Genomic DNA, 57,671 nt, shown 5'->3' with positions numbered 1-57,671 from the left:
AGGATACTTGTTACAGCGATGAATAATTTTGACATAACTTTTATTCACTTTTATATTTTAGCACAAATACATATTAAAAACAGTGATTTTTTTTTATTAATTGTTATCATGTTTACCAAAATTTATGCTGTTTGTTAACTTTAAACAAATTCAGAAACCATCTATCACTGATATTATGGTCAGTAAATTCTTTTATATGCGGCTAGTCTATCGATTAAGAGATTTTGAGGAGTTCGACGGTAATTTCCATTCCTTAAACCTATAAATAAATTTGTGACTGATGCAAGAGCCCTTAAAAAATATTTACCATTCCTTGTCTGTCAGATCTTCGACCATAGGTTCAAAAGCCAAGTTTCTTTATTCAGAAACAAAAAACCAATATCTTGTTCGCAGAGGATCACTTACGTTGATGGGCGTGTGTGTAGGGGAGCTTAAGCCCCCCCTTAAAAATACAAGGTCAATTCAGCGGTATGGAATAAGAAATGGAGGGGACTGATCTGGGAAGATCCCCGGCATATTTTGGGATATGGATGGGTTCATTTTTAAAACTCATTCGGTTTGCTTTATGTTGATTAATGCCACCTATGATCCAAAATGGTGCGCCTGCCGCCATAGTTAACAATCCTACTAACATAACAGGGGGTCCTGCGTCAAATGTTTTTTCGTTTAACAACATAAACAATCCTGTGGCACTTGCCACGGCACCTCCGGCTACCACGATTGAACCTATTGTTGTTTGCCTTTTACCCTTAATTAATAGCTCTTCCTTGGTCTTTCTTTGTCCAAATGTGTTTGCTGTACTTCCCAGCAGGAGGAAAACTATAAAAACAGCACTCATAATTGATTTCGTCATGAATTTTTGGTTTAAAGTGTATTTGTTAAATTAAAGGTTTTTGATCTGGTAATGTTACCGACCTATCTGTAGGCAAGTGTTTAAACTCGAATTTTGCACTAGTCTTTCCCCGCCTGTCAAAGTTTTTCGGCGGGATGGACTGATTTTCTTGCATTTTCGGCCCTTCCTGACATTCGTCCGGAGGGGCCACCATGAATTATTAGGCAAAATTTAAGTTAAGTAGAACTCTGGAACCATTGTTAAACTTGCAGGAAGTTACACCCAGGAAACCAAAAACAAAAAACTTTATATCATGATTGTAAATGATTTGTGTTAGGTTTTTACTTCAGGAAAAGCATCGGTTTGCAGGGCACCTACAATCCTTCCTCTAAAAGCTTTCGGGGTTTCTCCCAAGCTTTTTAAACCCTGTTGAAATAGGAAAAGAATGGAGGAATAATCTACTTAGGTGCACATTAAAGATTGTTGGGGAAAAACTTATACATTTTATGTTCACTATCTTTCAACTTCTATCAATACTTCCTGCTCAAGGCATTTTTTATACTTATGAAAAAGCCCCACCAGTTCCTCGATCTCACTGCCCAGGTTAAAATGCCGTTGGAATTTGTACTGCCTATTGTAAATCTCATCGATTATCAATAAGCATGAATTACTTTCCAAAGCCAATGCTATTCCACTTGACTCCCCTTTATCTAATTCAAGGTTTATTAACTTAAATTTCTGCGGGTCACTCACCTGCTTTATTTTTATCCAATCAGGGACTTCAATTCCATATTCTTCTGCAATTTCAGGAGTAATCACAATTTCTTTATAAACCTTTTTCAATAAATTTAATTCACCAATATTTGTAAGAGCAATTAAGCTGCTAGTATCTGATATAATTATTCTATCAGGCATTTTCTAAATCTTCTTCTAACTCATTATAGTCGTACCCGAACAGCGAAACATCGTATTTTCCAAGTAATTCAACAAAAGACCTCTTTGATATACCAACCATCTCTGCTGCTTGGCCCGAACTTAATTTGCCATTTTCATACAGTTTTGAAGCGATCATCATCTTTATCTCAAAATCATTCATTTTTAAGCTATCGGGTATTTGCATGGTGAATAGGCTCATATCTTTTTCTGTTCGTTGACTTCTTTTACTCGATGGAAGATATTTAAAATCTCCAATATCTGCAACCTTTTCTTTATAAGTTATATAAAACGGTTTAATTCATATGCTTTCATTTATTGGCACACCAGATTTTATGCATTTGTCATTTGACGGTTTTCGGAGAACCGTCCTAACAGCAAGTTTAACGCAATACCAAAAAAACTGAATTTGCAATTATTCCCGCCATAAGTAAGCCCTCACTTTTCCAATTTAAGTTTTTCTGACATTCTGAAATCCGCTTTTTCTAACTTTTCAATTAGGGGTTTTATTAATTATTCTTTCAGGCATTTTCTGGATCTTCCTTCCTTTCACGAAGCAGGGCATACTGTTGCAAGCTGGTATATAAAAAATGTGAACCCATTGGTCAAATTGTCTCTCATTCCATGAGGAAAATCCCTGGATCGGTATGGTATCTTCCGATGGAACGAAAGATTGTAATTAGGGGCACATTTCATGGATCAATTATGTGCGGATTTGGGCGGGGGGCTTCAGAATAAGCACTGTTTAACGAGATCTCCTTTTGCCCAATGTAACAAAAGTTACATGCCAGCCAAAAGGTAAACCATATATTCGCTTCCTAAATGCTATAAAATTCTTCATAGCCATATTTGCTGCCTAGGTTTTCTTGGGAAAATTTATAGCTGTGGATTCCAAACTTCCTGAGGTTTTCAACTTCAGAAAAAAGGATATTTAAGTATTGAACTTTAAAACTCACAATTATGAAAAATTCAGTAAACGCTGCAATAATATTTTTGGTGCTATTTACAACATCTGTGAATGCACAAACCTCAAGAAATACCGAAAAATTCAATTATATAGTTTCCACATCAACAATGGCTCAGCTTGAGCCCATCATAGCTACCGCAGAAGCTCTTGCAAAAGAAGATGCTGAAAAATTCGGTGAATTTCAGGCTATTATTTATGGAAAAACCGTTCAGGAACTCACCGATAAGGAAACCATGAAAAAATTTATTGCGAAGGCCAAAAATGCCAACGTAAGACTTATCGTGTGCAACATGGCCTTGAAAACTTTTGAGGTGAACCCCAATGATATCCCTGATGAATTTGAGATAGTGGATAATGCATTCACGTATATTCTACAAATGCAAAAACAAGGGTATCTGAGCATTCAACTTTAAAGGAAATCCTTGAAATAAGCATATAGCAAAAGCGAAGTTTATTTCAATAGTCCAAAATTTTTCTACCGTCCTGGGAACAGAATTCCATTGTCAGCGAAAGAGAAAAACATTTCAAAAGCCCGCTAAATTTTTACTCTGTTGCTGGAATTCCTTTTATCTCCTGCACGGTTAAAGTTACACAAGGGGTAAGGTCTTTGGTTAAGTCAAAGCCAACCTTGATCCCATCGCTCCGATGTTATCAAAAATATTAGCAGAAGAGTTTTTGTTTTGAATATGGACTAAGAAAGAGTCAGATACTCCATCATGCACTGTCATGGTTTACTAGACGTATCTCGGAAACTGTTCTGGGTTCAGGCCGAATTGTTGGCCAGCTTCTCAATGTTTTCATTGCCAAAAATCTGCGCCTGATGTACACAGTAGTATTTAATCAAGTGTTCAGGAATATAATAATTCTAAATTATCCCAGGCATTATTGTAATCCCCCCAATCCAGCACCCTTGAAATGACAAAATCGATGTCCTTTCTGTAATCAAGTTTATTTAAATCTACCTCCCAAGAAATTGCATTGGGGAAATAATCCGAGAGCCGAATTTTCCTAGCAGAGGAATTGACTTTACAATTGGTGCTAAACGTTTGATTTTGTTTAAGCAAATGTAGCAAAATTTGAATTATGAGGTTACTATTCAGAAGGAGAGGGGAAACATTAATTCAGTTGGTTTGCGATTAGTCCAGCAGAGTAGGTGATGACCGAGCGTTAAAAAAGCTCCGTTAGGACGGAGCGGAAAGGATTAGTCCCTTTGGACTACTTTAGCGACGGGCCGGAATGCAGGGTTGGTTTAAGCGAGGGGCCAGGTTGCAGGGTGGCCCCGACGACTCGAAATAAAAATAGCCAGGCAATGCCCGGTTATTTCAATGCAGAGGAGGAGGGATTCGAACCTATGGTGTATATCTTGTAAAAAGTGCCTTAAAATATCGTATATACGTATATATGTATATATAGGATTTGGAGTGATGACCAGTTTTATGCATATTTGATCAATATTTTAGCCCCCCAAATAACCCCCCTTTTTTTTAAATTGCTTACCTTTATACTTCAATTGATGGATGAAGGATGGAAGCAACTTTGCGTTTTGAGCTAAGACAGGATAAAGTTAACCGGAAAGGAGAGCATCCCCTGATGCTGATTATCCGGGTTTCAGGACAACGACGGAAAGTGGGTACCGGGGTAAAACTCCAACCGGAGCTTTGGGATAATGATAATCAGAAAATCGTCAACCTTACCCAAAAACAGAAAACAAACCTACAGAAACTTTATGGAGGTATCACTACCAAGAACCAGTTAACACAGTATCAGGAGGAGTTATTCTCCATGGTAAACAAGATTAAAACCTTGGAATCGAAATTTTTGTATGAGGGGATTTCCTACAGTGCGGATATGATTGTCGAAGCATTGAAAGGATCTGTCACAGTTAAGACAAAAAAGGAAGACCCTTCCAATCTCGTTTATGATTTTATTGACCGTTACATTGTAGAACATAAACTAACGAGGGTGAAGGGAAGTCTTGTCGTATACAAATCATTAAAAAAGCATTTAAAAAACTACCAAATTAAAACAAAGACTAATATCCGGTTTGATAAAATCGATTATTCCTTTATGCATGCCTTCCAAAATTTTTTAATAGGGTGGGAGGAGAGACATGAAACCACTGGCACACTCAAAACCTTGAATAATATTACGATTGGGAAGCAGCTGAGTACGCTCAAAACCTTTCTCGGATATGCCAAAAGACAAGGTATAAAAGTCAATGACGGCTTCAAGGATTTTTCCATTAAAAAGGATAAGCTTGAGGTCATTGCATTAACTCAGGAAGAGTTGGACCTGCTTTTTAATTTCAACCTAACCTTGAATAAGCGTTTGGATCAGGTCCGAGATGTGTTTTGTTTCAGCTGTGTGACGGGTTTCAGGTTTTCCGACCTACAGCAACTAAGAAGAGAACATATAAAGGAAATGGAAATTCGTCTTACCATCAAAAAGACCAAGGAGCATTCCATTGTACCTTTGAACAGTTATTCCAAAGCCATTTTAGAAAAATATATTGATTTGGCCAGCCCCATTCCCATGATCTCCAACCAAAAATTCAACAAATACATCAAAGAGCTATGCAAGCTGGCTGGGATTGATGATCCGATTGAAATCATCCGGTACAAAGGAGCTACCAAACAGTCCACTATATACCGGAAGTATGAGGTAATCAGCGCACACACCGGACGAAAAACCTTTGCCACACTCTCCCTGGAAAAAGGGATTCCTGCAGAGACCGTGATGAAAATAACAGGCCATGCGGATTACAAAAGCTTTCAACGCTATGTGAAAGTTACTGAAGAAAGAAAAAGAAACGAGATGCAGAAAGCCTGGGGAGCTCCTGTATGAGATAGTAAATAATTATGCCATGGAAAAATTTGATCCACAAAGGCCCTTATGGCTGTATAAGCTGCGGGAATACCTGCTTCTTTTTGATGGCAGCTCCGAGGAAGAAAGGATGTTGGCCTATCGGTACGGCTGGCATATTTTTTCCAGTAACAGACAGCATTTTGAAGATTTCGCCCACTTCATCCGGCGGAGAAAATGGTTTATTTACCTGTCCTTAATCTATCCCATTATACTTACTTTTCTTAGCCTTTTGCTAGCCCTCTCGGTTTTGACGATTGACGTTACATTAAAAGTACCCATGGCCCTTATTTTTTCAGGGATTACGGCAGGGATTATTTATAACCTGATTGGCAATACCCTTAAGAATATTCGGGAGACAGGCATTTTTCTCAAGTATGTCGATCCTACGGAGAAACTGGCCAATTTCCGGGAATTTGAAACCCTGGATTTTCTTGACAGAGAGGCTGCTCTCCATTTTTATGAAAATATGCGGACGAAACGAGATTATGCCAAGATCGAAACCTTTGAAAACAAACTGGATAAAACGGAAAAACTGCTGGCCCTTGATTTTTTACTGGGGGATCCCGGGACCTTGAATGAACTGATCAATAAACTGTGCCTTGATCATAACTGCAGCTTGTCTAAAGAAGGCGTTTACCGGGTTTTGGGTGAAATTCTGTCCGCATCTTCGGATAACATCAAAAAGGATATCATAAGAGGAGTGAAAGAAATCAGATCTGCAGAAAACCTTTCCTCAAAAAGAATCGAGCAACTCAGAAACGTCCAAGGCATTTTCCACCAATCAAAATTGGCATTAAAAGCCAACGAGATCGATAGGTTAATTTCTGGTGGCGGAAACCTAATTTATGAGGCAAAATCATCAAGGAATTTTACTCCTATCAAAAATATAAAGTGTCCAAGCAGATAGCTGACAAACAGAAAGATTATCGAGTGTTCTGGTCTATCCAAGAGCAAATACCTTTTCTATTTCCTCACATGATAAGGCTTGTTCAGTTTCTTGGATGTAATAATAAACCTTATCCTTGATCACATAGGTGAGAAGAGCACCCAGTAACAGGATGGAAAAGAAATCCATCAGACCTATGAAAAATTTATTGGGTTCATCTATTATTTATTTGATTTTAATCTGGTGCTTTCATAGGTTTAACCTCAAAAACCTTCTGAGCACTATGTGTGGAATCCTTGTGATACTTAAATTTGGAGCGGACAAAAATGAATCGAATGTTCGCGGGAATCCTGGCGACATAGGTGAACTGCTGTACGACACCTGGTTCTACAAAAAAAGACCCCTTATTTTCCAGTATGTTTGTATCAACAAACGTTTCCGGGAATTTGGCAATCTGGTCGATAGCCTTCTGCTCATCTTGCCGGTCGATGACCTGCGGGTGGTCTTCACCCTTAAGCAATACTATTTTTGCATCCTGTTTAATTCCCAGAATTTTCAAATGGAGGTCGTCGATCATATTTCTGACTAGCCCTTTATTATGCAGAATTATTGTCACTTCAGCGATGTAGTGGCCGGCTTGCGGACCCAAAAAAGTTGCTGCTAGTTCAAATTGTATTCGGGCTTTGTGTTTTCGTTCAATTTTGTCCTGCTCCGCCTGTTTTGCTTCCTGTTCTTCCCTTTTTCGTTTATCCAGGCGATGACCGAAGTACAAAATTAAAAGGGGTATGGTGGCGGCTATTATTGTATTGATTATTGCATGTGTTTCCATGATTAAATATGTTTTTTGGCTTTGAATTTGAACCAGCAGGAATATGCCTGCATAAATAAGGAAGAAAAATCCCATTAATAGTATCAATCTTTTGGCCTCAGGGGGAAGAGTATGGTCTGGTTTGTTGTTTAAAAAACATTTATTGTTATTGCTTTTGGAATCCCCCTCTACAAGGGTTGCTTTAGGATCACCATAGTCCCAGATTTTATTGAGCCCTTGAATGTGGAAGCGGATATAATTGGCCCGGTTCCATCCGCTGCGGATATGAAAGCCGTAAGAGCGGATCATATACATTCCATAGCCACTGAGTATGCAGCCTAAAAAACCTGTTAATAAAACCAGGGAAGGGTTTTTTATGCCCATGTCATCTGCCAGAAATTCTTTTCCAATGAAACCCAATAATCCACCCAATAGGGTATAAAAAAAGGTAGCCATGGTCCACATCCTGTCCTTTATTTTGGCAGCATCATCGGTAAACCATTTCCATAGCTCCAGGGATTGCTCAGGATGCTCATCTAATTGATAGTTATGCTGGATTTCTTTCATGTTAATTCTATTATATTTTCTGAGAATATATAGAGAAGTCTGAATAGTTGTAAGGTGAGCGGAAAAGAATATATTGAATGGTCTTGAGAATCCAAGTGACTTATATGAATTGATGGACGACACAAAGTTTTGATTTATAATAATCTTTTCAAGAATATTTTTAATGACAAACATTTTCCCCACATTTTTTCTATTCATAAGGGTTGGATATTATCAAAGCCTGTTAATCTATTTTAACTTACGCAGATCTCTTATATTGTGGTATGTTGGTTTAATGTGTAATTCACCGAAGGTTATCAAATTCTTGTTCGAGAAACAGGGATAGCAAGTCTCTTTGATTTGCCTGGTGCTCTTTTGAGAGCATAAATAATTTATGACTATTCAGCCATAATAACTTGAAGTTCCGATATTTTTTTAAATGTTCGATTTTTGACATAATCACGAACTCTGTTTGTAAAGTGGCCTCCCACAACATGAGTTAGCGACTTAGTTAGTTTTTTTGCCTTTTTAAAATTATATACCTGGAGTGCAGTTTCAATTTTCATTTCATGCTTTCACTTAAGCCTGTCTACTATTGACGTTTGGACCTCCTGCATGTGCTTTAAGCGCGCAGCACCTACATGCTTGAGGTACAATCTGTTGACTATTTCAGAGAATTTACCCTGGTACGAGAGTTTTTGAAGCTCCTTTGGCACTAGATCCCACAATTCAGTCAAATAGTCTTTCTCAAAATCCCTAACTACTTGATTCATCTTTTCAAAACTTGTCTGAAACGCTTTTAGCTTAGTTTCTTTAATTTTACCAGGTACTGCCGGAGCAACATTTGTTATATTTTTGTTTAGCCAGCAACTGGGGTTTTGTTTACACCAATCTGTTTCAATTGCCATATGAACCGCTACGTTGAATTGCACTTTGGCAACTGGTCGTTTTCCCCTTTCCTGTTTTGCCTGCAAGGACCATAATGAATCTACCCATCTCTTAGCACCTTGTTTAACTCCAGAAACGTAAGCATTCCTGTGCTGCTTTTGAACAGCCTGCCCCTGGCCTATAAAGTAAAATACGACAGATATAGCAGGAGCTGCCAGGCCTGCTGCCAAAGCTGCATTTCCTGAAGCAGCCTCGCCGATTAAAGCCAAGGCAGCATCAGCGATTATGGATCCATAATTAGGCAGGTCACTTTCTGGTTTCCTGCTGCCTTTAATCTCTGGGTCTAATACTTTCTCAGGTCCCAATCCTCTATTAGGGAGGCCTCTTATTGCATCTTCTATCGGTTTGGCATCTACCTCCGGCGCCTTTAAAATTAGTTCCGGAACGCTTGGTCTAGGTTTTAGCCGCTGACCACGTTCCTTTTCCAGCGACCATGCCTTTTGAAAGCGATTGACGTACTCTTGCCATCTATCCGAATGAGAGAATGGATATGCAGATTCTACCAAACCTGCAAGAGGATCAGTTTCTGGCCAGGCAACTCCTATGAATTGGGACAAACCGTATGGCTCATTCAGCCGCCTCTCCAATTCTTTTTCCATATTGAGAAGCGTGCCCGCAGTCATGCTTTGAGCTTCGAGTAAGCCTAATTCCGAATCTGCCAAAAGACGGTCACTGTAATTAATAAGAAATTGGTGTTTTGATCGAGCACGAGCCATAAATTCCTTCGCTGAGGAAGGCATAAGGACGTGGGCGGCCTCCATCCCCATCACCTGTCCTGTATTGACTACCTCTTCATAATCAGCAGGACGAGGGGGAATCGTGGCTATGCGACTTGGGCCAACAGATGTAGAACCTGTCCCACGGTTATTTATGCCCGTTAATTTAGTATTATCGCTCATAAGAAAAGATCCTTAAAAAGCTCTTATTATTGTACGCATGCTATTTTGTTCAGCTTTATTCTAAAATTAATGTTTCTAAGAATCTCCTGTTCCTCCAGAAACTGGTGGTACAATAGTTGCGCTGTCATTCCCTTCAAAAACGTATTTTGCCTCAATCTCCGGATCATCAAGTTCATCCATAAGCAGCCGCTGCGCATAGCGAATTTTCTCCATCTTCTTAAGCCTCAAGCCTTCCTGTGCATCCGCCGCATCAATTTGTCTGTGCAGCAACTTGAAGTTCTCAAGTAACGGCGTAGAGCCAAGTATTGCTTCAATATAAGTTGCATCCATCGGCACAACAATTTCCTCGTCGTCTCTGAGAGGCGACTGAAGCAGTTTCTTCAATTGGGCAGTAAGTTCAACTCGAAGTTCTTCAAATTCTCTCGAAGATAGATTCTTCTTCAAACAACACACGTACTCCGAAAATTCGTCCAGAGAAATATTGCCAAGATCGTCTGGGTCAGTAATACCATAAGCACCTGCAGCTTTTTCAACGTAAGGCTCCATCATAAAGTCAGTAATCGCATTCGCCTTTTTCATAGGAAAAATCATATAATTGGCACGGAAGCCTAACAGCCCATCAATATCGGCGACCTGGTATAGTGGTACTGTATCAAGCGTACCGTTCTCCTTTTCCGGAGGGAGGATTATATCCCCTGTCGTAGCAAAGGGATAAACATTGGCACGTAGATGTGCAACATTTGCCAAGGCTCCCAAGCTTGGCTTTTTATTGATTTTGTATTTCCGCTTAGCCCGTTTCAGTACAGGAACCGGCACATCTTTAAGGCGCAGCCAGCGCTGCTGGAAAGGTTCGTGCATCCAAATGGCCTGCATGTAATGGGTGATATTATCCTTCACATGATTCTTTAGTTCGGTTACCAGTACGACATTCGCAAGGTGTTTGGACAGCCGGTCCGTATATTCTTCTGTTGCACGGCCCAAACTGTTGTTGGTCTGGGCAAGCTGTCCTTCCTGATCACGCAGCTTTTGAATTTCACGCTGATAGGCATCTTGCGAGGCGGCTTCCCGGATGCGAGCTGTTTCCGGAGTTTCGGATTCACCCCCTCCCAGAAAGCTATCAGCAAAGGCGCCGACCGCTGTGTAGGATGTTAGCTTTTTCGCAAGCCCGAAAAATCCGCTGTCTTTACTTTTTCTTTGAGTAGCACGAGCGGTTCTTTCCATAGAACGCTGAAGTGAAGCATACCGGGATTCTGTAAACACACGGGAATCGGAGACATCTTCTTTCAGTTCTTCGACCAAACGGCGTTGTTGGGCAAGCGTTTTACGAAGTTCTGTAAGTGCAAATTCTTCGGCCACCAGACCTTCTGCGACGTACCTGAGTGGTTGTTTGAAAGAGTCGTCGAGCATCACCCGGTTTAAGATCCAGCGATGAGCAATCAGCCAGTCTTCGTCGATATCTTCAGGGCAGGGCATTTCCTGAGCGACTAAAACAACAGATGTAAGGCGGTGAAGACGTTCTTCAACGCGATAGCGGCGTTGTAATTCATAAAAGAGGTAGGTAACGCACAGCTCATCGTTCGGGTTCGTGATCGTACCCGACTCCTCAAACTCAGACTCGAATGTAGATTCAGTCTCCAACTCGACTTTGTGTTCGTTCTTATATTCACGTGCTGCTTTGACAACCGCTTCGTGAAAACTTTTCTTGGTCTCATCAGAATGATTTTCGGAATCCTCGCTTAGACCACCCGACACTTTCCCTGACCATATTCCTGTGGTGAAAGTCCCCTCGGCTGCGGCATGAAAATTAGTCTTATTCATCGCCTTCTGAACAATGTCAGCTTCGGCGCGTGTGGTGGAATTGGTCTCGCTCTTTAGGCTGTCAAGATTGGACTCAATTTCTTTCCGCGCACGTTTTTCTATTTTTTTAATTATTTTTTTATACCTTATGTTTTGGCCTGGTGCGAGGGGCATGCTTTTGATGAGTTCACCGACTTGATAAGCAGTAGGAGTCCAACGTTGCCGGTAATTGACTAGAAGACCAAAATTAACACTACGTTGTCGTTTGTTAGCGGCAAAATATTTAGCCGGGTAAGCAGAGGCTGCTCGTTCTATAAGTTGGTTAAGGGTGTGGTTGTTCGGCACAATAGATTTGTTGGTAGCTTGCCGTTCAAGCTCTGCCTGAGCAATACGAATAAATCGTTCACCCTGCGTTTGCAAGTCACTGACTTGATTTGTTACCCATTCCCGAGTTCGATTGTAGTGTGGTAAATCCAATCTGTTGTCTCCGTCATCATAAAGTAATTTATCGGAAAACGTACTCAAATCATTGTAATATTTGTCAATCTTTGTAGAAATACTTTTTAACTCTAATTGATGTTCACTACTGAGAGCAGACCACTCTTCGTTGGTGATATCTATGTGTTTTTGCACACCAGCATCTGGAACTGCCACATAAGCGAAAACACCTTTTAAACCATATATCCCACACGCATCATTAGTTACAGCATCCGTAAAAGCCTTCGGATCACCACCATTTTCGACATAATGTTCATAAATAGTGCTAACGCTGCCTATGAGACTGTTATCTAGCGCTTCAGTCCACACCGGCTTAAAAGCAATTTGTAAATCGTAGAAATCATGGTAGGCAGGGACATCGGCCGGTCCTGGCGGCAGCGTTAGAGAAGGGAAGGTGCTAGTTTTGCTGATATCTTTTTCTGTCAGTTGCGTTCCCGGCGATGGTAATGGTGAAGTCTCATTATCAAGTATAGAAACTTCGTTGAGAATATTGGCGATATAATGCGGAATATCTGCTTTAAGCCCATCTATAGTGACATTTCCACCCGTCAAATCAACCCGGTCCCCCGGTTGAGGAGAATCAATCCCAGGTTCCTCATCGATGCCGCCATCCTCACCATCTTCTTCACGATCAGGAATTGGATTTTCAGTTACAGGTTCGCCTAATAGGCAGCGCTCCCCCTTGGTTTTTTCACGGCAATAGAGTTCAACTACATTAACCCGGTTAACGATTTGGCTGCCATTTTCAGGGTTTTCACCGGATTCACCGTTATTATTTAAGATCCTAGAGAGTATTTCCTCATTAACGGTGATTGTATCTTCGTCAGCAACAGTTTCATGTTCAGCTTCTAATTGCTGAACTTGCTTAGCTGTCAGGGATATCCGACCTGACAAAGCAATTTTCTTTTCCGAATCGACATCGAAGACTTTCGCCATAACGGTGAGCATTCGCTTCTCGGACTTAATGCGAACTGACTCATTGCCTTTTACGTAATCCGGATCTGCAGGCTCTCCATCTTTGTCAAGTTCAACATGGGAAAGGTTTTGTTGCAATTTCGGCTCAATATTTTTTTCGAAATCTCTGCGTATGGTTAAACGCTTTTTGAATTTGTCCTTAGAGACTGCGAGTTCCGCTGCATCAAGTGCTTGTTTTGTTGCATAGTTTTCTGCGATACTTTCCGGTGACCTGGCGGTTGCTTGATTGGAAGAACTATTATTAACATCAATATAGTTCTTGTCAAGACAGATAGGATAATACTCGATAGCAGCCGCATTTTGGCGCACATCTTTTGACTGAAATATGATTTCAATATCTTCACCCTCCTTACAACAGGAGGAGGCAATGAGCCACAGATTGACACAGGGTTGACGGCTAAATTTGGATTGATCGTTATCGCCATACTCAATCAAGAACTCACCGGCTGAATCCGTTATTGCTGATCCTAATCGTGTAAGTGAATATTTGTTTAAATCCTTTCGCGCTTCAAGAGGTAAATTATCCTGAAAATTTGCAGTGGTATGAAAAACTTCAATGAGAATCTGGCGAAGATCTCTGTTACCCGCACTTACTCGACCTTTTACTTTAGTCATAATGGTTTTCTCCTTTTTTTAAATTAGCAATATATTATCGGTCAATCCGTCCCCAGCCATATCCGCCAGGAAGATCGTCTGTTCGGGGTCGGCGAATACAATCGTCGGCCTTTGCTCTTCATCAATGGCTTTAGCCACATAGGCAGCCGGTAAGTGCAGGCGTTTTCCATCAGCCCCATACCCAACAAAAATGTTTTCTTCCGTTACCACTAACTCTGGCTGTCCATCTCCAATAAGATCGATCATGCGGGTATTAGGATACCGCAGGTTGATATTGGCCAGTTGTTCGAACGCTTTAAAGGGTTGCCAGTCAAGGTCATGGGTCAATTTAAAATAGCCCTGTAGTCCCGGACTGTTAACGACGATTTGCTTTTCACCATTTCCGGCCAGATCCTGAAGGGATAGGACGCCATTGGACAGGCCGCTAAAGGATGGCTTGGGAATAATTTGCTGGGCAACTGAAAAAGCAATCTCCCCATCATTACCGTTGGTGCCGAGATTGCTTTTGTAGTACCAGCCTTCGCCTTGCTCCGACAGGATACCGGAGATACCTTCTCCATACAAATCCACCCATTGATAGTTGTTGGTCAAACCAACCGGCGCATTGACGATCGCTTCCTGAGGTACTGTTTTTATATTTTTATTCCACTGAAGATTTTGGTAGGTAAACTCGACGGGTGGAAGAGACTTTTGGGAATAGCTTTCATCCGGTTTTCGGATATAACCAGTTTGCGTAACCGATTTAGGATAGGTGCCTTCGGTTTGACCGGATCCATTAATAGAAGATTCCTCGTAATCCAATGTTAAAGAGCGAACCATGTAATCTCTCCCAAAATCCAATTTATCTGGTGTGCCTACAAATTGCTCTTCCCCTTTAAAATGATGAAACATCAGGATCCGCTTGCACAAGCGGTTTGTTCGGATCTCAAATCCGGAGCGGTAGGAAGAAAAAGCATCTGCCCGGTAATCCCATGGGATATCGTCATCTGGTTTCGGATTGCCATTATCATGCTCTCCATAATCCATCACCAGCTCAAAAAAGTACTTATCCTCATCCACAGGTGGTTGGGGATCATAAGGATTGCCTGGATCGGCGTAATAGGCCTTGTGATTGCCGTATTTAATCCCTTTTAGATATTGATTGGTAATAGGCGCCAATTCATTCAACCGGTTCTTTTCCTCTATCGAATCAGGTACATTATCTAAGTTCTCTTCTTTGTATACATAACTTATCCAGTTGCCCTTATCATCATAACTGAATTCAGGCATCCACTGAAAAATCCGGCTGTCATCTTCGGGGTCGGCTATCCGGGCAGATGGGCTTCGGCCAAAAAGGGTAGCGACATTATCCCGGGTGGTAACCTTCCAATAGACACCATGGTCAGAGTGCGTGATTTTTTCGATTCTGGCAAAGCCGCCTTCTATTCGTGGCCGGTATCTTTTTACGACGTATCCATCTGCTCCATTATTGGGGTACGCCCTTTCTTTCCATTCTCCACCATCCTCTTCTAAAAAAGGCACTAAGTCTTCTGCCCCGGAAAACATGAAAACATCTTCCCCCAAACCATCCCGGTACGTTGGTAGTTTTTTATCCGTTTTTCGTTGGATCATGGGATATCCCACCGACCAGCCTAAGCCATACGGGCTATTACCACTGCCCGAGTTATAGCTCAATGATAAAGCCGGCGCGAAACCATTTCGTCCGGGAGAGACAGGTAAAGGAATGCTAAAACCGGCACTCCCATTAGCAGAATTAACTTCAAATTTTTCATCGATACCTTTTAAGGCACCACCACCTTTCGGAAGTGAAATCTGGGGGATCTGAATGGCATTGGATTCCGTAGCATGTTCCTGGAAAAGGGAAGGTATGCCCTCAACTGGTTTCTTTTGCTCCTCATTATTGGCATTTGGCTGATTCATTCCAGTTGAAGTTTTTAAAGTAACCCCTCCTTCACCTATTGCTCCATGTTCTTTAATGATCCATAAGAATCAATTATATGGTGTTGGACGGATTTTTATAGTAAAATAAATATGTCCAAAACAAAAAAATTGGTAGTCTATTTTGGAATTTAAGTATTTAATCTATTAAAAACTAAAATTTAACTTTTAATTAATAAAAATTTGTTAGAATATTTTCGGGATTAACTTACAGGGTGCAAGCTTATTATAAGAAGAGTGCCATATATTACCATCAAATGGAAGGGCAGGATGCATAGCTTGAGGATAACCAAAAGAAGACCCCTGATCAACTCAAATAGGAATCATGGGATAGCTTTCCATTAATTGTTTTAAAAGGTGAAATGGGTAAAGATGGAGAAGTGCAAAACTGAATGGATGAAAAAAATAATCCTTAGAGAATTATCTTCAGTAATTATAGAACCGTGGATGAATTATGGATAAAACAGCCCCCCAATTAGCCCCCCATTTAAAAATAAAAACCCTAACTTACTGTTTTTCAGTTAGTTAGGGTTCCACCCAGCAGAGGAGGAGGGATTCGAACCCCCGGTACCTCACGGTACAACGGTTTTCAAGACCGCCGCGATCGACCACTCTGCCACTCCTCTAATTTATTACCCGCAAGCCATTATCTCTGTCTTACGGTCTGCAAAGGTAGGTCTATTCTTTGAATTTGCAAACGCTTGAGGCTTGAAAAACACTAAATATTTGTATCACCTCCAGCGGGAAATTTGAATCCATATCAACCCACTGAAACCCAAGAAACTATTTAGATAGTCCCTCCAGGAATTTTTCAACCTAAAAAAATATCGACTTTTTTTAAATCCCCTAAATCCAACCCCGCCATTATCTGCGTATGTCCTGTCCTAACCAAAAAATATTTACTAATGAAGACAGCCAACATAAGTGCTTTTATCAAAGCCTGCCTTTTTGCAGGATTAGTGGGAATGGGTTTTTCCTGTAACGATGATGACCCGATGCCCATAGTGGAAAATCCAGAAGATGAAATGGGAATGGCCCCGGAAGTGAGCTTTACCGCACTTACTGATGACAACCGCATTGCACGGTTTGACGCAAGGCAACTAAACTCGCCAATGGACATCATGGACATTTCTGGACTCGAAAGCGGCGAAATGATCGTAAGTATTGACTACCGCCCGGCAACCGGCCAACTCTATGCCTTGGGATCCACAAGTCGAATCTACATCATCAATGAAAATGACGGAATGGCTACACCTCTAGGCTCCGCAGCCTTCAGTCCGGCCATTGACGGGGACAATGCTTCTTTGGATTTCAATCCAACTGTGGACCGGATTCGTTTAGTAACCGCTTCGGGCCAAAACCTAAGACTGCATCCCGAGCTCGGAACTGTGGTAGCTACAGACGGAATGATTAGTGGCGGTAGCAACCCCATGATTGGAGCCGTTGCCTATACCAACAGCATGGCTGGAGCCAGCAGTACGGTCCTCTACGACATTGACTTTTCAAGCAACAAATTGTATATCCAGAACCCACCAAACGACGGTGGCTTGGAAGAAGTGGGAGACTTGGGAATCGATTTTATGGGAATGGGAAATTTTGATATCAACCCTGATAACTCCGCCGCTTTGGCCGTAACCCTTGCAGATGATGATTCCAGACTATATAGCATCAACCTCTCTTCAGGAGCAGCTACTTGGGTAGGAACATTTTCGATACCGGTTGTGGGCATCGCCTTCAAAACAAATCCCGTGGCCTACGCTACTACGGCAGATAATATGCTGTACCGCTTCGATCCAACCGATCCCAGTATGAACGAAGTGGAACTAACAGGTTTGATGGACGATGAGATGGTTGTAGGATTGGATTTCAGGCCGGCAAACGGAGCCTTATATGCCATCACTAACCAGAGTAGAATTCTAACAGTAAACACATCCAATGGAGCTACCATGGCTATGGGAGACATGTTGGACCCAATGTTGGATGGGGAGAAGTTTGGTTTTGATTTTAACCCTACTGTTGATAGGATTCGATTGGTAAGCAACACGGGTCAAAACCTGCGCCTGCATCCTGACTTAGGGACTGTAGTTGCGGTGGATGGATCACTGAATCCTGGAATGCCAATGGTAAATGGAGCGGCCTATACAAACAATATTGCCGGAGCATCTTCCACGCTCCTTTATGTGCTAGATTCAGAAACAAATATGCTATATACCCAAGACCCACCGAATGATGGTGTGTTAGTGCCCGTGGGTGCTCTTGGTATAGAGATAAGCGGGGACAATGGGTTTGATATAGGCGGCATGTCGGACATGGGCTATGCGCTTATAGATGTGGGGGGCATGACCGGTGTTTACAGCATCAATCTTTCCACCGGAGCAGCTACCAAAGTCGCAGACTTTAATGTGCCAGCTACTGGAATGGCCCTTGGATTAGGATTTTAGGGTGGATTTTTAGGCAATTTTATTAAACAGCAAAAGGCTCTCAATTTTCTGAGAGCCTTTTATTTTGGTTGAATAGTCGTGGTTTATACTGAAATTGAATTTATTGCCAGTCATTATACTGTATATTTTACTTCTTAGTGCCTATTTTGTTTAAAGATAAGTGATATTTTTAAAGTTCATTATTGGAATTCCCCATTTCCTTAACCAACATATAGGTCTGCTGACCGATTTCCAGTTCCTCATTGGTGGGGATCACCAGGACCTTTACCTTTGATGAAGGGCTGTTTATCTCACGCATATCTGATTGCCTTGCCTGGTTTAAACTGTGGTCTACCTGAATACCAAAAAACTCCATATCCGCACAAACAGCCGCCCGCATATCGGGATCGTTTTCACCCACCCCGGCAGTAAAGACCAGAGCGTCCAATCCGTTTAACGCAGCTGTATATGAACCGATATATTTTTTAATCCTATAAGCATATAACTCGTATCCGAGTATCGCATCCGCATCGCCTTCCTGAATCGCTTTCTTCACATCCCGCATATCGCTGAACCCACAGAGCCCCAACATGCCGCTTTTTTTGTTCAACAACTCGTTGACTTCTTTGGGAGAAAAGCCGCGCTCTTGAATCAGGTGGAAAATAATGGATGGGTCTATATCTCCCGAGCGGGTACCCATTACCAGTCCTCCCATGGGTCCCAAACCCATGCTATGGTCGATTGACTGGCCGTTTTTGACAGCCGTGATGCTGCATCCGTTGCCCAGGTGGACAGTAATTATTTTGGAGTCCGGTTTTTCCAGGTAAATGGCAGCCTGACGGGTGACATACTGATGGGAAGTCCCATGAAATCCGTATGCGCGAATGCCATTTTCTTCGTACAACTCCTTCGGAATGGCATACCGGTAGGCTCGAGGTGGCATGCTTTGATGAAAAGCCGTATCAAACACCGCCACTTGTCGGGCATTGGGGAAAATGCGTTCAGCAACCGATATGCCCAAATAATTCGGGGGGTTGTGTAAAGGGGCAAGCGAAAACAGTCCTTTTATTTCCTCTTTAACGGTATCATTTATCAAAGTAGTGGAGGAAAATGATTCTCCGCCATGTACTACCCGATGCCCGATTGCGGTTACCTCATCCATATTGGATAAAACACCTTTTTCAGCATCAACTAACAAGGCTGTCACTTCTTTCAATGCAGCTTCGTGATCCAAAATAGAAGTTTCTACTTGATAGGTTCTTTTTTTCCCCTCTATATAGACATGGTGTGTGATACTGGATTGATCTATACCAATACGGTCTACCAATCCGGCACAATGTGGGTTTTCATCCGGCATATCGAAAAGTTGGTATTTGAGCGAGCTGCTGCCGGCGTTTATTACAAGTATTTTCATCGGTTAAAAGTAATTTTTTGTTTTAAAAGGGAGTGCTGGCGGCTCAGAATTACAAATAGGATTTGAATGGGTAATCAAAATCTTTTTCAGTATAATCTTTTAAACATACATCCCCTGCCTATTGCTGCGCCTGAATGGCCGTGATGACTACCGTATTAAAGATGTCATCTACCAGACAGCCTCGGCTGAGGTCGTTGACGGGTTTGTTGAGGCCCTGTAGTATAGGGCCAATAGCCACGGCGCCGGATTCCCGCTGTACGGCTTTATAGGTATTGTTGCCTGTGTTAAGATCCGGAAAGATAAGAATGGTGGCATTACCAGCAACCTCCGATCCCGGCATTTTTTGTATACCGGTGGCGGGGTCGACCGCTGCATCGTATTGAATTGGCCCTTCCACTTTTATTTCGGGATTTTTCTCTCGGATTAACTGGGTGGCCTTTCTTACCTTTTCCACATCGTCGCCTGTACCGGAAGCGCCTGATGAGTAAGACAGCATGGCCACTTTCGGGTCAATACCAAATTTGCTGCTGGTTTCCACTGATGATATGGCTATTTCGGCCAACTCTTCGGCTGTCGGATCGATATTGATTGCGCAATCCCCGAAAACCGTAACCCGGTCTGGAAGACACATAAAGAAAATGGAAGAAACTAGGGAAACGCCTGGACGTGTTTTGATAAACTGCAAGGCGGGACGTATCGTATGTGCGGTCGTGTGAATGGCTCCCGACACCATTCCGTCTGCATGTCCTTTGTGGACCATCATGGTCCCGTAGTAGGCAACATCCGACATCAGGTCTCTAGCCATCCCCATCAGCATGTTTTTCCCCTTCCGCAATTCAAACAGGGTATTCGCGTAATCATCAAAATGCACGGATTTTTGTGGGTCAATCAGTTGGCAGTTTTGCGGCGTAAGGCTTAGACCTAGCCGATTGATTGCATCTACAATTTCATCTTCATTACCCAACAGCGTAATGTTGACTACGCCCTGCTTTACCAATCGGTCAGCTGCTTTTAGAATACGGTCGTCTTTGCCCTCGGGTAGAACAATATGCTTCTTTTGACTTTTCGCCCGGGTGACGAGCTGGTACTGAAACATCCTAGGGGTAACACCTGACGGTTTTACATTGGCAATTTCCTTTTCCAGTCGCTCTACATCCATATACTTTCTGAATATGGTAATAGCCGTTTGAATTTTGTCTGTGTCCGTAGCTTGGATTTTGGAATGAATGCCGGCCACTTTGGTAGCTGCATGAAAGCTCGGTTCGGACACCGCCAGGATAGGAATTGAAACCTTTGATCCGCCGATCAGCCGCAGGACGGACTCTGGAAGTTCAAAACCTCCGGTTACAACGATCCCGGCAATTTTGGGATAATTCTGCGAGATGTCTGCCTGAAGTGTAGCCAATACTATATCTGACCGATCACCAGGAGTGACAACAAGAACATTTTTTTTGATATGGTTCAGAAAATTCGGCACCTGCATGGCACCGAAAATAAAGTGGTCGGCCCTGTTGTTGAGGTGCTCTTTTCCAAACATCACCTGTGCATTGAGGTGTTTTTTCACCTCCAACATCGTAGGACTTTTCAGTTCTATGATTTGTGGAATTACCGCCAATAGGATATCCTTTCGCAATTGGGCCCGTAAAGTGGTTTGAATTTCCTCCAACCGGTCTTCTGCTGCTTTGTTAACCACCAAAGCCACTACGCGCACTTTTCTACTTCGAAAATTCTGGACGGTAAGGAGTGCTGAATTGACGATTTGGGCTATACTTTTCCCCTCACCTGTGATAACTATGATGACCGGTGCCGCCAGGTTTTTCGCAATCATAACGTTGGCGTCAAATTCAAAAGCGGTACCTTCTCCCAGAAAATCACTGCCTTCAATGATAGTAAGGTCGTAATTTGATTCTTGTTCCTTGTATTTTTCGATGATGGTGTCAATGATGTCTTCCGGGTGTCCGGACTCGATCAAGAGATTTGCTTCCTCTTTGGTGAAGGCATAAGACTTGTTGTAATCAATGGGGAGTTTAAAATGATTGATTAACGTATCTATATGGGTATCTAGGCTTACCTCCGGCCTTTGGGTGATAATCGGTTTAAAATAACCAACCTTTTGCGCTTTGGAAAGCAACAAATCTACGAGGCCTAGTGCGATAATGGATTTTCCACTGAAAGGTTGTGCAGTGGCAATAAAAATATTTTTGGATTTTTCCATAAAAAGAAAGGTTGGTGTTTTGTTTTCATTCAGATGGCTAGTCTATCTGAAGGCTTACTAGTGCGAATTCCACCTAGTTATCTGAACGGTATGTTGCGATCAGAAAAAGCGTGTGTGGACACCTGTTGATTTAACGCAAAATTAAGCAGTCTTGGGAGACAATACTAATAATCCCTGAGAATTCTAAATTTGGAAGTTTTCCGCCTTTTTCTTCTTTCGGCGGCGATGTCCAGGCTTACATTGATCTCGAAACCAATCAAGACGATAATTGACGTAATCCAAAGCCAAAGCATCAGAGCAATCATGGTACCGATAGAACCATAGAGTTTGTTGTAGCTGGCGAAGTTGTTGAGGTAATAGGTAAACCCGTAAAAACTAAGGTTGATTAGCAAGGCCGCAGTGATGGATCCTGTTGAAAAAAAACGCCATTTGTCATGAACTACGGGAGCAAAGCGGAAAATAAATGAAGTTGCGATCATAAAAAGCATTAACAGTACGAAAAATTTAAAAAAAAGCAGCAGATACACATATAAGGTATTGTTTACAAAATCCAATGTGGACAGCCTGTAGATCATATTGTTGCCGATCACCATAATAACCACTGCGCCGCATACACTAAGCACAAGAACCAGCACAATGGTAACGGCAATGAGTCGGGTGTGAAAAAATCCCCTGTTTTCTTTCGTTTTGTATACCGAATTAAAAGCATTCATCAACGAAATTACTCCGTTGGTGGATAGATACAATGCAAGAAAAAAACCTAAAGAAAGTAGGCTTTGCCTTGGTTTACTAATAATGTCCAAAATGGTTGGAGAAGCTTCTGCGTAGATGTTTTCCGGTAGTATGTCTTCGACAAAAAGCAGAATATTGGATGTACTTACATCATGGAAGAAAAATTGAATATACGGAATAATATTAAGCAGGAAAAGCAATAATGGAAACATGGCAATGGTAAAGCTGAAGGCCATGGCACTGGCACGCTCGAAGATTTCATCCTTCTGAAGTTGCCTGAAAAAGATCTTACCCACGTCATATACGTTTTGGTCAGGATTCCCAAAATGAATCGGTCTCAGCTTTAGGGCCTGAGCGTGCAGTTTGCGGACAAGATCTATATACAGTTTATTCAGGTTCACGAAAAACCATTTTTATTTTTGAAATAGGGGCGCAATAACTCTAGGAGATTTGACGGAGGCCTGCATGGCCGATGCGTATCTGTCTTGAGGAAGGTAAGTAGGGTTTCGCCTTCGTTGATGAGTTCCATCGCTTCATTGTAAATATAATAATGAAACTTGATTTTAACTCCAGGCATCTCCTTTATTTGCGTCCTTATCGTAAGTAATTCATCGTATTTCCCAGGTAATATGAACCGGCTTCGGTTTTCCAAGACGGGCATCATGATTCCGCTTTCTTCCATTTTACCATACGAAAAGCCTATACTTCGCATAGCTTCCACCCGGCCTACTTCATAATACATAGCATAGTTGCCGTAGTATACGTAACCCATTTGGTCCGTTTCCGCATATCGTACCCGTACCGTTGTATCCGAAGAAAACATATTAATTAAAGATTTTTGCCGAGTTGAGGGCTTGTTGATACCTACGTGCATTTATCATGTGGTCCCGAAGGTTAGTAGCAAATGCGTGGTAGCCGGAAAAGTCCTCCTTAGCGCAGAAATACAGGTAGTTGTGCTGCTGGGAGTTGAGTACTGCTTCCAAGGCGGAAATATCCGGCAGGTTTATTGGCCCAGGAGGCAATCCCGTATACTTGTAGGTATTATAGGGACTTTCAATTTCTTTATGCACGTTTAGCACTCGCTTTATTTCAAAATCACCGATGGCAAAGATAAGGGTGGGATCAGCCTGGAGGGGCATGTTGATTTTAAGTCTATTCAGGTAGACACCGGCCACTTTGGGGCGTTCGTCGGCTTTGGCGGTTTCTGCCTGAACGATGGAAGCCAGGGTGGAGACTTCTGTTGGATTCATTCCCAGCTGGGCTGCTTTTGCTTTGCGTTCATCTGTCCAAAACCGGTTGTATTCCTTGTGCATCCTGTCAAAAAGGTCTATCGCTGTTACATTCCAGTACACCTCATAGGTATTGGGAATAAATAGTGAAAGAACCGTTTGATGGTTAAATCCAAATTTGGAGGCGTGGACGCTATCCTGCAAAATCCGCAGGAAATCAGCTGATTCAATTTCTAGGTTTCGGGTAATTTTCTCGGCCAAATCCTCATCGGTGCGGACGTTGTTAAAAGTAATGTTGACCGGAGTCTGTCTGCCGGATCGAAGAAGACGGATTAATTCTCGGTTGGTCAACTTAGGCTCTATTTTATAGAGGCCGGGTTTGACAGATTCCTGATAGTCCATCACCTTGGCCACAAAACTGAAGGTAACCAAATCTTTGATAATGCCTTGCTGAATAAGGCTGTCCCTTACTTGCTCGAAATCAGCATTGCGGGGAATTTTCAGCAGCACTGGCTCCTCCGTATCTACCAGAGTATTGGCAGAAAAGAAAGCCTGATAAAAATAGAAGGAAAGCGAGGTAAACAACACGGAAAATGCGATGACGCCAATCATCAGGAACTTACTTTTCTTATCTGTTATCATTTTTTTACGATACTTCGTGGGTCTTTTTTGCGCTGAAGAAATTGTTTTCCTTTACGGTAGCCCAATATGAAGGTCAAAGGTAACATTAAAAATTCACATTGGATTTTTGAAAATTGAAGGAATTATAAATTAAAAATTTAAACTAAAGGAATCTTCAAATAGCGTAACAAAAATGTTCTTATCTTTGTTTTCGCCACTATGGGTTTAAATAAAGGGCGGATACCTAAGAAGCAACTACTTTATTCAGACGAATTACCTAAATTAAGGGAGCCTTTCTTTTTTTTTTGAAATAAATACTCTACTTTACAATCATAAATTGAGTGCTTTCAGGTTAATTTTGTTAGTGCATGACCAAAGGAAAAAAAAATGCCAGCAGAATTAATAAAGATTTACCCGGAAAACCCTGACCCTAGGCGCATCCAGAAAATTGTGGATATTCTCCGGGCCGGAGGTGTTATCATCTACCCTACAGATACCATATACGGTATGGGATGTGATATTTTCAACCAAAAGGCAATAGAAAGGGTTTGCCAGATAAAGGGAGTGAAGCCACAAAAGCACAACTTTTCCTTTATTTGTTACGACTTAAGTAATATTTCAGAGTTTACCCGAGCGTTGAGTACACCGGTGTTTAAATTGATGAAAAAGGCACTTCCAGGGCCCTTTACCTTTATTCTGGAAGCTAACAATAAAGTCCCAAAATTACTCAATAACAAAAAAAAGACGGTAGGGATAAGGGTGCCAGATCATCCTATCCCCCGGATTCTCGTGAAGGAACTGGGGCAACCTATTTTGACCACTTCCATAAGGGACGAAGATGACGTGATAGAATATAGCACGGATCCGGAGCTTATTTATGAAAAGTATAAGGATATCGTAGATGCCGTTGTTGACGGAGGATATGGCAACAATGTAGCTTCTACAGTCATTGACTGTACCGGCGAAGAAATAGAGATAGTGAGACAGGGAAAAGGAGAAATCAATGAAATCATCTGATGGGACAACGGAAGTACCGCATCAATGGTCAAGATTCAGGAAGTGGGACGATGATTGCAGATCTCTTTTATCTGCCTAACTTGGAGTTCTTTGCATTGGTCAAAGATGCAAAAAGCATCAAGATTTCGCTGGATGATCCCTATGTCAAACAGACCTATCGGAATAGGTGTGAGATATTGATGTCAAATAAGGTGGAATTACTAAGTATACCTGTATTGAAGGGACACAAAAAATCCCCATACCGTGATATTAAAATTGATTACCATCAGAAATGGCTGAATGTTCATTTGAGGGGGATGCGAAGTTCCTATGGGAAAGCTCCCTTTTTTGAGTATTTCTATCCATCCTTCGAAGAAATATTTCTCAAAAAGAAATCTTTTCTGTGGGAGCTAAACTGGGATTTACTGACAACTTGTCTGTATTTTCTCAAGCTTGATGTCAAAATGGAGGTAGTGGAAGAAATACCCTCTGACTCGGAACAAAAGGATATTAGAGGGCTATGGGATACGAAATGCCGTCATTGGGAGTGGGAATATTATACTCCCAAACCGTATATGCAGTTATTTGGCTTAGACTTTGTTCCTAATCTAAGCATTGTCGATTTGCTATTTTGTGAAGGACCCCAATCTAAAGGCAAATTGGATCTTTCAGCAAAAAAGAAATTGAACAATACGTAAAACTATTGTGTTTTACCATAAATTTGATAGTATTATAAATTGAATTGAAAAAGCTCATAAGAAAGGATATAAATGGAAGCGAAATTTTCAAATAGAGTCAAGGAAGTGATTTCCCTAAGTCGTGAAGAAGCTTTGCGATTGGGGCATGATTACATAGGCACGGAACACCTCTTACTGGGAATGATCCGTGAGGGGGAGGGTGTCGCTGTTTCCATTCTTAAGAAACTGGGTGTTCCTTTGGATGAATTGAGGAATTCTGTGGAAAGGGCCGTAAAGGGAACTGCTAATCACAACGTAAAAAATCTAGCTAACATTCCCTTGACCAGGCAATCTGAAAAGGTACTGAAAATCACTTATTTAGAAGCTAAAATTTTCAAAAGTCAACTTATTGGTACCGAACATTTGTTGCTTTCTATCCTTCGGGATGAGGACAATATAGCTACTCAAATTTTGCAGAAGTTTGACGCCACATATGATGCTGTGAAAGAAATGCTTGAATTCCAAACAGACCAAACTCCAAGATCAGGTACAGAGGCGGATGATTCCGATGACGAAGGCTCCAAATTATTCGGTTCCTCCAGCGGATCTTCCGGAAGTGCCAAAAGCGGTACGGCTGAAAAATCCAGAACTCCCGTTTTGGACAATTTCGGCAGGGATCTTACACGCATGGCCGAAGAAGACAAACTTGATCCAATCATTGGCAGAGAGAAAGAAATAGAACGTGTAGCACAGATCTTATCCAGAAGGAAGAAAAATAATCCCATCCTGATCGGTGAACCTGGCGTAGGAAAGACGGCAATAGCCGAAGGTCTTGCACTGCGAATCGTACAGAAAAAAGTATCACGTGTGCTCTTCAACAAAAGAGTCGTTACCTTGGATTTGGCGTCGCTTGTCGCTGGGACAAAATACCGTGGGCAGTTCGAAGAGCGGATGAAAGCCGTGATGAATGAACTGGAGAAATCGCCCAACGTAATATTGTTTATAGATGAACTCCATACTATCGTAGGTGCCGGAGGTGCCAGCGGATCGTTGGATGCTTCGAATATGTTTAAGCCTGCCCTGGCCCGTGGTGAAATACAATGTATCGGGGCAACTACCTTGGATGAATACCGTCAATATATAGAAAAAGACGGTGCGTTGGCAAGACGGTTTCAGATGGTGATGGTAGATGCTACCTCTCCCGAAGAAACTATCCAGATTCTGGAAAATATTAAAGACAAATACGAAGATCACCATAATGTCATATACACTCCTGAGGCGATTCAGGCATGTGTGAACTTATCTGATCGGTATATTTCGGATCGGTTCTTACCCGATAAAGCAATTGATATATTAGATGAAGCCGGCGCTAGGGTTCATATTAATAATATTCATGTTCCCGAAGATATCCTACGTTTGGAGGAAGAAGTTGAGAATATCAAGGTAGAAAAAAACCGGGTCGTTAAATCTCAAAAATATGAGGAGGCAGCCCAGTTAAGAGACCGGGAGAAGAAATTGCTCGAACAATTGGAAAATGCCAAGGCAAAGTGGGAAGAAGAAAGCAAGACCAAACGATACGTAGTAGAGGAAGATAACGTGGCCGAGGTCATCGCAATGATGACTGGCATACCCGCCAAGAGAATCGCCCAAAATGAAGGGGTAAAACTCCTGAATATGGGGACGGAGCTGAAAAATAAAGTGGTAGGGCAAGAGGATGCTATCAAGAAGCTGACAAAAGCCATACAGCGAACCAGAGTAGGGTTAAAAGATCCCAAAAAGCCAATTGGTTCTTTCGTGTTTTTGGGCCCTACAGGAGTGGGTAAAACTGAGCTCGCCAAAATGCTTGCGATATATCTTTTCGCCAAAGAAGATTCTTTGATACGGATTGACATGTCGGAATATATGGAGAAATTCAGTGTCTCCCGTTTGGTTGGAGCGCCTCCAGGCTATGTCGGATATGAAGAAGGTGGGCAGCTTACTGAAAAAGTAAGAAGAAAGCCTTATTCTGTAGTACTCCTGGATGAGATTGAAAAGGCGCATCCGGATGTATTTAATATCCTCCTACAAGTGCTTGACGACGGAATCTTGACTGACGGTCTGGGAAGAAGGGTTGACTTCAGAAACACAATCATTATCATGACCTCCAACATTGGGGTTAGAGATCTAAAGGATTTCGGTGCAGGAATTGGTTTTGCTTCCAAGGCGAAGGAGGAGAACATGGACGATGTCATGAAATCAACCATTCAAAGTGCCCTGAAAAAAGCTTTTAGTCCCGAGTTTTTGAATAGACTTGATGATGTGGTCATTTTCAATAGCTTGAGCAAGGACCATATTCACGAAATTATTGATATTAGCCTTGGAAAGTTGTTCGCAAGAATAACTGATATGGGGTATCAGATAAGACTGACGGATAAGGCTAAGGATTTCTTGTCTGAAAAAGGATATGACAAGCAATATGGTGCCAGACCGCTAAACAGAGCCATTCAAAAATATTTGGAGGATGCTATTGCGGAAGAAATCCTTAAAGGAGAGCTTTCTGAGGGAGATGTTATCTTGGCAGATTATAGTGGAGAAGGAGATGCACTCACTATAAGTGTGACCAAAAAGGAAAATGCGGATTAATTAAACTGTTCGTAATAATACAATAAACAAAAACGGCCCTTAATCAAGGGCCGTTTTTTTATTAACCAGTTTTAAGACGGACGCAAGTCAATTTCACAATTTTCTGCATGAAACTTGCTTAAGGATAAATTCGTTTCTATCGAAATTGTTCTAGAAGGGACATTCACCTTCTGAAGTGAAATAAATTTCTTTCGGAAATCATGCTTTACGACTAATACGAGTGATATATGAGATTTTATATGGATTTGTTTTTTAAGATCATTTTTGCATTTTCAATACTACCATTTTTGATTGCGGAGAAGATGCAGACAAAATTCACCATTAGACTAGACCCACAGGTGGTGGATACACTCTACTCTCAACCTCAAGCCGTATCGAGATTGGAGAATAAAGATATCGATGAGGCTAGCGGATTGGCATTTTCTTGGACCAATCCGAACATCCTATATACCCACAATGACAGCGGGGGTGATCCCGTCGTCTTCATGCTCGACACGATGGGAAAAGATAAAGGAAGGATTCTATTGGAGGGAGTATCTAATCGTGATTGGGAGGATATAGCAATAGGGCCAGGTCAAAAACCCAACGAATCCTATATTTATGTGGGTGATATCGGGGACAATGATTCCAGACATAGTGATATTCGCATCTTCCGATTTCCGGAACCAAGATCTTGGAAGGAGGAAATCTCCATAAAGCCTGAGAAAATTACCCTGAAATATCCGGATGGAGCCAGAGATGCCGAAACCCTGATGGTTGACCCGGTTTCGGGGGATTTATTTATTCTTTCAAAACGTGATTCCAGTAACACGCTTTATACTGTGGCAGCGGATAAGCTTTGGGAAAATACAGGTGTCAAAACCATGGAGAAAGTAATGAAACTCCCCATTACAATGTCAACTGCAGGGGATATCTCTAAAGATGGCAGTCAAATCATCATAAAAAATTATTGGGTTATTTACCATTGGGATAGAAAAGAAGGTGAATCGGTTCCCGAAGCATTAGCCCGAGAACCGATTTTGTTGCCTTATACCCCCGAGCCCCAAGGAGAGGCAATAACATTTTTCCCGGATGGTAAGGGTTATTTTACTTTAAGTGAAAAGCGGATGAGGGTAGAGCCAGTTCTATATAAATACACCAGGCTGAACAATCCGTATTAATGTAAGGAGGAAGTTCTAACTGGTTTAATGTTGATGGTTTCTACTTCAATATTTCTCTCCTTTGCATTCGTTTTGAAGTTTTCGATCACTTCAAGTACATCATAATCAATAATGACCGACTTGGAACCGTCAATGATTACTTTTGAATCATTTGGCAAACGGTTTAAAGCGGAAATTAATGCTCCCTTATTTAAGAAACTCACCTCTTCTGACAAGATGATATGGGCTATTTTCGGGTCGGTAGACTCCGTTTCTTTGAAGAAATAAGAATTTTTATAATTCCTCAACAGGATGAAGATGACTCCGATAATCATGCCCAAACCTATACCCTTGAGCAAGTCAAATACAATTATCCCGAAAATCGTGGCAACGAATGGCAAAAACTGGTCCCAGCCTAGCTTGTACATGGACTTGAAAAGGGAAATTTTCGCAAGTTTGTAGCCAACTAAAAGCAAAATAGCCGCCAAACTGGCAAGTGGAATCAAATTTAGAAGGCCTGGTATCAACAATACACTCGCTAATAACAAAAACCCATGAAAGATGGCTGACATTTTTGTTTTCCCGCCTGAACTGATATTGGCAGAACTCCTTACTATAACCGCTGTAACAGGCATACCACCTACTAAGCCGTTGACCATATTACCAACTCCTTGGGCGAATAATTCCCTGTTTGGTGGTGAAATACGCTTGTAAGTATCAATTTTATCAGCGGCCTCCAAACTCAGTAAAGACTCAAGGCTGGCGATCACTGCAATAGTAATGGCCACAATCCAAACGTCTGGATTCATAAAGCCATTTGGATCCAAAAACATCAACTGGTCTAAAAAATCCCCAAACCCATTAATAGCAGGTAAACTTACTTTATCCTCCATATCAATGTAGAGATTAGGGACAAAAAATTTGAAGAATTTATTAATCCCGATACTGAATAACACCGCCAAGAGAGCTCCTGGGATTACCTTTGAGATTTTGTTCTGCTGCACAAAGGGTTTTTCCCAGACAACTAATATTAATAAAGAAACGACTGCTACGATGACCGAGCCAAATTCAAACTCATTTAACATGAGTCGAAGTGAAAGAACTGCATCAAGATCATTTATAAATGGGGTAAATTCCAAAAGATTTGAGGTTTCATTGACGCCAAATGCGTAGGGAATCTGCTTAATGATTAATATAATACCAATTCCGGCCAGCATTCCCTTAATAACAGATGTTGGGAAATAGTATCCAATAATACCTGCCTTGGCCACTCCCAGACCTATTTGCATTATCCCGGCAATGAAAACAGCGGTAAGAAAAATATCATAAGCACCCAAATCTGAAATCGCATTTAGGACGATTACAGTAAGACCAGCTGCCGGACCTGATACGGAAGTATGCGAGCCCGATATAAACCCAATAACAATACCTCCAACGACTCCCGCAATTATACCTGAAAATAAAGGCGCGCCGGATGACAATGCAATCCCAAGGCAGAGAGGAAGTGCTACTAAGAAAACTACTAAGCCAGCAGGTAAGTCCGAACCTAGGTTGGCAAATAATCCTTTTTTATTTGGCATGTTTATACAATGGGTTAATTAAATATTACTGTGACTAATTGTTGAAAATATTGATGAATGAATTCCGATGGAGATTTTTAACGAAGTTGGAAATTATTTTATAATTTTCAAATCCGGTCAAATAATTTTTTGGAAACCAAGTGAATCTTAGTTTCTATTTTTGTAGCAATACATTTCTTACCTGAATTATTTGGAAAGTATAGTTAAACGTAAATCGTAACTACGGGTTTCGTTATTTCGGAAAAAAAGGTGTATTTATTTTCCCGTGTAAGTGAACGGACTGATTACCAGCAATTCCTGTTTGATCTTTTCTGAAACCTCCAAACTGTGAATAAAGGTTTTGATAGATTCTGAGGTAATGGTGCTGTTGGTTCGGGTAAGTGATTTTAAAGCTTCGTACGGTTTCGGATAGCCTTCTCTCCGTAAGATGGTCTGAATAGCTTCCGCAACAACAGCCCAGTTGTCTTCCAGGTCTTTATCTATGGCTCCCCGGTTCAACTCCAATTTCCCTATTCCCTTGTTGAGTGATTGGTATGCAATTAGCATATGTGCCAATGGAACTCCGATCACCCTCAACACCGTACTGTCTGTCAGATCCCTTTGCAGACGGCTGATGGGAAGCTTCCCGGCGAGGTATTCAAGCAAAGCATTGGCCACACCTAGATTTCCTTCCGCATTTTCAAAATCGATGGGATTCACTTTATGCGGCATGGCAGAAGAACCAATTTCCCCCTGCTTTATTTTTTGTTTGAAATAACTCATGGCGACGTATTGCCAGATGTCTTTCGAGAAATCCAATAATATGGTATTCAACCGCTTCATGGCGTCAAACTGAGCCGCTAGATGATCATAGTGCTCTATTTGTGTAGTGGGGTAGCTACGTGTGAGGCCCAAATAGTCCTGCACAAAAGTATTGGCAAATTCAGACCAATTTATCTCTGGATAGGCAATATAATGAGCATTGAGATTACCTGTGGCTCCTCCGAATTTGGCCGCATAAGGTACTTGATCAAATAAAGCAAGTTGATTTTCCAGCCGGGTGACAAAAACTTGGAATTCTTTGCCCAGTCGGGTAGGGGAGGCTGGCTGTCCATGGGTCTTGGCCAGCATGGGGATGTCTTTCCATTCCTTTACCCGCGCCTTTAAATCCTCGACTACATGAAGTAACGCAGGCAATAAAACCTCTTTCCAGCCCTCACGAATCATTAGGGGTATGGCTGTATTGTTAATATCTTGGGAGGTCAACCCGAAATGGATAAATTCCTGAAATTCACCCAGCCCTAAACCTTCAAACTTTTCCTTCAAAAAATACTCTACGGCTTTGACATCGTGGTTTGTTACTTTTTCTGTTTCCTTAATAGAAAGTGCATCCTGTGCCGAAAAATTATTCACCAACTTTCTTAACTCAGAGAAAATGCCATGATCCACCGTGGTCAATTGTGGAAGAGGCAACTCACAGAGGGCAATAAAATATTCCACCTCTACCTTGACCCGATATTTAATAAGTGCAAACTCTGAAAAATATGCCCGCAAAGAGGCGGTTTTTGAGCCATATCTGCCATCAATAGAAGAAACTGCCGTCAAATGAGAAAGATCCATTCGTGTCTGTTTAGGTGATTGAATGGCAAAATTAATCCTTTCTACTGAAAATTGACTGACCTTTCGTGTTTATTTGCCAAACGGCGCAGCAACCGTCTGCTAAAAGATAGGATAAAAAAACCCGGAACATCTAAGTTGATGTTCCGGGAGGAATTTAATAGTTGGGATAATTTCTGATAACCTGTATGCCCAGGTTGTTTGCAGATCCAGAGGTGTTGTCTCGATGTCCTCTTACAACATAGGTATATATTCTCCCTGGTTGAATAGTTGTCTCCGCAGTTGTGACTAATGTTTCGCCCGTTTCTGCGTCATTCAATTTAATTACCGCACCTCCGCTAGTAACTACCTTGTAGTCAGTAACCTCTAGAAAGGAACTGCCTTCGAAAACGGGGGTGTCCGCATTACCAATCACTAAATTCACCTCGGAGGTATTTGGGGAGAGGTGTACCAACCGGATGAGGGCTTTGCCTGCTCCTGGATCGGTAAGCTTGTCTTCTACCACAATCGGCAAAAACAAATCCTCCTCGTCAGCCAAGAATACAGAGTATGCTTGACTCGCTTTGAGGGTAATCACTGTGTCAAGTAAGCTATTCGCAGTACCCGAGTTGCTGAATGAGAAATTACGGTCCCCGGTGTAGAAATTGCCATAGTCAATGTATGTCCCGAATTTGAACGGCGTGTAATGACGGGGGTAGGAGTTGTTGTCTACCCTAATGGCTAGTTCATCGGACTGTGTTGACCCATGGTAAAAGGAAACATAGGCTATAGGCGTAATTTCATTATTCATGTCCTGATCATTTAGACAGGAGCTCAGCATTCCTAGTGCAATCAGCAGTGGCAATGCAGTTTTTAAACTGGAAACTATTTGTTTCTTTTTCTTTACTTTTGCAATCATTATTGGTTCTGATTAGTTTTCAGCACCGATACGTATAAAGTAGTCGAAATGCTACAATCCCAGACGGAAAAATGTAAATTAATTTGAGAACCTTTAATTGGTTGAATTGGTTAAGATCGGGAAAAGAATAATAATCCGGCATGGATAGGTCCATTTTCACCCTTTTCCAGTTAATTTCGTATTGCCAATTCGAGAAAGAAAAAAAATCGTCAACAGATGTTGTTTAATTTATTCAAAAAAAATTCGGAGGAAAAGGAAGCATCTTCCCAATATATAACTTTACAGGTAAGAGAAGTCGTGCGGGAAACTTCAGACGCTGTTACGCTCTATTTTGATCAACCGGAACCCCACCTTGAGTATTTACCCGGTCAGTTTCTTACCATTATTTTAATTATAAATGGAAAAGAGGAAAGAAGATCATATAGTTTGTGTACCTCCCCATTCGTTGATCCCTTTCCGGGAATTACAGTAAAAAGGCTAAAGGGGGGAGTTGTTTCCAATTACATAAATGATCTGGTTTTTCCGGGGAAGAAGATAACAGTGATGCGTCCCATGGGGAATTTTACCTGCGACTATCATTCAAAAAACAAAAGACATTACGGCATGATCGTGGCTGGAAGTGGCATTACGCCTATCTTGGGCATTACTAAATCCATCCTGATAAATGAACCGGACGCTAAAGTTAGCCTTTTGTACGGGAGCAGAAATGAGGAACAAATTATCTTTAAATCTGTATTGGAAAATTTGGGTAACCAATACCCTGGTAGGATTCAAGTTTTCCATAAACTTAGCCAACCAAGTTCTGTATGGGCTGGAACCAAGGGAAGAATAGTGGCATCCGACATTCAGAACTTTGGAAGAGACTTGTTGGCTGATTCTGACCATGAAAGCAGGTTTTTTCTATGCAGTCCTCAAGAAATGATGGAAGCTGGCAAAATCTCGCTGGCTGAAATGGGCGTATCAAAAGATCAGATATTCACTGAGAATTTTTTCATTGAGGCAAAAGATAAAAGTGGAAATGAGGAAGAGGGAGTTCAACAAATCACCCAAGAAGTAACGATCACCCTAGAAGGCCAATCGTACACCTTCGATGTTACTCCGGACAAGACTATACTGGAAGCAGGTCTGGATATGGATATCGACATGCCCTATTCCTGCCAAAGCGGTTTGTGCACTGCCTGCAGGGGTAGATTGCTTTCTGGAAAAGTAACCATGGATGAGGATGCCGGACTAAGCGAAAATGAAATCGAAGCGGGATATATTCTCTGTTGCTCCTCCAAGCCCAAGAGCGGGGAAATAAAAATCAATATTGAGTAGATGCTATCCCCTAAGACTGGATTGGATGAGCTAAAAAGAAAATATAGGGTTTTGGAGCGGAATGTTTTGCTGCTGATAGTGATACCATTGCCTTTTTTTTCTTATGCGTATCTCTATACCACCGGAAAATCCAGGTCCCTATCAATTCCGGATCTGCCGGATTTACTCAATTATCTGTTGTTGACTCTAGCCTTCGGTGGATTGTTGGTGCAACAAATCCGGTTCAATCAGGGGTTAAAATCTACCCACAGGAATTCGTTGACTTTTGATGAAAGGTTTTTGATCTATGCTCGGATCACTGTTGACCGGTATTGGATTCTTCTCGTGGTCGGAATACTTTGTTCGACTGGATTGCTTTTATTTGAAAATCCAGGTTTTACCATAGCTTATGCTTCTTGTCTTATTGTTGTCTCTTTAGGCAAGCCCACTCCAGATCGAATTGTTAGCGGTCTTCGCTTAAAAAATGAGGAAAAAGACAAGGTATATGAAATCAGCAGAAGGGAAGATCTCTGATTTCATATACCCACTTGTTGGGAAAACTACATATTTCGAATCTGCAGAGAGCCGGAGCTTATTGATCCCCTAATGGTATGTTCGGACCCGTTTTCAATAGTTAATGTTTTTGAATTAGAGACGGATCCTACCCGAAGAGATCCACTTCCCGCCTTTAAATTATAATTGAACTGATCCAGCTGGGAAACGGTCTGAATATCTATACTTCCGGAAGACCCCTCGAGTGAGGTGCTGCCGCCTAATCCGCACTGAACCGCCCGAATATTGCCGGAAGAAACAGTTATTTTCCCCAATTCCCCCACATTTTCCAACCGTAGATTACCGGAAGAAAGTTTGGCATTAACCAGTCCTTCGATATCTGTTATTTTCAGTGAGCCACTATTTGCGTTGATGTCTGCATTGCCTCTAACTCGGCTGATCTCTGCCAACCCGGAAGTAATGGAGCAGATAAGGTCTCCTTCAATGTCCCGAGCATCTATCCTTCCAGAATTTGCCTTTAGGAAAAGATTCCCTTTGACTTGCTTGGCGTCGATTTTACCGGAACTGACGGACAGATTGGTTTCCTCGGCATTGACCTGACTTACTCCGACCAGCCCTGAAGTGTTTCGAATGGAAATCTGTAGGTCTTCGGGGCCTTCGAGGTGAATGAATCGTTTCTCCCGAATAATCGGTTCTTTGTTTTGATTCTTGTAGGATACTTTTAAAGTGTTGCCCACCGTGACCATGAAGAAAGAACGGCCTGCATCTTCATTTTTTCCGAATAGAGCACTTAGTTTGATATCACTCTCTCCGGGAATGCCGGTATATATGACATCGACGCCTGCGATTTCCATTTCGAGTATATCAATACCAGAAAAGGTTTTTTCGATGACTTCCTGACCTAAAGATAGATGAGTTATTAGGAGAAAGAGAAAAATGGACAAAGGAAAACGGAAGTAGTGTGTATTTTTCATGTCAGTTGAATTTACAGGTTGGGTGCATTTAGAAAACAAGTCCGAAGGAAATAGGACTCACAGAAGGTTGCACATCCTTGTGAAACAGGGGATTGAAGTCATAGGTGGTGAAAAAGGTAACGCTTCTAAACCCTACCTCCCCTCTTAATCCATACCTGAAATTACTCAAATAGGCGCCAGCCGGTTCCTTTTCCTTTTTTCTTGGGGAACCGCCAAGTTCACGGTATACAAACTTACTTCTCCCCCCAAGCCGATACCCGGCATAGGGTCCGATTCCAACCCGGAGGCCTTCTCTACCTTTTCCGTTCTTTTTACCAAAATCATATTTCAACATAGTTAATGCCGTCATATAGGAGGCTGATACCTTGCTTTTGAATCCTTCTACATCAGTTCGATTTACAAAGTCGACCCCGCTTTCACTCCGCTGTGCCTGAATTCTTGCATTTTCAAATTTGAAGTTGTACCACTGAACCCCTAAACCGAAATCCCAATACAGCCCCTCATTTAACTTTTGACTCGCCATCCAGTTTAGTCCGACATTCCAACTTCCCCATCCTTTGACCGCATAGGATGCCCCGGGGCCAGGAATTCCTCCGTCTTCAAAGTAATTGTTTATTCCCAAGTCAGCATTGAAAAACGTTCGGAAGGAAGGATCCTTTTTCTCCTTTGGACTGGATTCCATTTTGACTTTGGTTTTTGATCCCGATTCGTCAACGATTAGTCGGTACCTTCCGAAGCTAACTTCCGTTTCCGTTCCGTCTTCATAGATGCGAAAGATTTCCCTTTTCCCATCTTTGTATTTGACCTCCACGACAGTTTGCACCCCGTCCTTCTCGGGAGAAGGCAAATCCAATTCCTGAATAATCTGGTTGATATTCATTTGCTTCAACCGTTCAAAATCTTCCGGATTGTCTATAACTACTACCAGTTTTCCGGATCTCCCAAATTCAACAATGATGCTGTCATTTTTGACGAGGTTATCTTGCTGATCCTGCCTTCCAAACACCTGTTGGATAAATATCATAAGTAACACGGCAATTAAGTACCTTTTCATATAGATTTTTTTGTAATTTATTTTTCTTTTTTACTGGCCATAACATGGACAAACAAGTCATTTTTGGCATCTTGCAAATCCCCAAATCCCTTGTCAACTTTTGTGAAGAATCCGCCGATTTTTTCCAATTTGTTTTCAATCCCGTCTACAAGCTGCCCTTTGTCAGGAGCGATGGCATATCCTCGCGATACGATCTTGACCGTGTAGGCGATTTCTTTTTCCTGGGGGGCGATTTCGGTGATTATTTCATCAATATCTAGCGGCATGGTAGCCAAATCAAAGGCCAAAGTCTCAGTCCACACCACTTCCCGTTGGTCGGCGGGAGGAAGGGATTCTACCAATCTCTCTGATGGATCAGAAGGTAGAGTGGCTACCTGTTCGCTAGGCTTGTAGGCAGGCGCAGGTTTAGAAGGCGCAGGTTTTATTAGAGCTGGCTGAAAAAGGGGTGGGGCCTCGGAGGCTTTTTCCACTGTCACCGTATCCATAGGAGCAGGGGCTGTGGGCTGTATCTGAGCTATTTCAGTAATCAATTCTTTCCCCAATTCAGAAGGGGTTTGGTTCCAGTATTGGTAGCCGATACCTATACCCAAGAGCAATAGAAATCCTGCTGCATATTGCCCCCAGATTAGCCAAAGTGGCTTTTTATTTTCTGCCAACTGCTGCTCCAATTTGAACCATGCTCTCGGAGAAGGCTTTATTTCATGGTTGCTGAGTTTTTCCCGAAACAACGTATCTAGGTGTTTATCATCCATGGTTTTTGGTTTCTTTTAATTGGTAAGATTCCTTTGAAAGGCGGTTTTTCAAAGCCGCTCGCGCCCTGCTGAGTTGGGATTTTGACGTGCTTTCGGAGATCCCAAGCATGTCTTGAATCTCCCTGTGGGAGTATCCTTCAATTACATAAAGATTGAATACCGTACGAAAGCCAACCGGAAGTTCAGCAATTAGCTGAAATAAGTCCTGACAATTGAGGTCATGATCGGTAACTCCCATAGCTGGTGAATTTTCCTGTCCATCCAGATTGATTTCCATTAGCAGGTTTTTGTTGTCCCGTAGATAAAGCAGGGATTGAGTCACCATAATTTTCCGCATCCATCCTTCGAAATTTCCTTTTCCTTCATATTGCGGAAGCTTTTCAAATATTTTCATAAATCCCTCTATCATCACGTCCTCAGCCACCATGCTGTTTTTCACATACCGAATACATAGGGAGTGGAATTTTCCCGCATTGGCTTCGTAAAGTTCGCGTTGAGCCTTCCTATCCCCTCTGAGGCATCTCTTCACGATATCCGGTTCTTTGGTAAAGGTTTTGCTCAAAAACATGATGATGGTGTTTCAATAGTATAGATACAACTCCTCTCCCAAAGGTTGCACGTGACTGGAAAAAAAAATGATATTTCTACAAGTTCGACTGCTTTGGAGAAGTAATTGATAAATTATGGTTTTTAATTGCCTAATATACAGCTTTATAATTGATGATAATATCAAACCTGCTCCATTCTCCAGCTTTTACTTCCACCGGATTGATGTGGTTTTCGCTGTCAAAAATATTGGCGAAAAATCCATCCTGCTCCACGGTGAACAGCGAATATTTTCCAATTGGCAGTTCAATACGGAAGGATCCATCCGGATCCGTCTCAAAACTGGCAATTTCTGGAGTTTGGATGGTGCCTATAAGGTAATCTCCGATTGATAATTGATCGATATGGGTAAGAGAGTGAATTTTTACCGTGCGCTGGACACCTTGCCTTGGGTTCTGTTCGGTAGGACCGGAGCCATCTTCTGTAGCTTGGGGCATCAGATTCCCTTCTACCCAAAACAGCTGCCCGTGGATCCCTTGGGTTTTTTCTTTGGGTGATTTACAGCCTACAGCCAATCCTAAACACAGCAGAACAAAAAGATATTGGATCAATTTCATGGCGTAAATAGGAGAGAATTAATACTTCAAATTCCTGAGAACAGTTCAAATGACTCCAGGTAATTGGGCTGAATGGTATTCCAGTCCAATTTTTCTTTCAAGAGTTGTGCCAGCGTTTCGGTGGCTTTTTCTTCCCCATGTACCAAAAAGGTACGTTTTGGGCGGCTAATAAATCCCTCACACCATTCGAGAAGCTCAGCTTGGTCGGCATGGGCGGAAAGCCCATCAATAAAATGGATGTCCGCTTTTATTTGAACATCTATCCCATAAATTCGGCAATTGGTATCACCGTCAAGGATTTTTCTACCCCGTGTCCCTTCTGCTTGATATCCTACGAATATGATGCTGTCGTTTTCGTTAGGCAGTCTGTTATACAAATGATGGAGAATTCTCCCGCCAGTAGCCATTCCGCTGGCGGAAATGATGATCGCATCCCCCTTAATAGTATTTAGCGTCATGGACGCTTCTTGGGTCCTATAGTAATGAAGCTTGGGATGAAGAAAAGGATTTGCTCCCTCTTCGTGAAGGAAAGGTCCCAAATGGTGATAATGACCATATTTCTTGTAAAGTTTTGTTACATCTATAGCCATGGGACTGTCCACATAAATGGGGATTTCAGGAATGGCTCCCAATTTTTGCAACCTATGGAGGTAAAACAGAATCATCTGGGTTCTGCCTACGGCAAACGAAGGAATGACAGAGATACCACCGTTCATATAGGTATCTTTGATGGCCTTGGCAAGTTGGCTCTGAATCGTCGAGGAGGCGTTGATTCTGTTCCCATAGGTGGATTCCAAAAATAGGACGTCACAGAACGGAATTTCTGTTGGAGGATAAAGGATAGGATCATGAAACCTGCCCAAATCACCGGAAAAGACGATTATCTTTTCCTGATTTTCTCCCTGAATCTTGATCTTCAAAATGGCCGCCCCCAAGATATGACCGGCATTATATGCAGTTACTTTGAGGCAACCGGCAAGAACATGCTCCTCTCCAAATTCCAACGGTTGAAGCAGGGGAAAGACGCGTTCCGCATCTTGAATTGTGAAAAGGGGTGCCGGTTTTTCATGTTTGGAATACCCTTTTTTTAGAGCGTACCTGGCTTCTTCTTCCTGTAGCTTACCCGCATCGAGTAGAAGAATTTCAACCAACTCCAACGTGGGGGATGTCCCATAGATTGGCCCTGAAAAACCTTCTTTCACCAATTTCGGCAAATATCCGGTATGATCGATATGGGCATGCGTCAAAAAGACCATATCGATTTCGGCGGGATCTATGGGGAAGGATTCCCAGTTACGCAGCCGATACTCCTTTAGTCCCTGAAACAATCCACAGTCTACAAGTATTTTCAGATCATCTACTTCCAATAAAAATCTCGAGCCAGTTACCGTGCCTGCGGCCCCCAAAAACTTTACCTTTACATTCATGCTTTAATATTTTTCAATCAAATATACTGAATTACCTATACAGTTAGGCCCTTATTTTACCATGAAGTAACTGTCTTTAAATTTGAGCATAGTCAAACTGTCGCGTTCCGTGTGCTCTTGGTCGCTGGTACAGGTAAGGCAAAGCAATCCCTCTTCATGAAAAACCCAATGGTTTCTTCCGTTGACATCCCTATTCTTGTACCCTCCCGCACTGATGGTACTTCGAAGGATGGGAAGAAGTGACCTTTCCATTACGAAGGGGGTTTCATAGGGCAGGAGTAAGGTCTGACGCAGGTATTGTCCCCTGTACTTAGCGAGGTTTGGAAAGTCCAAGTGCCTTTGAAATGATAGGATGCTGTCTGTTAGAGAATAGTCGTAACCGACCTCAGAGGCATTTTTCAACGCTTCTTCTCTATTTCTGCCGTTGGAGGTGAAGGTCTGCTCCAAAAGGCCCACTTCCCCATCATATCCTTTGAGGATTAGAGTGACTCCACCAAATTCCGTACTCTTATCGGAACCCGTGGTAGCTAAGACTAGGGTTTGGGGAGGCAGAGGTATGGTTTTATCCAGCTCTAAGCTGGCTTGTTCCCTAAACTGATTGACCACTTTGGGGATTTGAAAGGCACAGATCAAAATACTCAGGATCCAGATTCCGAAAGCAATGAACCCTAGGGGCGCATCAATTATGCTTCTCTTGATAAGTACGCTTATGCCCAAAAGGGTGATGACGATTCCTGGTATCAATACCAAAACCGATGCCGCAATGGCTAACCAAACTGGGACTAGTTCTGATACAGCTTCAATAGGGAAGCCTTCGAAGAAATACCCCCAATCATTGTTGGTGAGCAGTTCGGTGTAAATTCCTAAAAAGAGAAGGGGAAGAATGATCACCGTGGTACCTAAGAAGAAAATGATCAGACCAAAAACGACCCGGACAAATTCCAGCAAAAACCTCCCAAAGGGGCCGAGAGCTTTCCCTATTCCGTTGATGATTTCACCCATTATTCGGAATGGGGCCATCAACAATTTTCTACCGGCAGACTCCTTGGCGGTATTTTCGGGGTTTAGATTTTCCTGAATAGTCTGTTCAATGTTGGTAAGGGTAATGGCACCACCTTTCATTTCAATTCTTTCTGTGATGGATTTTGCCATGGGAGTTATTATCCAGAGGATAAGGTACAGCACAAATCCTGATCCTCCCGCAAATATCAATCCCACAAACGCCAATCTTACCCACAGCACATCTATGTTGAAATAAGCAGCAAGACCGCTGGCAATGCCCCCCAGCACTCTATCATCGGGGTTTCTATAGAGTTTCTTGATGTTTTTGTCCTCCGGTTTTTCGTATGAAGGAGGAAGTATGACCCAAAGCAAGACATAGGCGATTACCGTCCAAAGGCCAAAGGATATCCGGAGGTTAAGGTTATCTGAGAAAAAGCTCAATGGCAACTTGGTAATGCTTATTTGCCCACTGAAAAGAAGTAATATGGTGATGAGTCGGGTCCAAAGTGGGTCTATGGAGAAATAATTCGCAAACCCTGCACATACCCCTCCCAGAATCTTACTGTTTGGCAGCCGAGTAAGCTTCCTGTAGGCTCTACCGGATTGTTGGTCTGTAGGGGTGATGTATTTGTAGAAATCATTCTCCTCTTTCTGGGATTCCACATCAGGTTTTAGATCGTTTTCCACTGCTTCAAAGTCAGCAATGGTCCCCATCTTTTCAATCAGGTTACTGACATTTTCTGCCGTGATGACCTGTTTGTTGTTTTTTAAGTTGCTGAGAAATATCTCAGCGATTCGGTTTTCTATATCGGTGATGATCTCGTGGTTGTCTTCATAATGAGAGAAATGCTCATTGATGGCATCCAGGTATTTTTTGAGTGTCGTATACCCATCTTCTTCGATATGGAATAGAATGCCGCTGATATTGATACTGATTGTCTTTTTCATGGAAATATGGCTTTAATAATTGGGCATCTTAACTTAATGGTGATACTCCAGCAGGAGGTCCTGAGGTGGAAGTTTTTGAAAGAATGGAATTTACCGAATGGTCCAGCGTATGCCAGGTGCTGGACAGTTCCTGAAGGAATTCTATTCCATGCTCCGTGATGGCATAATATTTCCTAGGCGGCCCGGCATCAGATTCTACCCAGCGGTAGCGAACCAGTCCGGCTTGCTTCAGCCGATTGAGCAATGGATAGAGTGTGCCTTCTACAATAATCAGATTGGCTTCCTTAAGCTCCTCCATCATATCGCTGGCATAGACCTCCTCCCTGGATATTATATGTAAAATACAGCATTCGAGTATTCCTTTTCGCATCTGTATCTTTGTGTTTGAAGCTTTCATAGGTCCTTTGATTTCATATGTAGGTGATTGCATTGTAATTGGGTGTATGAGCATTTGCGTATTTACAATTCATTCATAGAGAAAAATTGTACCAAGTTTATAATGGGTACTTGGTAATGCATAGATAAAGGTAATACCAAATACCTTTTTTACACCGTCCCCACGTTAAATAGCCTCTAGAACCGTTTAAACGCCGTTTTTACCTGAATGGCTATTGTCCGAGTTTTTAAAAAAGATTCTCGAGCGATAGCAGAAACACGATTTATAAATAACAAATTGGTTTATCAGTGAACAATTTTATGTCCGGTTCCGTACATCTTGAAAATTAATTTCAAGAAATTCTATTTACATCATATTTACCTATTCATTTTCTATTTACTTTGCACTCGGGTTGTGTTTTAATCTTATGATTATCAGGGGATATTTTTATTTACTTTTCTTCTTAGCCTTTGTTTTTCAGGCCAGTTCTCAAGGCATAGCTCCAAAATATTCCAATGAATTCATGAACATAGGGATAGGGGCGAGGGCATTGGGAATGGGTGGAGCTCAGGTGAGTGCGGTAAGGGATGTGACAGCGGCTTACTGGAATCCTGCTGGACTTATCGGTGTGGCACATGAATATGAATTCGCCCTAATGCATGCGGAGTATTTTGCGGGAATTGCCAAATTTGACTATGGTGCCTTTACGACGAACATCCAAGAGGACAATCAAATTGCCATCTCCCTTATTCGTTTTGGCGTAGACGACATCCCGGATACCCGGTTTTTATATGATGCAAACGGAGCCTTGAACTACAACAATATCCAATTTTTCAATGCCGCCGATTATGCACTAATGCTATCGTATGCCAGAGATATCAGCGATGGTTTTAAAATGGGTGTCAATGCTAAGGTCATTCATCGGAATGTGGGGAAATTCGCAAATGCCTGGGGATTTGGATTGGATGTTGGAGCCATTTACCTCTATGAAAGTTGGCAATTTGGATTGATGCTGCGCGATGTGACTACCACCTTTAATGCATGGACACACAATGCCGACTTGGTTCGGGAAATATACGCCCAAACCAACAATGAAATCCCTACCAACAGCATTGAATTAACCATGCCAAGGGCCATCTTCAGTGTTGGGAAGCATTTTGAGTTTTCAGAATTACTGCGGCTGCAGTGGGTATTTGATTTAGACTTCTCCTTCGATGGAAGAAGAAACACCGTTTTTGCCACAGATTTGGTGAGTGTGGATCCCCGGACAGGAATAGAGCTTACCTACAACAATACGGCTTCGCTGCGTCTGGGTGGCGGGAATGTACAGCGATTAAGAGATTTTGATGAAAGCTATTATACCTCATTTCAGCCGAGCTTTGGACTCGGATTTTTATTAAGCGGTAATGTGCAAATCGATTATGCACTTACCGATATTGGAAGCGTTTCGGAGACACCCTATTCCCACGTATTTAGTGTAAAGGTGAGTCTAAATCCGCTCAAAGAGAATTTTAGACTAAATCGAGGATGGAGTCAACAGTGACAGGTATGAAGGAGAAGATGCTTTTTGTTTTACTTTATTTTACGTTTGTCGGTGCCTATGGGCAAAATAACCGATGGATAGATTTTTCAAGGGACTACTATAAAATACCTACGGCGTCAAACAGTGTTTATCGGCTTAGTTTTACGACCCTGTCGGCATCCGGCATCAATATGACCGGCTTGGACCCTAGGGATATACGTGTTTATCACAGAGGTCAAGAGGTTGCTGTTCATGTACAGGGGCAGGAAGACGGTATTTTCGATGCCCAGGATTTTGTTGAATTCGTAGGGATGAGAAACGACGCCTCCTTGGATAGGGGTCTTTACCAAAATCCAGAGGATATCCCCAACCCCTATTACAACACACATAACGATACCACAGCTTTTTTTTTAACAATTACACCTGGAGTTCGGGGTAAAAGAATGCAAGTGCGTGGATTACCAGCACCTGAAGTTCCAGTAGTGGTTTCTTATCAGAAGCGTTTAGTGCAGGATTTTGCCGAACAATATTCCTTGGGAAGAACGTATTTTCCAGGTGTAAGACTGTCTACCTACGATCAGGGCCAAGGGTGGACGGGAACAAATATTGCCAGGGGAAACAACAGAGTGTTCAATTATAACAATCTTGGGGCCGTTCAAAACATCCCGGGACCCAGGTTGGAACTAAGTGTCGTCGGTCGTTCGGACACCAATCACCGAACTTCTGTACAGATAGGACCTTCTTTGGTTGGATTGAGAGAATTGGGCCCATATGACTATCAAGGGTTCGAAAATCAGGTAATCAGGGAAAATCTTACTGCTTCGGACTTTAGCCCGAGCGGGAACCTAGTAGTGAGGGTAGCCTCACTTGGCCTAGAGAATGCAGTTGACAATATTTCCGTAAACTATATACGGGTGGATTACACTACCCCCGTAACAGCTGGAGACATGGACCAGCAAACCCTTCATTTTCCTCCTGGATTGAGCAAAATCCAAATTCCCGGAGTGACGGGGTCCTATGTGGCGTTTGATAGGAGTGATTTTTACGCTGTTGTTCGCAATGCACTAAGCATAACCAATGGCGTACTTGAAACTGGTGCTGGAAGAGCGGGTTATACGTCCGAATTAATGATACAGTCTGCAGTATCCACCATAGAACCCAATGTGTTGCAGCGGGTTCGATTTAGAAATATTCTAGACCAACCTGCCAATTTTTTAATCATTTCCAATGCACTACTTGAACGGCCAGCTGCTACCTACGGAAATCCTGTTCAAGCTTATGCTGCCCACCGCGCATCCCCTGCAGGGGGTGGATACGATACATTAACTGTAAATATCGACCAGTTGTATAACCAGTTTTCCTTTGGGGAAAAATCCCCGTTAGCGGTGCGAGATTTTCTGAAAGCCTACTATCCGAAATATCAGCCTGAAAACCTCTTGTTGATAGGCAGGGCTTTTGGTATATACAATACACAGCGATCCGGGAATGTGAATTATTTTTATAGAAATAATCCGTCCATTTTCTCCTTTCAGGAATTGGTCCCCACATTTGGATATCCCTATTCGGACAACCAATTTTCGGTGGGGCTTGATCCGGAAGAACCCATGCGGCAGGATATTGCGGTAGGTAGACTTCCAGCACGGACCCCCGATGATGTGGCCAGCTACTTAGATAAAATCAAAGAGAAAGAGGCTCTGGGAGTACAGGAAGATTGGCAAAAGAATGTCCTGCACTTAAGTGGGGGAAGGTCTGCTTTTGAATTGGAACGTTTTTTCAATTTTCTCAATGGTTTTAAAGCCGTTGCGGAGGATATTTACTTAGGCGGAAATGTTTTTACGATCAGGAAACGTACAAATGCAACCGTTGAATTGATAAACGTATCCGATCAAGTTAACGAAGGAGTAAGTCTGGTAACTTTTTTTGGTCACGCAGCTCCTTCAGTAACGGATGTGGACATAGGTTTTGCCAGTGTCAATGAACTCAACTATAGGAATAAGGGAAAATATCCCGTATTACTTCTGAATGGATGTGATGCGGGTAACGCATTTGGGGCTGCGTATACATTCGGAGAAGATTGGATCAATACCCCCGACCGGGGTGCCTCTAATTTTCTGGCCCATGCTGATATCGGTATTGATGTGTACTTGCGACGGTACAGTGAATCCTTCTATGCCAAAGCATTTGCGGATTCATCGCTGATCCATCAGACTGTGGGTAAAATAAAAATCGAATCTGATAAACAGATGTATAGTCGCTATGGTTTCTCGGAGGTCAACCGCAGTCATGCAGACCAGATGATCATGTTGGGTGACCCTGCGGTTAGAATATTTCCGGCTAATAAAGCGGACTATGCGATATCTGAGGAAGATGTTACATTGTCGGGACTAGATGATGCACCCCTGAGTTCTTTGCTTGATTCTATGCGATTTTCAATGGTAGTTCGAAATATTGGCAGGGTGGATTTGGACTCGATGGAATTGAATGTGACCCGCCAATTGCCGGATGGCACGAGCATTTCCTATGAACTGCAGCGCTTAGCACCTATATTTAGGAAAGATACTTTAGTTTTAACCATACCCAACGTAGGAGTCAATGCTTTTGGGGACAACATCTTCACCATAGAGGTGAACAAGCGGCGGCATATCGATGAGCTCACCTATGCCAACAATGTGGTAATGGTGACACGCTATGTGCCGCTAAGTGGTACGTTGAATTTGAAACCCATAGAATTTTCCATCGTGAATACTCGTCAGGTGGAAATTGTAGCCCAAATACCCGGGAAATCTATTGAAGACCGAAATTTGGTGATTCAGTTGGATACGGCCGCTGATTTTTCCAGCGCGGCAAGAAGAGAGGTAAGGCTTACTTCCGCCAATCTGGCCCGCTGGGATGTGGATCTTTTCCAACAGCTCGCACTTCGGGACTCCATGACATTTTACTGGCGAACCCGCTTTTTGGAACCGCAGGAAGGGGAAAATGGCGAATGGAATTCCTCCAGCTTTTCCTATATCCAAAATGGACCCGAAGGGTGGACCCAACGCCGACTGCCACAGTTTGTTTCAAACCGTCTTGAAAATATTCAACCTGACATTGAAAGAAGCGAATGGAAGTTTCAAGAGTCCAGTATGAATATAGATATCTTCACCTTTGGCCCCGAAGCTGAGGGGCTTGGGCCAGAAAATAATCAGGTACTAATCAACGGAGTAGCCTATATTTTGGACGCAGCCGGCAGATTCTGTCATCCGGGCTCTTTGGGATTGTTGGCTTTTGAGGACAAAACCCTCATGCCTTATCTGCCGGTCCCGCTGACGAACATTGATGTGCTTGATGGGAAAAGTTGCGGAAGATCACCTCAAATCATTCAGAATATCCGAAACCAATGGATTACACAGCCCGGCCAAAGAATGCTTATTGACTTTATCAATAATATGAATGAGGGGGATTATGTGTTTATTTTTTCGGTGGGGAATGTGACTTTCTCGGATTGGCCGGAGGAAGTGATCATGAAAATGAAAGAAATCGGTGCCAATGAAGCAACTATTCGAAATTTGAAGACGGGGGATCCCTACATTTTATTTGGCAGAAAGGGAATGCGGGCAGGGGATGCGGTGGAGCTTGTTCCAAATCCCACCCTAGAAGATCTCCCAACAGCTCAAATTCTGACCTATGAGACCACATTAAACGGGTATTTCCCCAATGGAAGCATTGTTTCTCCATTGGTTGGACCTGCTTCGGATTGGATTACTTTTTTTAACACAGTTAAAGAAAAGGACTTTTTTAATCCGGAACTTTCCTCCTTTGATCTGATAGGGGTTACTCCTGACGGAGGCGAAGTTACTCTGATTCCCCGTATTCAAATGGAACAGGTAGACTTGACATCGGTAAATCCAGAGGACTATCCCTTCCTGCGGCTGAAATACGCATTGGAGGACGGAGAAGCGGAAGCACCCGAACAGTTGGAACGGTGGCAGGTCAATTATTCCGGAGTTCCCGAAGGAGTATTGGTGCTCAAAAGCAGACAGGATCAGATCCGTTTGTTTGAAGGTCAGGAAACTGAGGTGGAATTTGAATTTTACAACATAGCCAACTATGACTTTCCTGACTCAATTACCGTTGAATGGAGCTTTAACAACCTTGACCAACGCAGTATAGACCGGTTTTCCAAAAAAATACCCGCAGTCAAGGCAGGGGAGAAGCATTCCTTCAGTATTCCATTTGCTTCTAGAGGTAAGGGAGGAAGAAATTCGGTGAATGTTTTTGCCAATCCACGGATTTTTATGGAGCAACGTTTCCGAAATAATATTATGGATTTACCGGAGTATTTTATCGTGGAAGGAGATGACCTCAATCCGGTACTGGATGTTCATTTTGACGGCATGTATATCATGGATGGTGATATCGTTTCCCCGAATGTATTGATTTCTACCTTGATCAAGGATGAAAACCGGTATTCGCTGAAAAAGGACACCCTTGGCATGGAATTGATGATTAAGAGACCTTGTGAGGGATGTGATTTCGAACGGATTAGTTTTAGCAACCCTCAGGTAAAGTGGTTTGAGGCGACTGAAAACAGTGATTTTAAGATAGAAATGCAGCCTGGGCCACTTGAGGATGGGATTTATACACTGCGGGTAAATGCAAGTGACGCGTCCGGTAACCCGGCGGGGGATAAACCTTATGAAGTGAATTTTGAGGTGATCAATGAAAGTCAGATAACGAACTTCTATCCCTATCCAAATCCCTTTAGTACCAGCGTCAGGTTCGTATTTACAGTGACAGGCGCGGAGGTGCCTGATGAAATCAAAATTCAAATCATGACAGTCACGGGGAAAGTGGTGCGGGAAATATTTCAGGACGAACTTGGTCCAATCCGGATTGGAAATAACCTGACGGAATACGCATGGGATGGAAAGGATGAATACGGTGACCAACTCGCTAATGGGGTCTATATTTACCGGGTTTTGGTTCGTAAAAACGGACAGTTTATGGAACACCGATCTTCTGCCGGAGACAAGGCGTTTAAAAAGGGATACGGAAAAATGTACCTGTTAAGGTAATTGAATCCCAAACAGGTATTAGAGTTTTCACTGCGAACTTAAACCGTTAAAAAATCAGGATTAATTCCTATTTTTGACTTACCCACTTTGCGGTAACCAATAATTGGCCGATGTGCCGTTGCGCATGTTCGGCCGCATGAAATAGAAGCCCCATTTTCGTGGTTTCAATTTTTGCCCTGCCTAGGTATCTGATTTCTGTAAGGGATGACTCTTCAGTATGCTCAAGAAGTTGCAGCGCTTCTTTAATTTTGCTTTGAAGAACATGAAGCAGCTGTTTTTTTCCTATGTGTTCATTTTCCGGATTACCTTCATTTTTAAGAAATTCCAGTTGCGTATCATTTAAGGTGTTTCCTGCCGCATAGGTAAATAATCGGTCCAAAACCCCCACGATATGCTGTAAGTGAAACCCAACTGATGCTACCCCAGCGGGTCTTTCCCAAAGTGTCTCATCATCCAAGTTGATGGTGTATTTTTCCGCATCTTCTCCTGTCTGAACTAGGGCATGGGCCACAGGCTGCAAAAGTGGGGGGATATTTTTTACCGGACCCCGTTGCCAGACTTCCCGAAAATTGGTATTAGATGAATTGCTCATAACGGCGAAAATAATTGATAATACGAATATACTATTTTATCTCGTGATTATTAATATATAAAAATAAAACACTATATTTATACTAATATACAGACTATAATTTTTAAATACATAAAAATACTTATGTTATTCATAATTTTGTATATGTTTGGTAATATGGTGTGATGTAGGCATGTGGGAGGGTATAGACAATGTCAGTGAAAAAGGAAAACGGCAATTTCGAAAGTTGCCTGATTTCTTTTTGTGCTTCGCTATCCCTATTTTCTTTTTTTTGAGCACGATTCCCGTCCATGGTCAGGATTTTGGCGGCGCCACTAGGATTTACACCGACTTTGGAGGATATTGGACTTCGGGAATAGATGATATTAACACGACCTTGCCTGACAATACCCATCATTTATTGGGATTCACTTGGAATGAAATAGTCTATTCCACTGGGGTAGACGATGCCAACCTTACGGCCCAGGCAGTCAATTTTGAACCCCATATATACCAAGCGTTTCCTGTAAGAAATATTAAAGCAAAATCCAGTGGAACCTACATTGGCTTGGGACAGCTTTTTGATGGCAAGGATAATGCTATTTCTTCTCCCGCTCCATTTGATGTACCACCCAATTTGGCCTCGTTTTTAACAAGGGGTATCCGAGGCCTTGATTATGGTTCTGGAATTGCGAATATAGCGGCGGGAAATATTATATTCGATTTTACAGGAATCATTGATGAGACTCAAATTGGCGATGGTATTCCCGATATTTTGGTTACCCAATTTGCACAGCCCAGTAGTATCTTGGATGAAATATTTATGACAGATGCCGACGGTAACGTTATCGGAAATTCATTGACTATCAATCACGAGAATATTGACCCTGTTGGTAGGTGGTCGGCAGATTTTTATCAATTAGATGGTCTGGCTACTAACGTCTTTATTAAGACGACCAGAGATCTTAGGTTATGGGTGGCAGACCTCAGCGCTTTTGGAATACATTCGGGAAATTTCCATGAAGTCAGAAGTATGCGATATAGACTCAATGGAACCAGTGATCCGGCATTTGCCGCTTATAAAGTAGGGGTTTTCGACATTGTTTCTGCAAATAATGACCAGGACAGCACCTTTCAAGAATTCCCAGTGGTGGTGGATGTGCTCGCTAACGATTTGCCGAGAGAAATCCTGGATTTATCTACATTAAGTATTGAGTCCCCTCCCAGTAATGGAAGCGTGGAAATTGATTTGGTGACGGGGGAAATTACCTATTTGCCAAATAAGGGTTTTACCGGAACGGATCTGTTTAGATATGAGATTTGTGGATCCAGCGAACTTCAATGTGCTGAGGCAGAAGTATCCATCACGGTTATATCTAATGCCCTTCCTGTTAAATTATTTGAATTCTTCACCGCCTATCATCCGGATATCGGGGTGACGGTTAATTGGACCACAGCTTCGGAAGAGGACAATAAATATTTTGAAATTCAGGCTTCCCAAGACGGCCTTTCTTGGAGTTCGGTTGGAAAAGTTACCGGATCCATGACGACTACGGAAAAGCAAACCTATTCGTTTGTCCATGAAATGGCATTACCGGGGAATTCATTTTATCGTATCAAGCAAGTAGATCTCAATGGGGGATACAGTTTCTCTTGGGTAGTCAACCAACGCATACCCAAAGAGGCAAATAAATCTTTAGTTTTATACCCCAATCCGACTGAAAGGTTTGTCTATTTTCAAGGTAAAGACCTGGGCAGAGATTACCTTATTGTAATAAATTCTTTTGGCATGCAGGTTCATGCTGATGTGACTCTTGAATCAGCTTCCTCCCATCTCTACAAAATTGACCTAAATAACCTGCCAAAAGGAATCTATATCCTAAAGAATAGTACCTTCGCCCGCCTCATTCAGAAGATATGACTTGGCTTCAATTCTCCATTTGGTAGGATGAGATTTTTGGAAATATTGAAAATCTTATTTCATATCATTTTCCTTTGAACTATATTTATCCATTGAACCTAGATCCAAGATCATCTATTCTTGTTATTTTGTTTCGCAATTTGACATCTTTTAGCACAATAGAATACCAACTATCCCAATGACTGACCGAAGAAAAGTATTAAAAACCCTAAGTATGGGCCCCGCCCTTTTGATGGTACCTGAAGTTACTTACGCCTCCAAGAAAAAAGCCAGTACATTTAAATACTGCCTCAATACGAGCACCATCCGGGGGCAAAACCCCGGGATTTTGAAATATATTGAGATTGCTTCCAAAGCAGGCTATGACGGTATAGAGCTATGGATCGAAGATATTAAGAACTTTATTGAGGAAAACTCTGCAGCCCAACTCAAAAAGCACCTAAGCGACCACAAGATAAAAGCAGAAAACGCCATAGGTTTTGCGCCATGGATGGCAGCTAATGACGCGAAGAGCAAGGCCGGTTTTATTCAGATGGAGGAAGAAATGAAGATGCTGGCTGATATAGGCTGCTACCGGGTGGCAGCTCCTGCTATTGGAAACGACGCTCCGTTTGATCTGATGGCAGCCGGTGAAAAATATAAGCGGTTGATCGAATTGGGCCGCCGTACTGGGGTTCGTCCACAATTGGAGTTTTGGGGTGCGTTTAAGCCCTTTCATCATCTCGGCCAAACCTTGATGGTGGCCGCTGTAGCCAATGATCCTGATGCCAGGATATTGGCGGATGTGTACCACCTTTATCGGGGAGGCTCCGGGTATGGTGGATTGAAATTACTTAGTGGCAACGCCATTGAGATTTTTCATATGAATGATTACGTGGATACCATTGCCCGCGAGAAACAAGAAGATAAAGACAGGGTATATCCGGGAGACGGAGCCGCTCCCATGAAAGAAATACTAACAGATCTTAAAAATATGGGCGGGGAGAAGGTACTCTCTCTGGAATTGTTTAACCGCACCTATTGGGAACAGGATCCCCTGGAAGTTGCCAAGACTGGTTTGGCAAAGATGAAAGCTGCTGTCAAGGCTATTGGGTAGTGTTGTTCGGCTAGGGAGGATTAATTTAATAGGGATATTTGACGTCTAAATGTAAAACAATGCCCATACCATAACAGTCAGAAATGCCAAAATTGGGCCCAATACAATAAAGAATATTCCTCCTTCTCTAAAATCCCGCTGCTCGACTAGACCCGTACTGTAGGAGATGGCGTTGGATGGGGTGGAGACTGGTAATAGAAGGGCGCAGGAACAACTGATAGCAACCATTACGGGTACAGCGACACCATAAATGCCCGGTAGGGAAATCCCAAGGGGAACTAGAATGGATGCTGCTGCGGTATTGCTCATCACATTGGAAAGCAAAACCGCAATGAGACAGAAGATCATGGTCACCCCGACTATATGAATGGGGAGATTATTGACTTTATCCATGACAATCCCGGCCAAACCCACATCCACTAGTGCTATACCCAAGGCTAGGCCTCCAGCTACCAGCATTAAAGTGTCCCAGGGAAGAGTCCTTACCTGATCGGCATGGATCACTTGGGTCATGGTCAGCAAGACGATTGGGATAGCCGATGTTGCTGCTACGGGCACTTTATGGATGGGTTCTGTAAGCCACATTCCAACCGTAAGGAATAGGGTAAAGATTACCGCCTTTTTCTTCACTGGATCTACCGTTCCTACGCGCTTTGGGAGTTTGCTTAGGTCCAGTTCAACGTAGGAGAAATCATGTCGTTTACATAGAAATTTCCAAAACAACCACACCAAAAACAGGCCTGTAGGGAATCCTACCACCATCCATTCAACAAAGGTTAAGGTAATTCCTTTTTCCTGAAGGGCACCCACCGCAATGGCATTGGGGGTACTGCCTATGATGGTTCCGATTCCACCCACAGAAGCAGATGCAGGAATAGCCGTAAGCAATGCCTTTGAATAGGGGGAATCTTTTCCTAAAAGATGAATAAGTGGAATAATGGAAGACACAATCATGGCTGTGGTAGCGGTGTTGGACATGACCATACTTGCCAAGGCTGTCATGATCATCAATCCCAACAGCAATTGATTCGGCTTATTTCCAAACCGCTTAACTGTAAAACTGAAAAGCTGTCTGTCCAACTCTACCGCACTCATGCCCTCCGCAAGAAAAAAACCTCCCAACAACAGCCAAATCACATTGCTGGTCCAGGTACTCAAGTAAAGTTCTGGTGGGGCGGATTTGGGAAAAATAAAATCCGTACTAAAACCAACCAATAAGGTGGCAATAATGAAAATACCCACTGCAAATGGCGGGATAGCCTCCGTGATCCACAAACCAATAGATAAAATACTGATCAGAAACACATAATTTACCTCCGCCCCATAACCCAACTTTCTAAAGAAGTAGGTAATAATGATGGCTATAAGCAGGTTGCCAAAGAAGGTTGATGTGTTAAAAATCCAGTTGAGCCGAAGTTTTCTATACCACTTAAATGCGGCATACCTGGAATCACTGTCTGGCATATATTTGCGGTTTAACTATTTTTATGGGATTTAAACTAGGCTATAATTGAGTTTAGTATCAAGGTGAAAATTTAATTAAATGCCCCAAATCTGCGGTATTTCATGTAACCAGGTGATCCTTTCTAAGAAAAACATTTCAGTTTTCCCCCGTTTTATTGAATAGCAAGCTGAGCATTAACAAAATCTGTAAGGTTTGCGCATTTAAGATAAGTATTTCATGTTAGTATCCGTATTGGAAATGGAATTACTGTTTAAGATGTACACTGGGAATAGTTTTAAGTTCAGCTTCTTGCTCTCTTGTAATTTTCCAATAGGTGTCAAAGTACCCTTCTGACAAAATGGTATCCGGGTTATCCCGATAGATCATAAAATCCTTGAATCGGGGCAGGTTCTGCTGGGCGGGTCCAGTAAAGCTGTAGCCAGGCGGGCGGTTTCCTCCCCACCATGGTTTGCCAGAATTAATGACGACCAATTTCCCCTCTCTGGGGTAGATGTACATCATTCCGAGTGATTCATCTTCGAGCGAAAGGTGCATCGGCAGATCATTTTCAAGTGTTTTGATTACCGAATTTGTTTCAGTAGTGCCAAATAAAATCAAATGGGAAGAATCAAGATCACTGGGTCGAATCTCTTTGTCAGCCAAGACCCGAGGAAAGAAATGGATTCGTCCCAAAAACTCGCCGCGGTAAGCTGACCAATTGGCAGCCTCTAGTGCTAAAGATCTCCTTTGTTCCAAAACTTCCTGCGTTGGCGAATCTGCCGTGCCAAAAACATAAATATGTCTGTAGGAAAATGCTTCGTATATGGGTCCAGATAGTCCTTTTTGTTTAACTAATCCCCCTTGTTCGATCAGATTTCCGGGCCTCCATGTAGGCCCATCCTTGTAAAATGAAATTATATCCTGAGCAGCTACCCGAAGTTTCCTCCCGTCGATGTCTATTTGAAGCAGGTCTCCTGCATCCACCTCAGGATGATTAGCTAGGGAAAGCTGGAAGCTTCGAATATTTTGACTGGTGATTTTCAACTCTTTTCCGGAAATAATCTCAGCATCGATAGAAGCCAAAGCCCCTGGCTCTATTTGTAGGATTTCCACCCAGTAGGCTTTATTGTATGCTAATTGGCGGGTTGAAAAAGAAACTTTGGAGGGAAAGGGGTCTCGCTCAAACTGGCCCAGCCATTCAAAAAGCCTTCCATTGGCATAGGCATTTACCCAACTGTCATGCTGTACGCCCTCATATTCCTCGGACTGGACGAATATACCTTTTTCCTGCATCTGTTCAACCATCGCTCTAGTACCGGCAATAGGCACGACAGGGTCTGCGTCACCATGGAAAAAATGGACAGGCAGGTTTAATGCATTTCCAACCAAGTCGGAAGAGCCCTGAGGGGGTGCCGGACAAACAGGAGCAATGGCAGCCCAAATATCCGGTCGGCTAAGTCCCAACCATAACGTTCCGCCGCCTCCCATGGATAGGCCTGTTAGGTAAATTCTATTTTCATCTACTTTAAACCTTTTTTTCACGTCCTCAAGGACCGCATACACATCCTGTTCGGGAATTCCCTGATATCCCGCAGTCCCACGGGCAAAGGGTGCGGCAACAATATAGGGGACATGATCCCAGGAGGGAAAGTAGCGGCTTGCTTCTACGTCTGTTTCACCTTCGGCGTTACTTTTCCCAAATACGCGCCTCAACGCAAGCCGATGATTGGAGCCAGCCCCGTGGAGCATAATAACCACAGGGTATGCTTTGGAATCATCAAAGAATTCCGGAATGTAGATGGCATACGGCTGCTCGGTATCATCTGCTTCTGAATGAAAGCTCAGCACCTGAGGCCCCGATTCTAATTGCTGGGAAATGCCCGTAACAAAGCTTCCAGTGCAAAGCAAAAAAGCAAAAAGAAATGCCAGGTACTTATTCATGGATTAGGTAGTGTAGTTAGAAAAGGATTTAATAAAATTAGGCAAAATATTTCGGGATTTAAAATAGACCTATCTAATTCATCCAAAAAATTAAGACTTGAAAGGGGTTTAAATTTTCATAAGACTTAACCTGATTTCGTGCCGCTATCGCTAAATTTGCGGGATGCAGGAAGAATCTTCCATTTACGAATCTTTGGGTGATGAAAAAATAAAATCCATTGTGACCCATTTTTATAAAAGAGTCGCCCAAGTACCTGAACTACGTAAGTTGTATCCCAAGGACTTAGCTCCCGCAGAAGAAAGGTTATATTGGTTTTTGCTGCATGTGTTTGGGGGTCCGTCGACCTATCTCGAAAAAAGGGGACATCCCATGCTTCGTCGACGCCATTTTCAGTGGCAGATAGACGGGACGCTTCGGGATAAATGGCTTGATTGCATGAACCACGCCATTGATCAAGTAGCTATGGAATCCAAGGTGCGGGATTCTCTCAGTGCCTATTTTTTGAATGCTGCCAATCACATGGTAAATAGGTGATATATTTATTCAAGATGGGTTTAGTTTCGTTTGTAAAAAAATCTAAATTAGGGCCTTGCAGATTGATATTTTTTTTCTTACTTTTATTTTTTACTGTTTTGAAATAATCATATCTTTTGCAAAAAACCGAACTATTAAGGATGTTTTATCTTTTTAAATATCCTTTTCGAATTGTTGAATTTGTTTTTTACTAATCATATAATTTATTTATTTATGAAAAATTCCACTTTCTTAATTTTCATTTTTTCCATCTTTCTAATGACATCCTGTGAGATGTTTGAAGGGCCCGAAGGTCCTCAGGGAGAACAAGGGCTCCAAGGTGAGCAGGGAGAACAAGGCCCACAAGGTGATCCGGGGAATACCGGAGCGACTGGGCCGCAAGGACCCCAGGGGAATACCGGTGCTACCGGGCCTCAAGGCGAAAAGGGAGACC

45 protein-coding genes and 1 tRNA gene (2 of these 46 running past the window's edge) are annotated in these 57,671 nt (G+C 42.4%); 16 read left to right on the top strand and 30 right to left on the bottom strand.

The genetic code is table 11. The features are described 5' to 3' along the window. The 4 genes from FQ608_RS17715 to FQ608_RS17700 form a co-directional block, all read right to left on the bottom strand. Positions 1–35 carry the 5' end (the start) of an alpha-L-fucosidase gene (locus tag FQ608_RS17715; RefSeq protein ID WP_158859775.1) on the bottom strand. The gene continues 1,363 nt to the left of window position 1, outside the view, so 35 of the gene's 1,398 nt are visible here — the first part of the coding sequence; it begins with the start codon at positions 33–35; its stop codon lies beyond the left edge, outside the window. 422 nt (positions 36–457) lie between these two features. Further along, a complete protein-coding gene (locus tag FQ608_RS17710) occupies positions 458–853 on the bottom strand; it encodes a hypothetical protein (RefSeq protein ID WP_158859773.1) in 396 nt (131 codons plus the stop codon). A 492-nt stretch (positions 854–1,345) separates the two neighbouring features. Further along, the gene (locus tag FQ608_RS17705; protein WP_158859771.1) at positions 1,346–1,747 is read right to left on the bottom strand and encodes a DUF3368 domain-containing protein; all 402 of its coding nucleotides are present in this window, start codon (positions 1,745–1,747) and stop codon (positions 1,346–1,348) included. Then, positions 1,740–1,967: a UPF0175 family protein gene (locus FQ608_RS17700; RefSeq protein WP_158859769.1), complete on the bottom strand. Its 228-nt coding sequence runs from the start codon at positions 1,965–1,967 to the stop codon at positions 1,740–1,742. The genes FQ608_RS17705 and FQ608_RS17700 overlap by 8 nt, the downstream gene beginning before the upstream one ends. Before the next feature lie 758 nt (positions 1,968–2,725). Between FQ608_RS17700 and FQ608_RS17695 the strand changes: the two genes are divergently transcribed. Then, positions 2,726–3,145 carry a DsrE family protein gene (locus FQ608_RS17695; protein WP_158859767.1) on the top strand — a complete coding sequence of 140 codons (420 nt, stop codon included), beginning with the start codon at positions 2,726–2,728 and terminating at the stop codon, positions 3,143–3,145. Between the two features lie 435 nt (positions 3,146–3,580). On the opposite strand, the gene FQ608_RS28090 is transcribed toward FQ608_RS17695, so the two are convergent. After that, entirely contained in the window at positions 3,581–3,796 is a 216-nt protein-coding gene (locus tag FQ608_RS28090) for a DUF6922 domain-containing protein (RefSeq protein ID WP_394351667.1), read from the bottom strand. Positions 3,797–4,256: 460 nt separating this feature from the next. On the opposite strand from FQ608_RS28090, the gene FQ608_RS17690 reads away from it, so the two are divergent. Together FQ608_RS17690 and FQ608_RS17685 are read left to right on the top strand one after the other, a co-directional pair. Next, a complete protein-coding gene (locus tag FQ608_RS17690) occupies positions 4,257–5,576 on the top strand; it encodes a site-specific integrase (protein ID WP_158859765.1) in 1,320 nt (439 codons plus the stop codon). A gap of 19 nt (positions 5,577–5,595) precedes the next feature. Beyond that, the gene (locus tag FQ608_RS17685) at positions 5,596–6,504 is read left to right on the top strand and encodes a hypothetical protein (RefSeq protein WP_234364254.1); all 909 of its coding nucleotides are present in this window, start codon (positions 5,596–5,598) and stop codon (positions 6,502–6,504) included. Positions 6,505–6,537: 33 nt separating this feature from the next. Here the strand turns inward: FQ608_RS17685 and FQ608_RS27825 are convergent, their stop codons facing one another. The 6 genes from FQ608_RS27825 to FQ608_RS17660 form a co-directional block, all read right to left on the bottom strand. Then, positions 6,538–6,672: a hypothetical protein gene (locus FQ608_RS27825; protein ID WP_262885522.1), complete on the bottom strand. Its 135-nt coding sequence runs from the start codon at positions 6,670–6,672 to the stop codon at positions 6,538–6,540. Positions 6,673–6,718: 46 nt separating this feature from the next. Further along, positions 6,719–7,858 carry a RipA family octameric membrane protein gene (locus tag FQ608_RS17680; RefSeq protein ID WP_158859763.1) on the bottom strand — a complete coding sequence of 380 codons (1,140 nt, stop codon included), beginning with the start codon at positions 7,856–7,858 and terminating at the stop codon, positions 6,719–6,721. 554 nt (positions 7,859–8,412) lie between these two features. Beyond that, entirely contained in the window at positions 8,413–9,684 is a 1,272-nt protein-coding gene (locus tag FQ608_RS17675) for a hypothetical protein (protein ID WP_158859761.1), read from the bottom strand. 75 nt (positions 9,685–9,759) lie between these two features. Continuing rightward, positions 9,760–13,569, bottom strand: a complete 3,810-nt coding sequence (locus FQ608_RS17670) for a hypothetical protein (protein WP_158859759.1) — start codon at positions 13,567–13,569, stop codon at positions 9,760–9,762. Positions 13,570–13,587: 18 nt separating this feature from the next. Continuing rightward, entirely contained in the window at positions 13,588–15,489 is a 1,902-nt protein-coding gene (locus tag FQ608_RS17665; RefSeq protein ID WP_158859757.1) for a SpvB/TcaC N-terminal domain-containing protein, read from the bottom strand. Between the two features lie 559 nt (positions 15,490–16,048). Then, positions 16,049–16,133 (bottom strand) — tRNA-Ser (locus FQ608_RS17660). Positions 16,134–16,412: 279 nt separating this feature from the next. Here FQ608_RS17660 and FQ608_RS17655 point away from each other — a divergent pair. Beyond that, positions 16,413–17,948 (top strand): DUF4394 domain-containing protein, encoded by a 1,536-nt coding sequence (locus FQ608_RS17655; RefSeq protein WP_158859755.1) that lies wholly within the window; start codon positions 16,413–16,415, stop codon positions 17,946–17,948. Positions 17,949–18,117: 169 nt separating this feature from the next. Here the strand turns inward: FQ608_RS17655 and FQ608_RS17650 are convergent, their stop codons facing one another. From FQ608_RS17650 to mltG, 5 genes are all read right to left on the bottom strand, one after another. Beyond that, complete coding sequence (locus tag FQ608_RS17650) at positions 18,118–19,341, bottom strand: acetate/propionate family kinase (protein WP_158859753.1); 1,224 nt, start codon at positions 19,339–19,341, stop codon at positions 18,118–18,120. Positions 19,342–19,459: 118 nt separating this feature from the next. Continuing rightward, the gene (pta, locus tag FQ608_RS17645) at positions 19,460–21,556 is read right to left on the bottom strand and encodes a phosphate acetyltransferase (RefSeq protein WP_158859751.1); all 2,097 of its coding nucleotides are present in this window, start codon (positions 21,554–21,556) and stop codon (positions 19,460–19,462) included. A 164-nt stretch (positions 21,557–21,720) separates the two neighbouring features. Beyond that, positions 21,721–22,689 (bottom strand): YihY/virulence factor BrkB family protein, encoded by a 969-nt coding sequence (locus FQ608_RS17640; protein ID WP_394351666.1) that lies wholly within the window; start codon positions 22,687–22,689, stop codon positions 21,721–21,723. Next, positions 22,686–23,111, bottom strand: a complete 426-nt coding sequence (locus tag FQ608_RS17635) for an acyl-CoA thioesterase (protein WP_158859750.1) — start codon at positions 23,109–23,111, stop codon at positions 22,686–22,688. The genes FQ608_RS17640 and FQ608_RS17635 overlap by 4 nt, the downstream gene beginning before the upstream one ends. Before the next feature lies 1 nt (position 23,112). Next, positions 23,113–24,159: an endolytic transglycosylase MltG gene (gene mltG, locus FQ608_RS17630; protein ID WP_158859748.1), complete on the bottom strand. Its 1,047-nt coding sequence runs from the start codon at positions 24,157–24,159 to the stop codon at positions 23,113–23,115. A 366-nt stretch (positions 24,160–24,525) separates the two neighbouring features. Here mltG and FQ608_RS17625 point away from each other — a divergent pair, with 366 nt between their 5' ends. The 4 genes from FQ608_RS17625 to FQ608_RS17610 all read left to right on the top strand — a co-directional run bounded on the left by FQ608_RS17625 (position 24,526) and on the right by FQ608_RS17610 (position 29,593). Beyond that, positions 24,526–25,155, top strand: coding sequence for an L-threonylcarbamoyladenylate synthase (locus tag FQ608_RS17625; RefSeq protein ID WP_158859733.1), 630 nt, complete (start codon positions 24,526–24,528; stop codon positions 25,153–25,155). Continuing rightward, positions 25,155–25,832, top strand: coding sequence for a WbqC family protein (locus FQ608_RS17620; RefSeq protein WP_234364253.1), 678 nt, complete (start codon positions 25,155–25,157; stop codon positions 25,830–25,832). Before FQ608_RS17625 ends, FQ608_RS17620 begins: the two co-directional genes overlap by 1 nt. A 72-nt stretch (positions 25,833–25,904) precedes the next feature. Next, on the top strand, positions 25,905–28,433 hold the full coding sequence (locus FQ608_RS17615; protein ID WP_158859728.1) for an ATP-dependent Clp protease ATP-binding subunit: 2,529 nt from the start codon (positions 25,905–25,907) through the stop codon (positions 28,431–28,433). Between the two features lie 227 nt (positions 28,434–28,660). After that, complete coding sequence (locus FQ608_RS17610) at positions 28,661–29,593, top strand: hypothetical protein (RefSeq protein WP_158859726.1); 933 nt, start codon at positions 28,661–28,663, stop codon at positions 29,591–29,593. Here the strand turns inward: FQ608_RS17610 and FQ608_RS17605 are convergent. From FQ608_RS17605 to FQ608_RS17595, 3 genes are all read right to left on the bottom strand, one after another. Further along, positions 29,590–31,152: a SulP family inorganic anion transporter gene (locus tag FQ608_RS17605; RefSeq protein ID WP_158859724.1), complete on the bottom strand. Its 1,563-nt coding sequence runs from the start codon at positions 31,150–31,152 to the stop codon at positions 29,590–29,592. The two genes, FQ608_RS17610 and FQ608_RS17605, sit on opposite strands and share 4 nt — an antisense overlap. Positions 31,153–31,407: 255 nt before the next feature. After that, positions 31,408–32,751, bottom strand: a complete 1,344-nt coding sequence (gene purB, locus FQ608_RS17600; RefSeq protein ID WP_158859722.1) for an adenylosuccinate lyase — start codon at positions 32,749–32,751, stop codon at positions 31,408–31,410. A gap of 154 nt (positions 32,752–32,905) precedes the next feature. Next, positions 32,906–33,646, bottom strand: coding sequence for a DUF4397 domain-containing protein (locus FQ608_RS17595; RefSeq protein ID WP_158859720.1), 741 nt, complete (start codon positions 33,644–33,646; stop codon positions 32,906–32,908). 216 nt (positions 33,647–33,862) lie between these two features. Here FQ608_RS17595 and FQ608_RS17590 point away from each other — a divergent pair, with 216 nt between their 5' ends. Then, positions 33,863–34,963, top strand: a complete 1,101-nt coding sequence (locus tag FQ608_RS17590) for a ferredoxin--NADP reductase (protein ID WP_199856404.1) — start codon at positions 33,863–33,865, stop codon at positions 34,961–34,963. After that, on the top strand, positions 34,964–35,476 hold the full coding sequence (locus FQ608_RS17585; RefSeq protein ID WP_158859718.1) for a hypothetical protein: 513 nt from the start codon (positions 34,964–34,966) through the stop codon (positions 35,474–35,476). It begins immediately after the preceding gene. 26 nt (positions 35,477–35,502) lie between these two features. Here FQ608_RS17585 and FQ608_RS17580 read toward each other — a convergent pair whose 3' ends face one another. From FQ608_RS17580 to FQ608_RS17545, 8 genes are all read right to left on the bottom strand, one after another. Continuing rightward, the gene (locus FQ608_RS17580) at positions 35,503–36,429 is read right to left on the bottom strand and encodes a DUF4097 family beta strand repeat-containing protein (protein ID WP_158859716.1); all 927 of its coding nucleotides are present in this window, start codon (positions 36,427–36,429) and stop codon (positions 35,503–35,505) included. 28 nt (positions 36,430–36,457) lie between these two features. Beyond that, positions 36,458–37,483: a hypothetical protein gene (locus tag FQ608_RS17575; RefSeq protein ID WP_199856403.1), complete on the bottom strand. Its 1,026-nt coding sequence runs from the start codon at positions 37,481–37,483 to the stop codon at positions 36,458–36,460. Between the two features lie 17 nt (positions 37,484–37,500). Next, positions 37,501–38,235 (bottom strand): hypothetical protein, encoded by a 735-nt coding sequence (locus FQ608_RS17570; RefSeq protein WP_158859714.1) that lies wholly within the window; start codon positions 38,233–38,235, stop codon positions 37,501–37,503. Next, positions 38,228–38,803, bottom strand: a complete 576-nt coding sequence (locus FQ608_RS17565) for an RNA polymerase sigma factor (protein ID WP_158859712.1) — start codon at positions 38,801–38,803, stop codon at positions 38,228–38,230. Before FQ608_RS17565 ends, FQ608_RS17570 begins: the two co-directional genes overlap by 8 nt. 130 nt (positions 38,804–38,933) lie before the next feature. Further along, on the bottom strand, positions 38,934–39,398 hold the full coding sequence (locus tag FQ608_RS17560; protein ID WP_158859710.1) for a carboxypeptidase-like regulatory domain-containing protein: 465 nt from the start codon (positions 39,396–39,398) through the stop codon (positions 38,934–38,936). A 26-nt stretch (positions 39,399–39,424) separates the two neighbouring features. Next, complete coding sequence (locus tag FQ608_RS17555; protein WP_158859708.1) at positions 39,425–40,825, bottom strand: MBL fold metallo-hydrolase RNA specificity domain-containing protein; 1,401 nt, start codon at positions 40,823–40,825, stop codon at positions 39,425–39,427. 51 nt (positions 40,826–40,876) lie between these two features. Beyond that, positions 40,877–42,775, bottom strand: a complete 1,899-nt coding sequence (locus tag FQ608_RS17550) for a PspC domain-containing protein (protein WP_158859706.1) — start codon at positions 42,773–42,775, stop codon at positions 40,877–40,879. 28 nt (positions 42,776–42,803) lie between these two features. Next, positions 42,804–43,172, bottom strand: a complete 369-nt coding sequence (locus FQ608_RS17545; RefSeq protein WP_158859704.1) for a PadR family transcriptional regulator — start codon at positions 43,170–43,172, stop codon at positions 42,804–42,806. 406 nt (positions 43,173–43,578) lie between these two features. On the opposite strand from FQ608_RS17545, the gene FQ608_RS17540 reads away from it, so the two are divergent. Together FQ608_RS17540 and porU2 are read left to right on the top strand one after the other, a co-directional pair. Then, positions 43,579–44,694, top strand: a complete 1,116-nt coding sequence (locus tag FQ608_RS17540) for a putative type IX sorting system protein PorV2 (RefSeq protein ID WP_158859702.1) — start codon at positions 43,579–43,581, stop codon at positions 44,692–44,694. Continuing rightward, positions 44,679–49,730: a putative type IX secretion system sortase PorU2 gene (porU2, locus tag FQ608_RS17535; protein WP_234364252.1), complete on the top strand. Its 5,052-nt coding sequence runs from the start codon at positions 44,679–44,681 to the stop codon at positions 49,728–49,730. The genes FQ608_RS17540 and porU2 overlap by 16 nt, the downstream gene beginning before the upstream one ends. 67 nt (positions 49,731–49,797) lie before the next feature. Here porU2 and FQ608_RS17530 read toward each other — a convergent pair whose 3' ends face one another. After that, on the bottom strand, positions 49,798–50,322 hold the full coding sequence (locus FQ608_RS17530; protein WP_158859700.1) for a DinB family protein: 525 nt from the start codon (positions 50,320–50,322) through the stop codon (positions 49,798–49,800). Between the two features lie 148 nt (positions 50,323–50,470). Between FQ608_RS17530 and FQ608_RS17525 the strand changes: the two genes are divergently transcribed. Together FQ608_RS17525 and FQ608_RS17520 are read left to right on the top strand one after the other, a co-directional pair. Beyond that, a complete protein-coding gene (locus FQ608_RS17525) occupies positions 50,471–52,222 on the top strand; it encodes an Ig-like domain-containing protein (protein WP_158859698.1) in 1,752 nt (583 codons plus the stop codon). Between the two features lie 178 nt (positions 52,223–52,400). Then, entirely contained in the window at positions 52,401–53,318 is a 918-nt protein-coding gene (locus FQ608_RS17520; protein WP_158859696.1) for a sugar phosphate isomerase/epimerase family protein, read from the top strand. A 45-nt stretch (positions 53,319–53,363) separates the two neighbouring features. Here FQ608_RS17520 and FQ608_RS17515 read toward each other — a convergent pair whose 3' ends face one another. Together FQ608_RS17515 and FQ608_RS17510 are read right to left on the bottom strand one after the other, a co-directional pair. Then, complete coding sequence (locus tag FQ608_RS17515) at positions 53,364–54,782, bottom strand: SLC13 family permease (RefSeq protein ID WP_158859694.1); 1,419 nt, start codon at positions 54,780–54,782, stop codon at positions 53,364–53,366. 244 nt (positions 54,783–55,026) lie between these two features. Beyond that, positions 55,027–56,703 (bottom strand): carboxylesterase family protein, encoded by a 1,677-nt coding sequence (locus tag FQ608_RS17510; protein WP_158859692.1) that lies wholly within the window; start codon positions 56,701–56,703, stop codon positions 55,027–55,029. 163 nt (positions 56,704–56,866) lie between these two features. Here FQ608_RS17510 and FQ608_RS17505 point away from each other — a divergent pair, with 163 nt between their 5' ends. Together FQ608_RS17505 and FQ608_RS27820 are read left to right on the top strand one after the other, a co-directional pair. Continuing rightward, the gene (locus tag FQ608_RS17505; RefSeq protein WP_158859691.1) at positions 56,867–57,238 is read left to right on the top strand and encodes a globin domain-containing protein; all 372 of its coding nucleotides are present in this window, start codon (positions 56,867–56,869) and stop codon (positions 57,236–57,238) included. Positions 57,239–57,451: 213 nt separating this feature from the next. Beyond that, on the top strand, positions 57,452–57,671 hold the beginning of the coding sequence (locus tag FQ608_RS27820; protein ID WP_158859689.1) for a collagen-like protein. It continues 380 nt past the right edge of the window; only the first 220 of its 600 coding nucleotides appear in the window; it begins with the start codon at positions 57,452–57,454; its stop codon lies beyond the right edge, outside the window.

It is taken from the genome of Lunatibacter salilacus (assembly GCF_009797935.1).
GTDB lineage: Bacteria > Bacteroidota > Bacteroidia > Cytophagales > Cyclobacteriaceae > Lunatibacter > Lunatibacter salilacus.
This window is presented reverse-complemented; position numbering and strand designations above follow the sequence as displayed.

What these genes read in the sequence shown, in the direction of transcription:
- FQ608_RS17710 (WP_158859773.1), bottom strand. Translation starts at nt 853, where the DNA reads ATGACGAAATCAATTATGAGTGCTGTTTTTATAGTTTTCCTCCTGCTG.
- FQ608_RS17705 (WP_158859771.1), bottom strand. Translation starts at nt 1,747, where the DNA reads ATGCCTGATAGAATAATTATATCAGATACTAGCAGCTTAATTGCTCTT.
- FQ608_RS17700 (WP_158859769.1), bottom strand. Translation starts at nt 1,967, where the DNA reads ATGAGCCTATTCACCATGCAAATACCCGATAGCTTAAAAATGAATGAT.
- FQ608_RS17695 (WP_158859767.1), top strand. Translation starts at nt 2,726, where the DNA reads ATGAAAAATTCAGTAAACGCTGCAATAATATTTTTGGTGCTATTTACA.
- FQ608_RS17690 (WP_158859765.1), top strand. Translation starts at nt 4,257, where the DNA reads ATGGAAGCAACTTTGCGTTTTGAGCTAAGACAGGATAAAGTTAACCGG.
- FQ608_RS17685 (WP_234364254.1), top strand. Translation starts at nt 5,596, where the DNA reads ATGGAAAAATTTGATCCACAAAGGCCCTTATGGCTGTATAAGCTGCGG.
- FQ608_RS27825 (WP_262885522.1), bottom strand. Translation starts at nt 6,672, where the DNA reads ATGGATTTCTTTTCCATCCTGTTACTGGGTGCTCTTCTCACCTATGTG.
- FQ608_RS17680 (WP_158859763.1), bottom strand. Translation starts at nt 7,858, where the DNA reads ATGAAAGAAATCCAGCATAACTATCAATTAGATGAGCATCCTGAGCAA.
- FQ608_RS17675 (WP_158859761.1), bottom strand. Translation starts at nt 9,684, where the DNA reads ATGAGCGATAATACTAAATTAACGGGCATAAATAACCGTGGGACAGGT.
- FQ608_RS17670 (WP_158859759.1), bottom strand. Translation starts at nt 13,569, where the DNA reads ATGACTAAAGTAAAAGGTCGAGTAAGTGCGGGTAACAGAGATCTTCGC.
- FQ608_RS17665 (WP_158859757.1), bottom strand. Translation starts at nt 15,489, where the DNA reads ATGAATCAGCCAAATGCCAATAATGAGGAGCAAAAGAAACCAGTTGAG.
- FQ608_RS17655 (WP_158859755.1), top strand. Translation starts at nt 16,413, where the DNA reads ATGAAGACAGCCAACATAAGTGCTTTTATCAAAGCCTGCCTTTTTGCA.
- FQ608_RS17650 (WP_158859753.1), bottom strand. Translation starts at nt 19,341, where the DNA reads ATGAAAATACTTGTAATAAACGCCGGCAGCAGCTCGCTCAAATACCAA.
- pta (WP_158859751.1), bottom strand. Translation starts at nt 21,556, where the DNA reads ATGGAAAAATCCAAAAATATTTTTATTGCCACTGCACAACCTTTCAGT.
- FQ608_RS17635 (WP_158859750.1), bottom strand. Translation starts at nt 23,111, where the DNA reads ATGTTTTCTTCGGATACAACGGTACGGGTACGATATGCGGAAACGGAC.
- mltG (WP_158859748.1), bottom strand. Translation starts at nt 24,159, where the DNA reads ATGATAACAGATAAGAAAAGTAAGTTCCTGATGATTGGCGTCATCGCA.
- FQ608_RS17625 (WP_158859733.1), top strand. Translation starts at nt 24,526, where the DNA reads ATGCCAGCAGAATTAATAAAGATTTACCCGGAAAACCCTGACCCTAGG.
- FQ608_RS17620 (WP_234364253.1), top strand. Translation starts at nt 25,155, where the DNA reads ATGGGACAACGGAAGTACCGCATCAATGGTCAAGATTCAGGAAGTGGG.
- FQ608_RS17615 (WP_158859728.1), top strand. Translation starts at nt 25,905, where the DNA reads ATGGAAGCGAAATTTTCAAATAGAGTCAAGGAAGTGATTTCCCTAAGT.
- FQ608_RS17610 (WP_158859726.1), top strand. Translation starts at nt 28,661, where the DNA reads ATGAGATTTTATATGGATTTGTTTTTTAAGATCATTTTTGCATTTTCA.
- FQ608_RS17605 (WP_158859724.1), bottom strand. Translation starts at nt 31,152, where the DNA reads ATGCCAAATAAAAAAGGATTATTTGCCAACCTAGGTTCGGACTTACCT.
- purB (WP_158859722.1), bottom strand. Translation starts at nt 32,751, where the DNA reads ATGGATCTTTCTCATTTGACGGCAGTTTCTTCTATTGATGGCAGATAT.
- FQ608_RS17595 (WP_158859720.1), bottom strand. Translation starts at nt 33,646, where the DNA reads ATGATTGCAAAAGTAAAGAAAAAGAAACAAATAGTTTCCAGTTTAAAA.
- FQ608_RS17590 (WP_199856404.1), top strand. Translation starts at nt 33,863, where the DNA reads ATGTTGTTTAATTTATTCAAAAAAAATTCGGAGGAAAAGGAAGCATCT.
- FQ608_RS17585 (WP_158859718.1), top strand. Translation starts at nt 34,964, where the DNA reads ATGCTATCCCCTAAGACTGGATTGGATGAGCTAAAAAGAAAATATAGG.
- FQ608_RS17580 (WP_158859716.1), bottom strand. Translation starts at nt 36,429, where the DNA reads ATGAAAAATACACACTACTTCCGTTTTCCTTTGTCCATTTTTCTCTTT.
- FQ608_RS17575 (WP_199856403.1), bottom strand. Translation starts at nt 37,483, where the DNA reads ATGAAAAGGTACTTAATTGCCGTGTTACTTATGATATTTATCCAACAG.
- FQ608_RS17570 (WP_158859714.1), bottom strand. Translation starts at nt 38,235, where the DNA reads ATGGATGATAAACACCTAGATACGTTGTTTCGGGAAAAACTCAGCAAC.
- FQ608_RS17565 (WP_158859712.1), bottom strand. Translation starts at nt 38,803, where the DNA reads ATGTTTTTGAGCAAAACCTTTACCAAAGAACCGGATATCGTGAAGAGA.
- FQ608_RS17560 (WP_158859710.1), bottom strand. Translation starts at nt 39,398, where the DNA reads ATGAAATTGATCCAATATCTTTTTGTTCTGCTGTGTTTAGGATTGGCT.
- FQ608_RS17555 (WP_158859708.1), bottom strand. Translation starts at nt 40,825, where the DNA reads ATGAATGTAAAGGTAAAGTTTTTGGGGGCCGCAGGCACGGTAACTGGC.
- FQ608_RS17550 (WP_158859706.1), bottom strand. Translation starts at nt 42,775, where the DNA reads ATGAAAAAGACAATCAGTATCAATATCAGCGGCATTCTATTCCATATC.
- FQ608_RS17545 (WP_158859704.1), bottom strand. Translation starts at nt 43,172, where the DNA reads ATGAAAGCTTCAAACACAAAGATACAGATGCGAAAAGGAATACTCGAA.
- FQ608_RS17540 (WP_158859702.1), top strand. Translation starts at nt 43,579, where the DNA reads ATGATTATCAGGGGATATTTTTATTTACTTTTCTTCTTAGCCTTTGTT.
- porU2 (WP_234364252.1), top strand. Translation starts at nt 44,679, where the DNA reads ATGGAGTCAACAGTGACAGGTATGAAGGAGAAGATGCTTTTTGTTTTA.
- FQ608_RS17530 (WP_158859700.1), bottom strand. Translation starts at nt 50,322, where the DNA reads ATGAGCAATTCATCTAATACCAATTTTCGGGAAGTCTGGCAACGGGGT.
- FQ608_RS17520 (WP_158859696.1), top strand. Translation starts at nt 52,401, where the DNA reads ATGACTGACCGAAGAAAAGTATTAAAAACCCTAAGTATGGGCCCCGCC.
- FQ608_RS17515 (WP_158859694.1), bottom strand. Translation starts at nt 54,782, where the DNA reads ATGCCAGACAGTGATTCCAGGTATGCCGCATTTAAGTGGTATAGAAAA.
- FQ608_RS17510 (WP_158859692.1), bottom strand. Translation starts at nt 56,703, where the DNA reads ATGAATAAGTACCTGGCATTTCTTTTTGCTTTTTTGCTTTGCACTGGA.
- FQ608_RS17505 (WP_158859691.1), top strand. Translation starts at nt 56,867, where the DNA reads ATGCAGGAAGAATCTTCCATTTACGAATCTTTGGGTGATGAAAAAATA.